Raw genomic sequence first — 55427 nt, forward strand, 5'->3', positions numbered from 1 at the left:
CGGTCATAAAAACCTGGCCGTTGAGGTCGTGCAGTATGTCGAATAGCGCGGCGCGGCGGCGATGGTCGAAATGGGCTGCGATCTCGTCGAGCAGGAGTACCGGCGCAATACCGGCCATCTCGCCGGTCAGCCGCGCGTGCGACAACACGATCCCGACGAGCAATGCCTTCTGCTCGCCGGTCGACGACAACGCCGCCGGCATGTTCTTGGGCCGATGACGGACCATAAGGTCGGCGCGGTGCGGCCCCTCGAGTGCGCGCCCGGCGGCGCGGTCACGCTCGCGCTCTGCGGCGAGCCGGTCGCGAAACCGTTCCTCGACCTCGATCGCCGGGAGGTTTGCCACCATCTCTTCCACGAAGCCCGAGAGCGCTAGGTCGGCGCGCGGAAAAATGTCGCCGTCGGGTGCACGTTCGATCATGGCGCTCAAAAGCCGCGCCATCTCGGCCCGCGCGGCCGCGATCGCTGTCCCGGTCTCGGCCATCTGGGCCTCGATCGCGGCGAACCAGGTCCGGTCGCGGGCGTTCTCGGCAAAAAGCCGGTTGCGTCCGCGCATCGCCTTTTCATAGGCGAGCGCCCGCCGCCCGTGCGCGGGATCGATGGTGAGTACGAGCCTGTCGAGGAAGCGGCGCCGGTCCGCCGTCGGGCCGGTGAAAAGCCCGTCCATGGCGGGCGTCAGCCACATCACCCGCAACCATTCCTGCATGGCGTCGGCCGATCGCGCCGGCGCACCGTTGATGCGCACGCGCCTGCCGGCTTCGGCCTCTCCGTTTTCCGCGCCGCCGGCGCCGGTGCCGATTTCAACCGGTCCGTCCGGCCAGTCCAGCTTTGCATGGAGCGCGAACCCCCCGGCCGCGCCCTCGCGGGTCATGTCGCCATAGGTCGCCCGGCGCAGGCCGCGCCCTGGCGTGAACAGCGATATCGCCTCCAGAAGATTGGTCTTGCCGGCCCCGTTCTCGCCGGTCAGCACCACCGCGCCGTTGTCGAACCGGGCGGTGAGGGCGGCGTAATTGCGAAAATTGGTAAGGGTAAGCTTACCAATTCGGATCTGGGGCGGTTTGTCCGTCACGGTCGCTGGATCGCGGGCCGCGCTTCGGTCACACCCGCATGGGCATGAGCACGTACAACGCCTGCTCGTCGGCCATGTCGTGAATGAGCGTCGGCGAGCCCGCATCGGCAAGCAGGAACTTGGCTTCGCTGCCGGTCAACTGGCCGGCGACGTCGAGCAGGTAGCGCGCGTTGAAACCGATCTCGATCGGGTCGGCGTCGTAATCGGCGGCGATTTCCTCGACCGCGCTGCCGGAGTCCGGATTGTTGACGGTCAACGTCACCAGGCCGTCCGAAATCGCCAGCTTCACCGCGCGGCCGCGCTCCGACGAGATGGTGGACACGCGGTCCACGGCGTCGGCGAAACTCTGCCGGTCGATGACGAGCTTCTTGTCGTTGCCGGTCGGGATGACGCGCTGATAGTCGGGAAAGGTGCCGTCGATCAGCTTGGAGGTCAGGATGACGCTGCCGATGGTGAAGCGGATCTTGGTTTCCGACAGTTCGACCGCGACCTTGACGTCGGGCGCGTCGACAAGTTTCTGCAGCTCGCTCACCGTCTTGCGCGGAATGATGATACCGGGCATGCCTTCCGAGCCGGCCGGCGCCTCCATGTCGGCGCGTGCCAGGCGGTGTCCGTCGGTCGCCACCGCGCGCAGCACCAGCGCGCCGTCGTTTTCGAGCGTGTGCAGGAAGATGCCATTGAGATAATAGCGGGTCTCTTCGGTCGAGATCGCGAACTGGGTCCTATCGACCAGGCCCTTGAGCGCCTCGGATTCGATCCGGAAAATGTGTGAGAACGAGCCCGCCGACAGCTCCGGGAAGTCGGATTGCGGCAGGCATTGCAGCCGGAAATTGGAACGCCCGGCGATCACCGACATCGAGCGCCCGTCCTCGTCGGTCTTCAACATGACTTCGGCGCCGTCGGGCAGCTTGCGGACGATGTCGTAGAGCAGATGGGCGGGAACCGTTGTCGCGCCGGCCTGTTCGACCTGCGCTGCGGTCGCCTCGGTGACCTCGATGTCGAGGTCGGTCGCCTTCATCTCCAGCACCGCCCCGTCGGCCTTGAGCAGAACGTTCGAGAGGATCGGAATGGTGTTGCGGCGCTCGACCACGCGATGGACATGGTTGAGCGACTTCAAGAGGTTTGAACGTTCGAGTGTGACGCGCATGACTTCGAGGTCTCATACCGGGCGGGCTTCGCGGGAAGCGCAGAAGGAAACGGCCCGCAACGGGCCGGAATCAAAACAAAATGACAGGAAAAGCCCGGAGAAGGCAAGCCCGCGCGCCGGCCGAACGCTCGCCCGGCTCGCTTTCTCCGGGGATAAAGGGGCGGCACGCCCGAAAGGCGGCGGCCAACCCTGGAATCCGGTCAGGCCTGGTCGCTGATCAGTCGGCGCAGCAGTTCCAGTTCCTGGGCCAGCGTATTGTCGTCGCCGGACAATTGCTCGATCTTGCGGACCGCATGCAGAACGGTCGTGTGATCGCGGCCACCGAAGCGCCGGCCGATTTCCGGCAGCGAGCGCGGCGTCATCACCTTCGACAGATACATCGCGACCTGCCGCGGCTTGACGATGGTGCGTGTGCGTCGGTTGGACAGCAATTCGGTCTTCGACACATTGTAGTGGCGCGCCACGATGCGCTGGATGTCCTCGATGCGCACCCGCTTCGGGTCGCCCGGGCGGAACATGTGGCCCAAAAGCTCGTCGATACGCTCGATCGACAATTGCGGCTCGAAGGAGCGGCGAAACAGCAACTGGTTGAAGGCCCCTTCGAGCTCGCGCCCGGAGCCGGTGACGGCGCGCGCGACATGTTCGAGGATCTCTTCGGGGATCGTTAGCGTCTGGTCTTCCGTGCGTGCGGCCTCCAGGCGCTGCTGGAGCATGCGTAGGCGCATGTCCATGTCGGGCGCGGCCATTTCCAGGGATACGCCGCCCTGCAGCCGCGAACGCACGCGCGGCTCGAGCGATTCCAGCTCCGAGGCCGGCCGGTCGGCGGCCACCACCACCTGCTTGGCGCTGTCGAGCAGCATGTTGATCAGATGGCAGAATTCGTGCTGGATCGACTTGCCTTGTAAAAATTGCATGTCGTCGATGATCAGCAGATCAATATCGCGCAACTGTTCCTTCAGCGTCAACGCGTTGTTGTCGCGGATCGCGGTCGCGAACCGCCACATGAAATATTCCGCGGTCAGGTAGACCACCCGCGACTGGGGATTGCGCGCCAGCGCCTCGGCCGCGATCGCCTGCAAAAGATGCGTCTTGCCGAGGCCGACGGAGGCATGGAGAAACAGCGGGTTGAAGCGCAGCGACGCGGTCGGGTTTTCCGCCACGGTGCGGGCGGCCGCGAAGGCGACGCGGTTTGGCGGACCCTCGATGAACGACTCGAACGTGTAACGGCTGTCGAGCGGCGAGCCGAGAACATTGTGGCCTCGGGCGGCTTCGGCCAAAGGACGGCGCGGCTGGGCCGGTCTTTTCTGGCTGACCGTCCCGCTCGCCAGTGCCGTTCCCGTGGCGTGCGCCGCCGCGCCGGCCGCGGTCGTCTCGGTCTCGGCGATCCGCGTGTGGCGCGTGGCGGTGCGCACGACGATCTCCAGGCGCAGCAGCCCGGCCTCCTCGCGCCGCCATAGCTCGGTGATGAGCTCGAGATAGTGATTGTTGATCCAGGAACGCAGAAAGGCGGTGGGAACGGAAAGGCGGACAAGCCCCCGGGACGCCTCCGCCAGCTTCATGCGGCCGAACCAGCTTGAATAGACTTCCATGCCGAGCTGCGCACGCAACTGCACCCGGATGCGTTCGAAGATTTCGGAAGCGGCCGACCCGGTTTTCATGTCACGAACATCCCCGCCTGCCCTTACGAATGGAAGCCCCGCCTTGACCTCCGTTCCTATGCCGCCCTGCATCCCATCTTTCCTTTTCATCACGATATGCATTCCCGTCGCTCGCGGGCACTGGCCGCAAGCGTCCACGTTTCGACGGGACGGCGCATCGCACCGCCCGCCATTTCACTCGAATACAACCGACCGCATCTGGTCAGCCCGTCCCCTTCGTTTCCGGCGCGCGGGCGCGCAGGATCTGCTTAAACAAAGGCCGCAAAGTTCCCCGAGCCGGCGAAAGACGCCGGTCCGTTCCTCGTCACTCCTCGACCTGAAACACGCCGGACTAGTGGCGTGACGAAAGGCAAAAATCTATCGTCCGCGGGAAATGTTCTCCGCGCCGAAAACGGTGGATTTTCTGGGTAATGAGGCCCGAGGGCCTTGTCCCTTCCGATGGGTGGACATTACAAAATGTGACGGCTGAAGGGCAAGGCCGTGGGTAAGGGTTTTTTAATCTGTAGAGGGGTTGGGGCGATGGGCCGAGGTGCGCGAATCGCTGGCCGTCGTCCCTAAACCGTTTTGAATCAAACCCTTTTCTCGGGCCGTTTCTTTCGTGGCCGGCTACATAAAGATTCTATTTTTTTTCGCTTGACACATTTTCCGCAAAGCCGGCCCACCGTACGTGTGGAAAACCTGTGCGTGACCTCCGGTAAGGCTTTGATTTAAAAATATATTGTGTGTGGAAAGATCACAATCCGGCGCGGCGTCCTTCGGGGGGCTCGGCGCTGAAACCACTTATGTCGGCAAAGGAACTGACGCGATTTTTTTTCGCGGCGTTTACCGGCATCGGACAAGTGCTTGGCGTCAAACAAAAAAGCCCGGCTCGAGCGGCCGGGCGTTCCTGCAACGAAACGGGGCGATCGCGCCCCGGGGCTAACTTCAGGCCGACAGAGCCTTCACGCGCTGTGTCAGGCGTGACACTTTGCGGGAGGCCGTATTGCGGTGCAAAACGCCTTTGGTCGCCGCGCGCATCAGTTCCGGCTGGACAGCCTTGAGCGCCGTTTCGGCGGCCGTCTTGTCGCCGGCGGCGAGCGCCTCTTCGACCTTGCGCACGAAGTTGCGCACGCGCGAGCGGCGGCTCTTGTTGATCTCGGTCCGGCGCGCGAGCTTGCGCGTGGCCTTTTTGGCCGAAGTGGTATTGGCCATGGTGCCTCTCTGGTTATCCTGACGTTCGTGCCGTGTCCGCAAAGCCGGTAGGCACGAAAACAATCGGGCGGCCGCAGGGCCGCCTCTGTTGGCGCGGCTTATAGTGCAGCTTTTTTTCCACGTCAACGCCCCTTTGGCGGGTTGGCGCCCTTGTCAGCGATTGCGGAAGTTCGGCGCGCGTTTTTCCGTGAAAGCCGCCATGCCTTCCGTCTGGTCCTCAAGCGCGAACATCGAGTGGAACACCCGCCGTTCGAAGCGCAGTCCTTCCGAAAGCGTGGTCTCGTAGGAGCGGTTGACGGCTTCCTTGGCCATCATCACCGCGGGCAGCGAAAAGGACGCGATCTTTCCGGCCGCCGCCAACGCTTCCTCGATCAGGTCTCCCGTCGGCACGACCCGCGACACCAGGCCCGAGCGCTCGGCTTCTGCGGCGTCCATCATCCGTCCGGTCAGACACATGTCCATCGCCTTGGCCTTGCCCACGAAGCGCGTTAGGCGCTGGGAGCCGCCCATGCCGGGCATGACGCCGAGCGTGATCTCCGGCTGGCCGAACTTGGCGTTTTCGGCGGCGATGATGAAATCGCACATCATGGCCAGCTCGCACCCGCCGCCAAGCGCGTAGCCGGAGACCGCGGCGACGACCGGCTTGCGGATCCTGCTAAGGGCTTCCCAGCCGGCGAAGAAGTCGGTCATGAAGGCGTCGACATAGTCCATCGACTGCATCTGCTTGATGTCGGCCCCGGCCGCGAACGCCTTTTCCGTTCCAGTGATCACGATCGCGCCGATACCGGCATCCGCCTCGAAGGCGTCGAGTGCCGCGATCACGTCCGCAAGCACGGTGGTGTTGAGCGCATTGAGCGCCTTCGGCCGGTTGAGGGTGATAAGGCCGACCCGCGCGCGCGTTTCGACCAGGATCGTTTCATAGGCCATTCGGGTATCTCCTCCTGGATTGGGGCGTGTGGCCAGAGCCCTAGCCTAGCGCTGGCACGAGGGGCAATAGAAAGTCGATCGGCCCGACTGCACGATGCGCAGGACGACGCCGTCGCAATTCAGCTTGGGGCACGGCTCGCCTTCGCGGTCGTAAACGGCGAAACGGTGCTGGAAATAGCCCAGCGCGCCGTCGGCATGAACATAGTCGCGCAACGACGAGCCGCCCGCCTCGATGGCGTCTGCGATCACCGCGCGGATCGCCGCGGCGAGCCGGTCGCAGGCCGTCGTCGGTCCGCCGCTTTTGGCTACGATCGAACCGGCGGCGCGGTCGGGAGCCAGTCCCGCACGCCACAGGGCTTCGCACACATAGATATTGCCGAGCCCGGCGATCAGGCGCTGGTCGAGCAGTGCCGCCTTGAGTGGCGCGCGCCGGTTGCCAAACAGGGCGGCGAGCAGAGCGCCGTCGAGCATGTTTCCGGTCGGTTCGGCGCCGAGCTTGCCGATCAGCGGATGCGCCGCCAATTCTCCGGACTCGGCGAAAGCCATGAAGCCGAAACGGCGTGGGTCGTTGAACACGATCCGGGCTCGTCCGCCGGCCTTCGGCGCCAGATGGAAGACCACATGGTCATGCGTGGCGTTCTTGGAACGGTCATGATGAAACTGACCGGGGACATTGTCGTGCCCGTCCGCCTCGATGCGCCACGAGCCCGACATGCCCAGATGGCTGATCAGGGTCAGGCCGTCATCGAGATGGGCGAGAAGATATTTCGCGCGCCGCGACAGGCCGTCGACGCGGCGACCGGCAAGCCGGCCGGTGAAGTCGGCGGGAAAAGGGAAGCGCAGATCGGGCCGCCGCTGTTCGACCGACAGGATGCGCGCGCCCTCCATAACCGGGGCGAGCCCGCGCCGCACCGTCTCGACTTCGGGAAGCTCAGGCATCGGCGAGCTCCGCCAGGAAGGAACGGCCGTGCTGACCGGCCGGCAATCCGAGATGCGCGGCGACCGTCTCGCCGATATCGGCAAAAGTGGTGCGCACCCCAAGCGGGGCCGGGGCGAGGCCGGGGCCGGTTCCGAACACGGGCACACGTTCACGCGTGTGATCGGTGCCGGGCCAGGTCGGATCGCAGCCATGATCGGCCGTCAGGATCAAAAGATCGCCGTCGACGAGCCGCGACAGCGCCTCGGGCAGGCGGGCGTCGAACGCCTCGAGCGCCGCCGCATAGCCGGCGACATCGCGCCGGTGGCCGAAGAGCATGTCGAAATCGACGAAATTCGCGAACACCAAATCGCCATCGGCGGCATCGTCCATGGCCGCCAGCGCCACGTCGAACAACGCCATGTTGCCAGCCGCCTTGCGCACCTCGCTCACGCCGCGATGGGCGAAGATGTCGCCGATCTTGCCGATGCCAATTACGCGGCCGCCGGCTTCCGTGATCCGGTCGAGCAGGGTTGGCTCGACCGGCGGAACCGCATAGTCGCGCCGATTGGCGGTGCGGACGAAATCGGCCGCGGTCTCGCCGACGAAAGGACGCGCGATAACGCGGCCGATATTGAGCGGATCGACTAGGCGCCGGACCCTGGCGCACAGGTCGTAAAGCCGCTCGAGGCCGAAATGGGTTTCGTGGGTGGCGATCTGGAACACCGAATCCGCCGAGGTGTAACAGATCGGCTTGCCGGACCGGATGTGCTCCTCGCCGAGTCTCGCGATGATCTCGGTGCCCGAGGCATGGCAATTGCCCAGGATTCCCGGCAGGCCGGTCTCGCGCAGGATCGCCACCACGAGATGGTCGGGAAAGGTTGGCTGTGTGTCGGGAAAGTAGCCCCATTCGAACGGCACCGGCAGGCCGGCGATCTCCCAATGACCCGAAGGCGTGTCTTTGCCCTTCGAGACCTCCTGCGCAGCCCCGAAAAAACCCGTCACCGGGCGCTGGGCGGGCACCGCCTCGTCGGGTTGCGTCGCCGCCTCGGCGGCAAGGCCAAGGCCGAGGGCCGTCATGTTGGGAAGGTCGAGGGGACCTTCGCGCAGCCCCGCCCGGTCGGCTTCCCCCCTTGCGGCCGCTTGCGCGATATGCACGAACGTGTTGGCGCCATCGTCGCCGAATTCGGCGGCATCCGGCGCGCCGCCTATGCCGAAGGAGTCGAGCACGAACAAAAAGGCACGCGCCATGGCTGAACGTCCTTACACACTGGTTTCAACGACACTTAGAAGTGATGCGGCGAATTGGCAATTCGGAAACCAAACGGCAAGGTCGCCATGCGATAGAGGACGGATCACGGCTGCAGAGCGGAGATGGCGATGAAACGGACGACGTTGGCGGGACTGGCCGTGGTCGCGACGGTCGCATTGGGGCAGCTCCCTGCCCAGGCCGGCTGGAAGGACGAGGTCGGCACGTTGCGGATCGGCATGCTCGCCCGCCCTGGCGCCGGCGCTGCCGTGCCTGGCGCGTCGGCGATCGAGCGCGCTTTCTCGCAGGCCCTGGGCATTCCGGTCGATATCTTCGTCGCGCGAGACTTCGCCGCCCTGATCGATGCGCAGGCCAGTGCCCGCGTGCATTACGCGGTTTATTCGGCCCTGGCCTATGCGCTGGCCTGGCGACGCTGCGGCTGCGTGGAGCCGCTGGTCGCACCGATTTCGCGCGACGGCGCCACCGGCATCCGCTCCCTGCTTGTCGTCGCGCCGGGCGTGGAAAAGCAGGGGGCGCCGCCGCGTATCGCCTTCGTATCTGGTAATCTGGCTTCGGACTTCCTGCCGCGCCTGTCCCCGAAGACCGAGGCGGGAAAGGATGTGTCGGCGCGCGAAAAGCGTGTCGCCGTGGAGACCGCCGCGGACGCGGAGCGCCGCTTCGCCGACGGCGAGGTCGATGGTCTGTTCGGCTGGGCGTATGAGCGTGTTGGCGGCGCGACCGGCGGCACTGTGGACCGTCTTGTCGAAGCTGGCCTCGACGCCGACGATTTCGACATCGCATGGACCTCGGCGCCGATACGTTATGGTCCGCACGCGATCCGCGCCGACGTTCCGGGCGAGCTGAAGCAGGCGATCACGCGGTTTCTGGCAGGTCTGAAGCTGCAGCAGCCGGACGTCTACGATTTGCTGGAGGAAGAACGCCAGGGCGGGTACCTGCGTGTCTCCCATTCCGATTATGAAAGCGTGCTGCGCCTGACCGAACTCTTTGCGCCTTCTCGACCCGGCGCTCCATCGTCGGGGGCGCTGGCCGGCCCTTAGAACACCGATGAGCCGGCCCTGATCCACAACTGCCCACAGGCCCTAACAGTCGATACAGCTGACCTTCTGGCTCATGCGCGGCCGCAGGTAATATTTTTCGCCCATGCTGATCTTGTCGAACGCAGCGGCGAGGCCGATGGTGGCCTTCTTTTCGGAGTTCCAGGTAAGGACCGGCTTGTAGTCCAGCTGCGCTTCGCCGCGGATGAGAAAGGTGCCCCTGACCTTGAGTTCGTTGGGAATGGTTGTCGTCGACCCGGCGGTCAGATAATCGCTCGTTGCCCCGCTCACCATCTTTCGCGACCAGGCCACCTTGACCTTGGGCGTGTCCTCGTCGGTGATTTCGATCCCGGTGACGTAGATCGAGGGCGAGGTGCGGTTGTAGGGCTGGATCACCGCCCCCCCTATCTTCATGATCGCGTCGATTTCGGATTCGGTGATCTGCTGCTGCTGGGTGACGAGATCGGCGACCATGGAGGCGATGCGGCCGGTCTTCTTGTTGGCCTCGATCGCCTGCGACGTTTCCATGGTCATGAAATAAAGCCCGATCAGGATCGGCACGACAAACGCGAATTCCAGCGCGGCCGCGGCACGGCGATCGCGCCACAGGCCGGTGCATGCCGCCCTGGAAAACATCGTTCGATACGAAAGTCCGTTTCGCCCCAACATCACTCCGGTTCCTTCCTTGCTCGGCGCACCTTGTGCTGCCTCGGCACTATCAGTCGTCGAACGGCTCGTTTTGCCAGGTCACCGTGGCGAAATGCAGCGTCTTGCCGTCCTTCAGGTTGGACAGCGATTTGCGCATGAAGTCGGTCATGACCGGCCAGCGGTAAAAGACCCGAAGCATGTTCTTGCTCAGCGAGGGGCCGGGATCGACATCGAAATCGCTGGTGTCGATATCCTTGTCCGAGGTCAGCTTGATCCGCACCTTGGACGCCTCCTCGAAGGTGGCGAATTCGCGCAGATCCACTTCCAGACCGGGGCAGCCGGCCGCCACGATGATCTCGATCTTGTCGCAGATTTTCTGCTTGAGGGCAGTCTCGTTCAGACCCGCCGCCTTGATCTGGCCGGTGCGCAACTGACGCGCGACATTGTCGGTCGCGGTCGTCAGGACCTGCTGGCCGGCAAACGAAATGCAGCTTTCCAGAATTGCGAAGACAAGCATTGAGAACGGCAGCGCGAGTGCCACGAACTCGATGGCAACGGCGCCGTCGCGGTTGCGCGCGAACCGGCCGAATAGGCCTCTGCGCGCTTTCGCCGTCGCGGCTTCCCGTCCTGCGGACATGTCCTTTGTCATTGCCAACTCCTGCCAACCCCAATTGCAGTCGTGCAAAGACGTCTAGCGCATGGCAGTTGAATTCCCGTTTTGGCAACCAGGAAAATTGTCCGTGCCCCGTTTACCGATGCTTTACCCGCATCAGGTTCGGGATCTCCGTCCTGTCCGATCCGCTCTCTTTTGGACGCGTATGCGGATGACGGGCTATTGGCTGGCGCCCATCTCGCTTTCCGACAGGCGCTCGGCATCGCTCTTGTAGGAGCTCTCGCAATAGGGCGTGCACGACAGCGTCTGAACGTCGGCGCGGCGATAGATGCGCACGGATTTGTTGTCCTGGCGGGCCACGTAGATCTGTTCGTCGACGATCGGAGCGCCGTCGAGGTCGAGCACGACGATATTGGTGACACCGAAACCGCGCCCCGTCAGCACCAGGGTTGTGGCATCCTGGACCGAGGCATCGGCGATTTGCGGATTGCCTACCACGATCGTGTCGGCCGGCCGGGCCAGCTTCACGATCTTCGCCTCGTTCATCAGGATACGGATCCCCGCCTCCGCGAGCGCAGGCACGGTCCCGGCGGCCAGCGACAAGGCCGCCACCGTACCGATCAGGACCTGTCGTGCCGGAATTTTCGATGTCGACGCCATGGGTCTCTCCGCCTCGTGCTTGCTGAAAGATGAACCGGATTGGTGAATCTTAGGTTAAGCCCGACCGTGAACGGGGCGGGACGGATGGCGTGGTCGGCATGGTCGCGTCTTGTCGGCGAAATTTCGGCACCGGGTCGGACGGATGTGCTGGATTGCGGTGACGGGGTTTTTGGTGGGGCGGGGCTGGTGGCATGCGTGCCTGTCTCAACGTAAGAATGCGTCCCATTATAAAGACGGTACACCATCCGCGGCCGGGAGCAACGCCACGACGCCTCAGGTGATGGTCTTTTCGGACCACACAACAGCGGCAGACAAAGCATACAAAACGCGCATTCCGCTTATTCCAAATTTAACCAACCTGAGGACTTGAGCCGGTTAGGGTTTCGGTAAGACTGTTTCTTAAGCCGAATGAAACAGCTTCCCCGTAGTGTCTGGCCATCCGATCAACGCACAAAGAAATGTTGACGGGCTGTGCTGTAACACGTGGAGTAGGAGCTCTCGAATGTCTAAGCTTTTTGCACGTTTCGTGAAAGACGAATCCGGCGCGACCGCTATCGAATACGGTCTGATCGCCGCCCTTATCGCCGTGGCCATCATGGCCGGCGCTGGTGCCCTCGGCAAGTCGCTCGACGGCCAGTTCACCGAGATCGCCAAGGAACTCGACTACAAATCCGAGTAGTCTCACCGGTATTTCGGTCGCGCCGAAAGAAAGATGCAAGGGGCCGCCTTCGGGTGGCCCTTTTGCCGTTTGGCGGAGGCCGGCTTCACCAAAGCTTAAGCGCCGAGACTCTATTCTGGCCGAACAACGACAGACGAGGCGATCATGATTGAAGCGGCGATCTTCGTCATCTTTCCGTTCTGCATGGCTTTTGCGGCCGTTTCCGACATGTTGTCGATGACCATCGCCAACCGTGTGCCCGTGCTGCTTGTCGCGGCCTTTGCCGTCCTCGCGCCGCTGACCGGCATGGCCTGGCCCGAATTCGGTATGCATTTCGCGGCCATGGCCGCGGTGCTGACCGTCACCTTCGTGCTGTTCGCCGTCGGCGGCATGGGCGGAGGCGACGCCAAGTTGCTCGCCGCCACGGCCCTGTGGATGGGGTTCGACATGAACCTGCTTTATTATCTTACCGTTTCGGCCATGTTCGGTGGCCTGCTCACTCTCTTGATCGTTTTTTATCGCAGTTCGCTGTTCGCCGACATTACGATCAACAATGTGATCCTGCGCAATTTTGCTGACCGTAGTGCCGGCATTCCCTACGCTATCGCGCTCGGCCTCGGCGGTTTGGCTGCCTACGTGCACTCGCCCTTGATGATCTGGGCGCTGGCCCGGTTTTAGGTCGCCGGCCGCGTGATCCGTAAACCTTGAATTAAGTACGATCGTAAGCATTGCATTAACCCTAATTTGACGATTGCTCCCGCATTGTCGCCTCCGGTGAACGTAAATCGCCGGGTAAAGGTGCGGGTCGATGAACACTTCACGCTTGATCATTCTTGGTGTCGCCGTCGTTGCGGCTGGCGTTGCCGGTTATATCGCGAAGAATTTGGCGACGGCGCCGGCGCCGGTCGTGGTTGCCGATGCGGGTCCGCGCGAACCGGCGATCCGCATGACCGAGGTGCTGGTGCTTTCGGAGGATCTGCCGGTTGGTCAGCCGCTGGAAAGCCAGATGCGCTGGCAGGACTGGCCGTCCGAAGCGGTCAGCGACGGTTTCATCACGCGTGAGGCCGAAGGCGACGCCCAGGAGACCCTGAAGGGGGCGATCGCCCGCCTGCCGATGTATGCCGGCGAACCCGTGCGGCGCTCGAAGCTGATCGGCGCCGGTCAAAGCTTCATGTCCGCGATCTTGCCATCGGGCAAGCGCGCGATCGCCACCCAGATTTCGGCCGACACCTCGGCTGGCGGTTTTATCCTGCCCAACGACTATGTCGACGTGATCATGACGCGGCGCGCCGAAAGCGGCGGCACGCAGGGCTTCGTCACCGAAACGATCCTGAAGAACATTCGTGTTCTGGCGATCGACCAGACGATCACCGAGGATGAGGAAGGCCGCAAGGTGAAGGTCGGCGAGACGGCGACTCTCGAATTGACGGCCCAGCAGGCCGAAATCATCACCGTGGCCCAGCAGCTCGCCGACAGGCTGACGCTGGCGTTGCGTTCGATCAAGGATGCCCAGGAAAAACCGACGAGTGAGGCCGATTATCTGGTCTCCGGCAATGGCCGGCGCGGCACCGTTCGGCTGATCAAATCGGGCGAAGTCTCTGAAGTTGGAGCGCGCAAATGACGTCGCATATTCGCAAGCTGCCAAGAACAGATCGCAAGGCTCCGATTGCCACGGGGATCGCGGCGTGCCTGATCGCGATGGCGGCGATCGGCTTGCCCGCGGCGCCCGGTTTCGGATCGGGCGAGGCGTTCGCCGGCCAAGTCAAGGTACGCTCGACCAGTTCGACGAGCCAACGCGTCAAGCTGGGTCTCAACAAGTCGGTCGTCATCGATCTGCCGCAGGATGCTTACGACATTCTGGTGGCCAATCCGACCGTGGCCGACGCCGTGACCCGCACCGCGCGCCGCATCTATCTGTTCGGCAAGCAGGTCGGTGAAACCAACATCTATGTTTTCGGCGCTAATGGCGAACAGATCGCGAGCCTGGACCTGGCGATCGAGCGCGACGTGGCCGGGCTTGAGGACTATCTGGAACGTTTCATCCCGAACTCCGACATCACAGTCGAACTGCTGAACGACAACGTCGTCCTGACGGGAACGGTGGAGACGCCGCTCGATGCGTCGCGCGCGGCTCGGTTGGCCCAGATCTTCGTGACCGGCGGTGAGGCAACGACAGGCCAATATGCGCAAACCGCGGCCGCGCCGACCGATGGTGGCGGCGTGGATATCAACAATCCCGACGCCGAGCGGCGCGTCAGCCAGATCGTCAATCTGCTGAAGATCATCGGCGAAGACCAGGTCACGCTGAAGGTGACGGTCGCCGAGGTCAGTCGCGTGGTCATGAAGCAGCTCGGCGTCAATATCATGGGCTCGGGCAGCTCGAACGGTATTTCCTGGGGCGCGATCGGCGAGAACATCTCCGGCCTGGGCAAGCATATGACCGGTTCGCAGCTCAGCCTCGGCTCGGCGTTCGGCGCGAGCACCCTCGACGCCTATCTCAACGCCATGGAGCAGGCGGGCGTGATGAAGACGCTCGCCGAGCCGACGCTGACGGCGATCTCGGGCGAAAAGGCCGTTTTCCAGGTCGGCGGCGAGTTCAATCTGGTCGTGGGCCAGGAGGTCGATTCGGAGACCGGCGGCATCTCCTATGACATCGAGAAGCTGGAATACGGGATCGGGCTGGAATTCCTTCCGGTCGTACTTTCGCCCGGCCGCATCAGCCTGAAGGTCCGCACCTCGGTTTCCGAGCCGACGACGGAAGGGTCGGTCCCGCTCGGTACCGGTGGCCGCAGGACCGCCACCAATCTCTTGTCGATCCGCAAGCGTCTCGCCGACACGACCGTCGAACTGCCCTCGGGCGGCTCGATGATGATCGCCGGCCTGGTGCGCGATGATATCCGCCAGGCGACGTCCGGACTGCCCGGCCTGTCGAAGCTGCCGGTATTGGGCACGCTGTTCCGCAGCCGCGATTTCGTGCGCAACGAATCCGAGCTTGTGATCATCGTCACCCCTTATCTCGCCCGCCCCGTGGCGCGCCAGCAGCTCGCCCGGCCGGATGACAATTTCAACGCCGCGAGCGACGGCGCCGGCATGTTTCTGGGCCGCGTCAACCGCGTCTACGGCACCATGAAGACCAACAAGCCGAAAGGCCGCTACCACGGTGTGGTCGGCTACATCTACAAATGACCGCGAGGAACGGCACGATGCGTAGAGCACTCCCCTGTCTGCCCCATGCCGCACGCCCGTCGCGGCGCTCCGCCACCATCCTCGTCGCTATTGCCGCCGCCGCGCTGCTGGCGGGCTGCGCCAAGCGCGATTCGATCACCGTCGGTTCGGTGCCGGACGATTACCGGACCAACCATCCCATCATCGTGTCCGAACAGGACGAGGTGCTCGATCTTCCCGTCGGCCTATCGGAGTATGGCATGACGCGGGTTCATCGTGTGGCCGTCGACGGCTATGTCGCCAATTACGATCGCGGCGCGGGCGCCGTGATTAGCATCATGGTTCCGGCCAATTCCGCCAACGCGGCCTCGGCCAGCTCGGCCGCTTACGAGATCGCCGGCTATATGCAGCGCAAGGGCATTCCAGCCGGCAGCATCGTTACCGTACCGTATGATGCGGGCGCGCCCGATCGGACGGCGCCGATCCGTCTCGTCCATGGCCGTATGAAGGCGCATGTCGGCCAATGCGGCCGCTGGCCCGACGATGTGCTCAAGACGCGCGAGAACAAGCATTACGCGAATTTCGGATGCGCCTATCAGAACAATCTGGCCGCTCAGCTGGCCAACCCGTCGGACCTTCTTGGACCGCGGGCCTCGACGGAAATCGACGCCGCCAACCGTGGTGTCGCGATCGACGACTATCAGAGCCGCGAAACCGAATGGGCACCGGTCACCCAGTACTGACGAGCCGGAAGCGAGGCGAGGACGATGAACAATCTGGCTTATGACAGCGAAAGCGAGCTGGAAGCGACGGTGACGGACGGCGAAATGGCGCAGCTCAATGCCCTGCGTCCGATTCCGCGGATCTCGATCCAGGCTTTCTGCGAGACCGAGAGCGTGGCCAAACCCATCGAGCGCGCCGGCGACGACCGGCGCATGGCCAAGGCCCACCTCAAGGTTCATATGGGGGGGCTCGAGGCCGCGTTGGAATATTACGGCGCCGCGCCGACGCCGAATCTGATCATTTTGGAATCGCGCAACGAACCGAAGGAATTGCTGGAATCGCTGCAGCGGCTGGCCGATGTGTGCGACCCCACGACCAAGGTCATCATCATTGGCCACTACAACGATGTCTGGCTGTACCGCGAACTGGTCCGCGCCGGCGTGTCGGAATATGTCGTCGCGCCGGTTTCGCTGGCCGACGTCGTCGCGATCATTTCCCAGATCTTCGTCGATCCCGACGCCGAGCCGCTCGGCAAGTCGATCGCTTTTGTCGGCGCCAAGGGCGGTGTCGGATCCTCGACCATTGCCCACAATGTCGGCTGGATGATGTCGACGACCTTCAGTTCCGAAGTCGTGGTGGCCGATCTCGATCTGCCTTTCGGCACGGCGAACATCAATTTTGACCAGGACCCCGCCCAGGGCATGGCGGAGGCCGTGTTTTCCCCCGAGCGTATCGACGAGGTCTATCTCGACCGTCTGCTCGCCCAATGTTCGGAGCACCTGTCGCTGCTGGCCGCGCCGTCCACGCTCGACCGAGCCTATGATTTCGATACGGATGCATTCGCCCAGGTTATCGACATCGCGCAGCGCAGCGCGCCGCTGCTGATCCTGGACGTCCCGCATGTGTGGAACGGTTGGACTCGCAAGACGCTGATCCAGGCCGACGAAATCGTCATCACGGCATCGCCTGAACTGGCCAATCTGCGCAACACCAAGAACCTAGTCGACACGCTCAAGAAGCTGCGGCCGAACGACAAATCGCCTTATCTCATCATCAATCAGGCTGGGGTACCCAAGCGTCCGGAGATCTCGGCAGAGGACTTCGCCGAACCGCTCGACCTCACGCCGCTGGTGACGATTCCGTTCGAGGCCCAGCTTTTCGGCAACGCAGCCAACAATGGCCGGATGCTCGGCGAGATGGACGCGCAGCACGCGATCGTGAAATCGATCTCCGAGATCGCGCATGTGCTGACCGGCCGAAGCGAAATAAAGACCAAATCCAAGTCTGGCCTGGCCGGAATGCTCGCCAAGCTGAAGACGCGGAAGTAGCCGCGAAATTGCGAAACTGGTGCGTGGGACATGTTTGGAAGACGTGGTAGCGAAGGTCCGTTGAGGGAAGAGCCGGTCAGCCGGCCGGTTGCGCCGTCGCCGGCGGCGCCTGACGACGCCGACCGCCCTGCGGCCGCGTCGCAGGCACCGGCGCCGCGGCGCGCCGCCGAGCCGCCGCCGCCGCCCAAGGCCGCTCCGCGTCAGGAGCGCGAGCACACCGAAAACTACTACGACACCAAGAGCCAGGTTTTTTCCGCGCTCATTGACACGATCGACCTGTCGCAGCTTGCCAAGCTCGAGCCCGAGACGGCGCGCGAGGAAATCCGCGATATCGTCAATGATATCATCGCGATCAAGAATTTCGCGATGTCGATATCCGAGCAGGAAGAGCTGCTCGAGGATATTTGCAATGACGTGCTGGGCTACGGTCCGCTCGAGCCCCTGCTTGCGCGTGATGAAATCGCCGACATCATGGTCAACGGTGCCAAGCACGTCTATATCGAGGTCGAGGGCAAGGTCGAACAGACCAAGGTCCGCTTTCGCGACAACCAGCAGCTACTCAACATCTGCCAGCGCATCGTCAGCCAGGTCGGCCGGCGCGTGGACGAATCGAGTCCCATCTGCGACGCGCGCCTGCCCGACGGCTCGCGTGTCAACGTCATCGCGCCGCCGCTCGCGATCGACGGAACTGCGCTGACCATCCGCAAGTTCAAAAAGGACAAGCTGACGCTTGATCAGTTGGTGAAGTTCGGCGCGATCTCGCAGGAGGGCGCCGATGTCCTGAAGATCATCGGCCGGGTGCGCTGCAACGTCATCATTTCCGGCGGCACCGGCTCGGGCAAGACGACCCTGCTCAACTGCCTGACCAACTATATCGACCGCGACGAGCGCATCATCACCTGTGAGGATTCGGCCGAGCTTCAACTGCAGCAGCCGCATGTCGTGCGCCTGGAGACGCGTCCGCCCAATCTGGAGGGAGAGGGCGAAGTCACCATGCGCGAACTGGTCAAAAACTGTCTGCGCATGCGTCCCGAACGCATCATCGTCGGCGAGGTGCGCGGACCTGAAGTCTTCGATCTGCTGCAGGCCATGAATACCGGCCATGATGGCTCCATGGGAACCATCCACTCCAACTCGCCGCGCGAGTGCCTCAACCGTATCGAATCGATGATCGCCATGGGCGGCTTTTCGCTGCCCCAGCGCACGGTGCGCGAGATCGTCGTCGGGTCCGTGGATGTCATTATCCAGGCCGCCCGCCTGCGCGACGGCTCGCGCCGGATCACCCACATCACCGAGGTGATCGGCATGGAGGGCGACGTGATCGTGACGCAGGACCTGGTCCTTTACAACATCAGTGGCGAAGACCAGAACGGGCGCATCATCGGCAATCACGCATCGACCGGCGTCGGCCGGCCGAATTTCTGGGACCGCGCCCGCTATTACGGCGAGGAGGCACGGCTGGCCAACGCGCTCGAAGCGATGGAAAAGCAGGTCGGCTGACATGATCGCGGCAGGGGAATAGGTCGATGTTCGGACTTGATACGACCCTTCTGGCGGTCATTCTGCTCGCCGGCCTCAGCGCCGGCGCGGTCGCCTACGCCTTCATGTTCAACACCATCTCCAACGAGCGCAAGGCCGGGCGGCGCCTGGAAACGATCAAGAAGGCCGAGACCGACCGCAACGTGGTCAAGGCCTCGCGCGACCGCATGGCAGAAGCGGCCAAGCGGCGCAAATCGGTCCAGGACTCGCTCAAGGATCTGGACGAGAAGCAACGGGTGAAGGATACCCGGACGCGCAAGCCGCCGCTGAAGGGACAGATCAAGCAGGCCGGCCTCAACATGCCGGTGCAGCGGTTCTACATCATCTCCGTCTGTTGCGGCCTGTTCTTCGCGATCGTGGCGTTTTTCGCCGGGGCGCCGCTTTGGGCGGTTCCCGGAGCGCTGCTTGCCGGGGTCTTTGGCGTGCCGCGCTGGGGACTGGCCTATTTGCGCACGCGCAGGGTCAAGGCCTTCCTGGAGGAACTGCCCAACGCGCTCGACATCATCGTGCGTTCGGTGAAGTCCGGCCTGCCGATCAATGACGGCGTCAGGCTGATCGCGAGCGAGGCGCAGGAGCCGGTGCGCGGCGAGTTCCGTCGCGTCGTCGAAGCCCAGCAACTTGGTCTTTCGCTTCCCGAGGCAACACTGCGCATGGCTGAAACCATGCCGTGCCCGGAGGCCGGCTTTTTCGGTATCGTCATTCAGATTCAGAGCCAGGCCGGCGGCAACCTGTCCGAGGCTTTGGGAAATCTCTCGCGGGTTCTGCGCGACCGCAAGCGGATGCGCGCGAAGGTATCGGCTCTGTCGATGGAGGCAAAGGCTTCGGCCGTCATCATCGGCGCGCTGCCGTTCATCGTGGCGTTTCTCGTCTACCTGACCAGCCCGAACTACATTATGCCGCTTTTCACCACCCCCACCGGACACATGGTGCTTGGCGTGTCGGTGTTATGGATGTCGGTGGGGATCTTCGTGATGAAGAAGATGATGAATTTCGACATCTGAAGACGGCGTATTTCGAAAGGCCGACACATGACCGACCAGATTGTCAACGCGATATTCGAACCGGCCTTCCTCGTCGGGCTGCTGGTCGCGGTCGCCGTCTTCGCGACGGTGTTCACGGCCATGCCGGCCCTGGGCGGAAACGAGCTCAAGACACGCATGAAGACGGTCGCGCTGGAGCGCGACGAATTGCGGGCCAAGCAACGCGCGCGACTTGCCGCTGAGGCGGATCGCCGCCGCAAGGGGCTGCGCGAGGAACACTCGCGCGGCATGCGCGACATTGTCGAACGGCTCGACCTGAAGCGGGCCCTGGTCGATCAGGCCACCCTGTCGAAATTGCGCATGGCCGGCTTCCGTGGCGAAAATCCGCTGACGCGCTTCCTGTTCTTCCGCTTGGTGCTGCCCATGGTCGGGCTGATACTCGGCGGCTTGTATATCTTCGTGCTCGGCGGCATGGCCGACCAGCCGATGCTGGTCAAGATCTTCGTCGTCATCGCCACGGCCTATGCCGGCTTTTACGCGCCGATCATCTATGTCAACAACCGTGCCACGAAGCGCAAGCAATCCATTCAGAAAGCCTGGCCCGACGCACTCGACCTGATGCTGATCTGCGTGGAATCGGGCATGTCGATCGAGGCGGCATTCCGGCGTGTGGCCGAGGAGATCGGCACGCAGTCGGTCGAGCTCGCCGAGGAGTTTGTCCTCACCAATGCCGAGCTGTCGTTCCTGCAGGAGCGCCGCCAGGCCTACGAGAATCTCGCCAGCCGCACTGGCCTCGACGCGGTCAAGAGCGTCAGCCAGGCCCTGATCCAGGCTGAACGTTATGGCACCCCCGTTGCCCATGCGCTCAGGGTTCTGGCCCAGGAAAGCCGCGAGATGCGCATGAACGCGGCCGAAAAGAAGGCAGCCGCGCTGCCGCCGAAGCTTACCGTGCCGATGATCTTGTTCTTTCTTCCGGTCCTGTTCGCCGTGATCCTCGGCCCGGCCATCATGCAGTTCTCCGAGCAGGGCGTCTTCGGCGAAAAGAAACAATCGTCAAGCGAGCGGTAGAGCCGTTTATCTTTAACTGGAATCGTTTGACTGCCGGGATTTTGAGGTTTGGCTGGGAGCGCGTGGCGATGCGGTGCAGGCACCGTGAGCCGTGCGAGGCCGGTGAGGCGCGCCAAAGACCAAGATCGGGCGATTGCGGTTTGACGGGCGATATTAAAATCATAGGCGTTCCCCGCCTTGATCCGCCGGATCCGCGCCGCCGTCCACGAATGAAAACGCCCCGGCGAACGTCGCGCGGGGCGTTTCGCGTAACGGACTGGGTTGGGTCAGCGGTCGACCGCGATATAGCCCATATGGGTTCCCATGCCGCGATTCGTGCGCCGAAGAACCGGGCCCTCGCGATAGTTCGGGCGAGCCCGGACCGGCTTGGGCGGCTTGGCGGGGCTGTCCTTGATCCCCCACATTTTCTTGAAGCCCTTCCAGGACTGTTTCGCCATGTCGCCCGGCCGATAGCCGTTGTCGACGCCGAAGCACCTGGCGATACAGGTCACCACCGTGGTGGAAACCTCGCCAACCGCCGTGCCGACCGCGAGACCGACCGAGGAAATGATCTTGGCGCGGGTGCGTGCCGGCGTGCCGGCCGTCTTCAAGTCCCGGCCCATCCGCTGGATGCCGGATTCGCGGTTGAGATTGGCGCCGTCCCGTGCCGCCGCCGGCCCGGCTATTGTGACGGTGATGCCGGCCGCGAGGGTGGCTGCGAGGAAAATGGAGACCAGTTTTGCGAACATCTTTCGTCCCTTCCTTTTAGATTGCGAACAAGCTTTGCGTTAACTTGGTCGCGGGGAGGGGCGAAAAGGTTCATTTTTTTCGGGGTTGGTCGCGGCCCAAAAGATGCGGACCGGCGACAAGAGGTACACGCGCTGCCGACCGGACCGCCGGTGGCCAGCAGTCAAACGGACAATGCCGGGTTGAGGGCTCTAGTTGGCCGCCTTCTTGTCTTCCTTCTTGATCTCGCTCCAGGCGTTTTGCTGGGCGAGCATCGAGCGCAGATAGGCGACGTTTGCTTCGGCCTGGTTCGGTGCCAGTTCCTGGCGCGCCAGCTTTTCGGCCTCGTCGAACCGACCTTGCAGGCCGACGACGAGCGCCAGGTTCTGCCGTACCCGGCTGTCGGCGCCCGGTGCGACTGCGGCCTTCCGCAGATAGGTTTCGGCCGTTCTCAGGTCGCCTTCCAGCACATAGGACATGCCAAGATTGGACAGGATCGACGGTTCGTCGGGCTTGAGATCCAGCGCCTTGCGGTAGAGGCTTCGCGCTTCCGCCGAATTGCCGAGCTGGTCGAGGATCGCAGCCTCGGCCGAAAACAGCTTCCAGTCCGGATATTCCGGCGTCTGCGCGCGGCGGATTGCGTCAAGCGCGGTTTCGAACTCGCCGGCCGCCGCGAGCGCCTTGCCATAGGCGGCAAGCACCGAGCGGTCCTTGGGGTGCGCGATCGCCAGCTTGCGCATGACCGCCAGCGATTGGTCGGACTTGCCGGTCATCTGCAGCACATTGGCGTAGCGTATCGCGACGCCCTTATCGGTCGGTGCCTTGGTGAAGGCGTGTCCCAGCGAAATCGCGGCCTGCTGTAGTTCCTGGGAGGACATCTGCGCCACCGGGCGTGAACTGCCGCGGTCGATCGAGCCGGTCGTCATGCGTGAATTGGCACAGCCCGCGACGCTTGCGGCCAACGCAACGGCGAGGGCGGCATGACGCCAGCGTCTTCCGGTTGCGTTCGCGTCGCGATTGGTCAACATGCGCTCGTCTCCGCTTCGCCGCGTCACAGGTTTGATGATGCGGCCATCTGGAGGCAGAAATATTCCGTTAACCCTAACGGTTGGTTAAGGAAGCCAGCCTCCCGCAAGGATAACCGCCCGATGCCCGTCGAACTGATCGCCGAAAAACCGGCCTCCGCCCGGCCAATCCATCTCGTCACCAAGGCCGGGTTCGAAACGGCCGGGCTCGACGCGGCCGCGCGCGACTGGGCCCTGGCGAACGGATTTTCCGGCAAGGCCGGCGAGCTGCTGTGCTACCCGGACCAGACCGGCCATCTGGCTGGCGCGCTTTTGGGATGCGCAACGACACGGGAGGGGTTTTCGCCGCTCGCCACCGGACGGCTGGCGCGTCATTTGCCGGGCGGCGACTGGTTTTTCGCCGGCCCGCCGGACGAGCCGAATAACGCTACCCTGGGCGTTCTGCTTGGCGGCTACCGCTTCACCCGATACGGCAAGAAACAGGGCGACACGCTGCGCTTCGTGGCGCCGGACGGTGTCGATGTCGAGCGTCTCAACCGCATCGTCGCCGGCGTGTTCATGGCCCGCGATCTGGTCAACACGCCGACCAACGATCTCGGCCCCGATGCGCTCGAGCGGGCCGTGCGCGATCTCGCCGCGCGGCACGGTGCCGACGTTTCGGTGGTCGTTGGCGAAGCGCTGCTTGAGCAGAATTTTCCGATGATCCACGCCGTCGGTCGCGCGGCTGCCCAGGCGCCGCGCCTGATCGATCTGCGCTGGGGCCCTAAGGATGCGCCGTGCGTCACCCTGGTCGGCAAAGGCGTCTGTTTCGACACCGGCGGGCTCGACATCAAGCCGGCAAGCGGCATGCGCCTGATGAAAAAAGACATGGGCGGCGCGGCCAATGTGCTCGGCCTCGCTTCGATGATCATGGCGGCGGGCCTGAAGCTGCGCCTGCGCGTGCTGGTGCCGGCGGTCGAGAATGCGATTTCCGGCGACGCCTTCCGTCCAGGCGACGTGCTGAAAAGCCGCAAGGGACCGACCGTGGAGATCGGCAACACCGATGCCGAGGGCCGCCTGGTGCTCGCCGACGCGCTGGCGCTGGCCGACGAGGAGGAACCGCAACTGCTGATCGACATGGCGACCCTGACGGGGGCGGCGCGTGTGGCGCTCGGCCCCGACCTGCCGCCGTTTTACACCGACGACGACGCCTTTGCCGCCGCGCTGGCCGCCGAGGCCGGACGCGTCTGCGATCCGGTGTGGCGCATGCCGCTGTGGGCGCCTTACGATGCCGGTCTTTCCTCCAAGGTCGCCGACGTCAACAACATCACCACGGACGGCTTCGCCGGCTCGATCACCGCCGCGCTTTTCTTGAAGCGGTTTGTCGAACGCGCTGCCACATGGGCGCATTTCGATATCTTCGCCTGGAGCCCGACCGATCGGCCGCATGGCCTGGCCGGAGGCGAGGCGCAGGCGATCCGCGCGCTTGAAAGCCTGTTGGCGGCGCGCTATCCGGCTTGACCGGCTTGCCTCGTGCGACATTTCGGGGTTGAATGAAACGGACCCGTAACAAGCCTTGCAAATCAAGGAAGACATGTCCGTATCCTTGCGTCCGAGCCAGGCATTGAGGCTGTGGCAGCACGTGTCGCTGTCGGAGGTGCTGGACGATCGCCCCGATCTGAGCATGCGCCAGACCGCCATTCTCTTGACTATCTATCTCGACCCGCCGCCCCACACCGTGCGCGGTCTGGCGGCAAGGCTCGCCGTGACCAAGCCGGTCATCACTCGCGCGCTCGACACCATGGGCGCGCTCGGGCTCGTCAGCCGGCACCGCGACGACAACGACAAGCGCAACGTGCTGATCAAGCGTACGGTCAAGGGCGCGCTCTATGTCGAGCGCCTCGGTGACGTGATCATCGAACAGGGACGGGAGTTGCCGCTGTGACGGTTCTGGATCGCAGGCTGCACGCCTATCGGCAGGATCTCGCCGACAGCCGCCTGCAAGGTCGGGTCGCCGCGCCGCGCTTCGTGCCGCCGCGTGCCAGGCGGATCGCAAGCCCTGTTGTTGACCTGCTGGTCGGGCCCGACCGCGCTGCGGGCGTCAATTCCCAGTTGCTACGCGGCGCCGACGTCGACCTGTTCGACGAACGCGACGGGCTCGCCTGGGTCCAGGCGCGCGAGGACGGCTATGTCGGTTATGTCGAAACCGCCTCTCTGGCCGAGCCCGGCGCTGCCGCGACCCATGTCGTCGTCGTGCCGCGCACCTTCATCTACGGCAAACCGGACATGAAGACGCCGCGCACGGCCGCGCTGTCGATGGGAACGCGGCTTTCCGTGACCGGTGAGGCCGAAACCCGCGGCAGCCGCTTCGCGATCACCGCTGACGGCGAGGCCGTGTTTGCCGATCATCTGCGGCCCGTTGGATGGGGCGCGCCGGACTATGTCGCCGTCGCCGAACAGTTCGAGCACACGCCCTATCTGTGGGGCGGCACGTCCGGTTTCGGCCTCGACTGCTCCGGCCTGGTCCAGCTTGCCATGAAGATGGCCGGCACGCTGGTGCTGCGCGATTCCGACATGCAGGAAAAGATCGGCGCGCCGCTCGATCCAGGGCCGGATTTCCAGGCCGTGCGCCGGGGCGACCTGGTGTTCTGGAAAGGCCATGTCGCGATCGTTACCGCGCCGGGCGAGGTTATTCACGCCAACGGCAACACAATGACGGTGGCGCGCGAGCCGCTTGCAGCGGCCATCGCCCGCATCGCGCCCCTGTTCGGTCCGCCGACCGTCACACGCCGGCCCTGAGCGCGGTCGCACGCTCTAAATGCCGTCAGCGCCGCGGGCGCGATGCCTGTTCGATGTCGACGAATGGCGAGGGCGTCTGCGTGGCGGCGTCAAGCTGGACGAAAAACGCCGTGAGCCCGGCGGCGACCAGCGCAAGCCTGACATATTTATTTATGCTGGCCATGGTCTCTTCTCCGGTTCCCGGTGACGGACGGCGTTCGGCCGCTTCCGTTACTTGGTCGCCACGGCGTTGGAGAAGGTTCAATTCGGTCTTGGGACGAACGGGTGACGCAAGCCGGCCGGGTTCAGTAGCCGGCCTTGCGATCGACGAGATTGCGCAGGGGCTCGCCGCGGTCGCGGGCATCCATCTGTTCCAGCATCGATTTGGCCAGATGCACGGGATCGGAGGCCGCGGCGGCATGCGGGGTGACGAACACACGCTCATGCGTCCACAACCGGCTCGTTTCCGGCAGCGGTTCGGTTTCGAAAACGTCGAGGCTCGCTTCCTTCAGCACGCCGTCGTCAAGGGCGCGCAAAATATCGGCGCCGTTGTGCAGGAGCCCGCGCCCGGCATTGATCAGCACCGCGCCGCCGAGCGGGTTGTCGCGTCGCAGCTTCGACAACAGCGCGTGATCGATTATGCCTTTGGTGGCTGGCGTCAGCGGCAGAAGCACGACCAGGATATCGGTCGCGGCCAGGAAGGCGTCGAGACCTTCGCCGCCGCCATAGGCGGTTACGCCATCGGCGGGCGTGCCGCTCCGGCTCCAGCCATTGACCCGGAAGCCGAGCGCCAGCAGCGCCCTGGCTGCCGCGCGACCGAGCTCGCCGAGCCCCATTATGCCGACCGAAACCCTGTCCGCCGGCGGCTGCGGCGGCTCGATCCAGGCCTTGCGCCGTTGCTGCGCGCGATAGAGAAAGCCCTGGCGGTGATGGTCGAGCACCCGCCACACCACATATTCGCTCATGTGCTGGGTCAGGTTGTCGGCCACCACGCGCACGATCGGCACGTCCGGCAGCTCGGGATCGGCGAACAAATGGTCGACCCCGGCGCCGCCCGAAAAGATCGCCTTGAGGTTGGGCAGACCGGACAAAAGCCCGGGATGCCGGTTCCACACCACCGCATAGTGGATCGAGCTGTCGACCGGACGTTCGCGTTCCAGCACCACCTCGCGGCCGGCCGACAGCATGTCGCGCCAATGCTGTGGGTCGAACCCGGCGACGGACAGGAGAACGCGGCCTTTTGCGGGAGCTTGCATGTTGATTGCGGATTTGCGCCTGAAAAACTACTGGCTGACCACGCCTTCCGGCGCGGCGGTGATGTCGAAGGCGGCGGCGAGCAGCGCCCGCGTATAGTCCGATTGCGGCTCCCGGAAGATACGCTCGGCCGGCCCGGCCTCCACGATCTTGCCGTTACGCATCACGATCACCTCGTTGGCGAGCGCGCGCACCACCTTTAGATCGTGGCTGATGAACAAATAGGCCAGGTCATGGCGTTTCTGCAGGTCGCGCAGCAGGTCGACCACCTGCGCCTGCACGCTCATGTCGAGCGCCGAGGTCGGTTCGTCGAGCATGACGAATTTCGGCTTCAGCACCATGGCGCGTGCGATCGCGATGCGCTGGCGCTGGCCGCCCGAAAATTCGTGCGGATAGCGGAAGCGGGTCTGCGGATCGAGCCCGACCTCGTCCAGAACCGCCACCACGCGCCGGTCGCGTTCGTCCGCCGACAGCGCCTTTTCGTGGATGGCAAGCCCTTCCTCGATGATCTCGGCCACCGACATGCGTGGGCTGAGCGAGCCGAACGGATCCTGGAACACGATCTGCAGTTCGCGGCGCAGGGTGCGCATCTCCTTGAACGACAGGGCGTCGATGGCGCGTTCGCCGAAGCGTATGCCGCCTTGCGAGGCGATCATCCGGCACAGCGCCAGCCCCAGCGTGGTCTTGCCCGAGCCCGATTCGCCGACCACGCCGACGGTCTGGCCGGCGCGCAGCGTGATGTCGACGCCGTCGACCGCCTTCACGTAGTCGACCGTGCGGCGCATGAAGCCCTTCTTGATCGGAAACCACACCCGGATATCGTCCCCGGTCATCACCTGCCGGGCGGCCGCGTCGGCCGGCGGCGGGTCACCCTTCGGCTCGGCGGCTAGAAGGTGCCTGGTATAGTCGTGCTGCGGATTGTCGAAGATCTCATGCGTCGGCCCGCTTTCCACGATCTTGCCTTTCGTCATCACGCAGACGCGGTCGGCGATGCGCCGCACGATGCCGAGATCGTGGGTGATGAACAGCATCGACATGCCGTTCTTGCGTTTCAACTCGTCCAGAAGCTCCAGGATCTGGGCCTGGACGGTAACGTCGAGCGCGGTGGTCGGCTCGTCGGCGATCAGCAATTGCGGCTCGTTGGCGAGCGCCATGGCGATCATCACGCGCTGGCGCTGACCGCCGGACAGTTGGTGCGGATAGGCGCCGAGCCGCTTTTCCGGCTCGCGGATGCCGACCTCCTCCAGCAGCGCCAGCGTACGTGCGCGCGCGGCGGTGTCGCTCATGCCCTGATGCAGTTTCAACACCTCACCGACCTGCTGCTCAATACTGTGCAGCGGGTTGAGCGAGGTCATCGGCTCCTGGAAGATCATGGTGATGTCGCGCCCGCGGATCTTGCGCAGCGCCTGTTCCTTCGCGCCGAGCAGGTCCTGACCGTCGAACAGGATTTCGCCGGAGGGATGGCTGGCAGCCGGATAGGGCAGGAGCTTCAGCACCGACAACGCCGTCACCGACTTGCCCGAGCCGGACTCGCCCACCAGCGCCACCGTCTCGCCGCGGCCGATGTCGAACGACACACGGTCGACGGCGAGGCTTTGTTTCTCGTCCTGCGAGAAGGCGACGGAAAGATCGCGAACGGAAATAAGGGGCGCGGTTTCGGTCAAAGTGCCGCCTCGATATCGGTCTTGCGGAAATCGTCACCCTTGAACAACAGCGGCTCGCCGCGCGCCTTGGCCAGTGCATAGGCGAAGCAGTCGCCGAGATTGAGTCTGGCGGGATGGTTTCCCTTGCCGAATTTCTGGTAGGCCTCACGGGCGAGATGGGCTTGCTGGGTCGTCGTCGGTACGATTTCCACATCAAGGGCGGCGATGAGATTATCGAGTTCACGCGCCTTCCTGTCGGTGTCGAGACTGTCGACCCGCATGGCGGCTTCCAGATAGTTTATCGGCGACATGGTGTGCTTTTCAGGTGCATCGGCAAGACAATATTTCAGTGCCGGTTGCTCCGGTTCATCCAGCAGGATCGCCAAAATTGCGGAAGCGTCCACAATCATCTCGGCAATCCCCTTTTGTCGTATAGATGAGAATGATCGCTGCTCGCGCCGGGCGGCGTCGGACCTGAGCGGGTCAGGATCTCGTCGATTTTTTTGATTTTCTGCGCGACATCGCGCTCGCGGCGCAACCGTTCCAGTTTTTCTTCAAGCGCGGCCTGGATCGCCGACGTCATCGTTTCCCCGGTTGCGCTTGCAAGCTGACGCGCAAGCTGCTCGACGCGCGGATTCTTGATGTTCAGGCCCATATCGACCTCCATGGTAGAAAACCGACGGAATTATACCATTCCACCCTACTCATTTGAACGTCTTCCGGGGGTCGAAGGCGTCACGGGTCGCCTCGCCGATGAAGATCAGGAGCGACAGCATCAGCGAGATCACCACGAATCCGGTAATGCCGAGCCAGGGCGCGTTGAGGTTCTGCTGGCCCTGTTTGAGGAGTTCCCCCAATGAGGCCGAACCCGGCGGCAGGCCGAAGCCGAGAAAGTCGAGCGAGGTCAGCGTGGTGATCGAGCCGTTGAGGATGAACGGCAGGAAGGTCAGCGTCGCCACCATCGCGTTGGGCAAGAGATGGCGGAACATGATCGTGCGGTTGGGCACGCCGAGCGCGCGGGCGGCGTTGACATATTCGAAGTTGCGCGCCCGCAGGAATTCCGCCCTCACCACGCCGACGAAGCCGACCCAGGAAAACAGCAGCATGATCGCCAGCAGGATGAAGAAGCCCGGCGGCAGCACGGCGGCGATGATCAGGATCAGGTAGAGCACTGGGACCGACGACCAGATTTCGATGAAACGCTGGAACAACAGGTCGGTCCAGCCGCCGAAATAGCCTTGCACGGCACCGGCCGACACGCCGATCAGCGCCGAGCACAGCGTCAGCGCCAGGCCGAACAGCACAGAGATGCGGAAGCCGTAGATCGCCCGCGCCAGCACGTCGCGGGTCTGGTCGTCGGTGCCGAGCCAGTTCCAGTTGCCGAGCGTGCAGCTTGGATCGTCGGCGCCCTGCGGATAGCGCGCGCAGCGCGTTTCGCGGTCGTAGAGCCAGGACGGCTTGGCCGGCGCGGCTTCGGGTATCTCGTTGTTGACGGTGCGGTAGGAATAGCGGACCGGCGGCCAGATCAGCCAGCCATTGGCCTCGATCTCCTCGAAGATCACCGGATCGCGATAGTCGGTAACGGCCAGGAAGCCGCCGAACTTTTCCTCGGGATAGTCGACAAGCACCGGAAACAGGATCTCGCCCTTGTAGGAAGCCAGCACCGGCTTGTCGTTGGCGATGAACTCGGCGAACAGCGACAGCACGAACAGCACCAGGAAAATCCACAACGACCAGTAGCCGCGGCGGTTCGCCTTGAAGTTCTGCCAACGGCGCTGGTTGAGCGGCGACAGCCAGCCGCGGCGTGGGGCGGCCTTGGCCGGCGGGGCGTCGGGAGCGGTGACCGCACGCTGCATCACACGTCCCTCCGCTCGAAATCGATACGCGGATCGATCCAGGTATAGACCAAGTCGGAGATCAGCCCGACGACGAGGCCGATCAGGGAAAAGATGAACAGATTGGCGAACACCACCGGATAGTCGCGGTCGAGCACCGAGCGGAAGCCCAGAAGGCCGAGCCCGTCGAGCGAAAAGATGTTCTCGATCAGCAGCGACCCGGTGAAGAAGGCCGAGATGAAGGCGGCCGGGAAGCCGGCGATGATGATCAGCATCGCGTTGCGGAAGACGTGGCCGTAAAGCACCTGGCGTTCGGTCAGCCCTTTCGCGCGCGCGGTAACGACATATTGCTTGCGGATTTCGTCGAGGAAGGAATTCTTGGTCAAAAGCGTGTTGGTCGCGAAGGCCGACAGCACCATGGCCGTCAGCGGCAGGGTAAGGTGCCAGAAATAATCGAGGATGCGTTCCGGCCACGACAGTTCGTGCCAATTGTCGGAGATCAGGCCGCGCAGCGGGAACCAGTCGTAGAACGAGCCGCCGGCGAAAAGCACCATCAAGAGGATGGCGAACAGGAAGCCGGGAATGGCGTAGCCGACGATGACGATGCCGCTGGTCCAGATGTCGAAGCTGGAGCCGTCCTTGACCGCCTTGCGGATGCCGAGCGGGATCGAGATCAGGTAGGAAATCAGCGTGATCCACAGGCCGAGCGATACCGAAACCGGCATTTTTTCCAGGATCAGGTCCAGCACGGAAATATCGCGGAAGAAGCTTTCTCCGAAATCGAACCGGGCATAGTCCCAGAGCATCTTGAAGAAGCGCTCCAGCGGCGGTTTGTCGAAGCCGAATTGCACTTCGAGCTGCTTGATGAATTCGGGGTCGAGCCCCTGCGCGCCGCGATATTTGGAATCGCCGGCATCGAATTCCTGCATGCCCGAATCGCCGCCGCCGCCCGAAATGCGGTCGGCCGCGTCGCCGCCCTGGCCGGTGATGCGCGCGATCACCTGCTCGACCGGTCCGCCCGGCGCGAATTGGATGACGGTGAACGAGATCGCCATGATCCCGAACAGGGTCGGGATCATCAAGAGCAGGCGCCTGAGGATATAGGCCCCCATCAGCCTGTCGCCCCGCAGCCCGCGTTCATGTCGGAGCGCCTAGGATTTCCCAATTGCCTCTGCCTTGTCAGGATCGACCCACCACAATGTCTCGACCGGGAAGCCATAATCGGGTTTCGGCTCCTTGAAACCGAACATGTCCCAATAGGCGGCCCGGTGATTCGCCGCATGCCAATTTGGAATCCAGTCATGCCGTGCGCGCAAGACCCGGTCGAGCGCGCGCATGGCCACGGTGAAGCTTTCGCGGTCGTCGGCCTCTTCGACAAGGGCGATCAGCGCGTCAACGGCGGGGTCCGCCGTTCCCGGCAGGTTGCGCGAGCCGGGCAGCTTCGCCGAACGGGAATGGAAATAATGCGTCAGCTCGTCGCCGGTCGGCGTGGCGGTGAAGGATGCGGCGATGCCGAGCATGTCGAAGTCGAAATCGAGCTGACGCGCTTGGTATTGGGTCGCGTCGACCAGACGGATCGAGGCGTCGATGCCGACCGCCTTCATGTTTTCAACGAAGGGCGAATCGACCCGTACGAAGACCTGGTCGCGCACCAAAATCTCCAAGGCGAGCGTCTCGCCCTTGTCGTTGCGCACCAGCGTGCCGTCGCGCTCCCAGCCGGCTTCCGCCAGAAGCCGCGCGGCGCGGGAAAGCAGCGCACGGTCGCGCCCCGACCCGTCGGAGACCGGCGGCATGACCGCCTCGCCGAACGCCTCTTCGGGAATCTGCCCGCGAAATCGTTCCAGAATTTCCAGTTCCGCGGGCGAGGGCAGGCCGGTGGCCTTGTAGTCCGAACGCTCGAAGGTTGAGTGCGAGCGTTCATAGGCGCCGTAAAACAGGTTGCGGCGCGTCCACTCGAAATCGAAACACAGCCCGACCGCCTCGCGCACTCGGCGGTCGCGAAAACGCTCGCGCCGCTGGTTGAGCGCCCAAGCCTGCATCGACGGGCGCAGTTCGGACGGAAATTCGCGCTTGGCGACCTTGCCCTCGTTGAGAGCGGGAAAATCGTAGCCGGTCGCCCACACCCGCGAGGTGAATTCCTGTCGGTATGTCACCTCGCCCTTCTTGAAGGCCTCGAAACCGGCCTGGCGTTCCTGGTAGAACTCGATGCGGATGCGGCCGAAATGGCCGAGTCCCCTGGCAACCGGCAGATCGCGCGCCCAGTAATCCTCGACCCGGTCATATTCGATCCAGCGTCCGGGTTCGAACCGGCCGACCTTGTAGGCGCCCGAGCCGAGCGGCGGCCTGAGTTCGGAACTGTCGAACGGGTTGGCCTCGTAAAAAGCCTTCGAGACGATCGGAAACACCGAAACAGCCAGGATGGTGCGCGCCGACTGCGCGCCGGAAAAGCTGATGCGGAAGGTGTGGTCGTCGACTGCGACCGCCTCGCGCATATGCGTCAGCGGCAACAGCAGGCTCGGATGGCCCTTTTGCTTGAACAGATTGTAGCTGAAGGCGACGTCGTGCGCGGTCAGCTTCGTGCCGTCGTGAAAGCGTGCCTGCGGCCGCAGCGCGAAGGTGAAGCTGTTGCGATCGTCGGAAATCGTGGCGGTTTCCGCCACCAGCCCGTAGAGCGCGTCTGGCTCGTCGAGCGCGCGCGTCATTAGCGCGTCGAAGCACAGTTCCATGCGTGGCGGCGCGTCGCCGCGCGGCACGAAACTGTTCAGCGTGTTGAAGGTCAAAACGTTCTGGTTGAAGCCCCAGTTCGGCGGCGAAAAATTGAACGTGCCGCCCACCGGCGCGTCCGGGCTCGCATAGTCGAAATGAGTGAAACCGGGCGCGTATTTGAGATCGCCGAAGGCCGACAGGCCGTGCAGGCTTCGGCCCGCCGGCGGGGCGGCCAACGCCAAACCGGGCAGGTGCGAAACGGCAAGCGCGGCGCCGGCCAGGGAAAGGAAGTCGCGGCGCGGCAGGGTGTTCGTCATGACGCGGCGCGGCTCAGTTCTGGCCGCTTGTTTTTCCGGCAAGGGCCGCCTCCTTCTCCGGGTCGATCCACCATGAATCGATGTCCGCGCCGATATAGGACGGCTGCTTGTCGGGAATGCCGAACTTGTTCCAGTAGGCGAGCCAGATCTCCGAGCGATGCCATTGCGGCACGACGTAGAAATTCCACAACAACACCCTGTCGAGCGCGTGGGTCGCCGCCACCAGCTCCGCGCGATCCTTGGCGTAGATCACCTTTTCCACCAGCGCGTCCACCACCGGATCCTTGATGCCGGGGAGGTTGCGCGAGCCGGGCTGGTCGGCCGCCGTCGAGCCCCAGAACTCGCGCTGCTCGTTGCCGGGCGACAGCGACTGGGCGAATTGTCCGGTCAGCGAATCGAATTCGAAGCCGCGCAGCCGGTTGATATATTGCGAGGTGTCGACGATGCGCAGCGTGGCGTCGATGCCGAGCTTGCGCAGCGTGGCGATATAGGAGCCGGTGATTACCTCGTCGGTCGGGCTGCGGCCTAGAAACTCGATTGTGAACTGTTCTCCGGTTTTTTCATTCACCAGCTTGCCGTTCCTAATCACCCATCCGGCTTCGGCGAAAAGCTTGACGGCGCTGCGCAGGTGGGTGCGTTCGGCCTGGGGGGCGTCATAGACCGGCAGCGTGAATTCCTCGGTGAAGACTTCCGGCGGCAACCGGTCGCGGAACTCCTCGAGAATGGCCAGCTCGCGTCCTTCGGGCAGGCCGGACGAGGCCAGTTCGCCGCCTTCGAAATAGCTGTCGGTGCGTGTGTTCTGGCCGTAGAACAGATTGCGGTTCATGCTCTCGAAATCGAGCGCGATGGTCAGCGCCTGGCGCACCTTGCGGTCTTGGAATTGCGGCCGTCGCAGATTGAGCACGAAACCCTGCATCGGTTCGCTGCTCGCGGTCGGAAACTCGCGCTTGATCACGTCGCCGGCCTTGAAGGCGGGAAAGTCGTATTCCACCGTCCAGCGCCGCGAGCTGTTTTCCGGCCTGATGTCCTCGAGCCCGCCTTTGGTGAAGGCCTGCCATTCGGCGTTTTCGTCCTGGATATAGATATATTTGCGCCGGTCGAAATTGTTGCGTCCGACATTCACCGGCAGGTCCGCCGCCCAGTAGTCCTCGACACGCCGCCACACGATTTCCGCGCCGGGGCGGAAGCTCTCGATCCGGTAGGCGCTCGAGCCGAGCGGCGGCTCCAGCGTCGGCTGGGTGACGTCGCGCTTGTTGCCCTTCGCGTCGGTGCCTTCCCACCAATGTTTGGGCAGAATCGGCATGTCGCCAAGAATATGCGGCAATTCACGATTGCCGGTCTGGTCGAAGGTGAATTCGATCTCGCGTTCCGACAGTGCTTTGGCCTCGGTGACGCTGGAAAAGTAACGGTTGAAATTGGGGCTGTTTTCCTTCAGCACGCCGAAGGTCCATACCACGTCGTCGGCGGTGATTGGCGTGCCGTCGTGCCATCTGGCGGCCGGGTCGAGCCGGTAGGTGGCCGAGGAATAGTCGGCAGGATATCTGTAGGCTTCGGCGATCAGCGGGTGGCTGGTGCCCGGCTCGTCGGTCGATTGCTGCATCAGCGTGTCCCACAACAGCCCGCCGAAGAAATTCAGTCCGGCTGCCGACGTGCCGCGCACGATGAACGGGTTGAAACTGTCGAACGTGCCGGCCGAAACCGAATTCAGCGTGCCGCCCTTCGGCGCGTCTGGATTGACGTAGTCGTAGTGGGGGAAATCGTCGAGATATTTGGAAGTCCCGATCAGCGAGGTGGTCGTGTGCCATTCCCCGTCGGCCGCGCGGGCGATTTCAAGGGGCAGCGCCAGCAGCATGGCTCCGAGAAACATATTTGCGAATATCGGAAAACGCCTCATCTCACTCCCTTTGATCTTGCCGGCAAGATTAGTCCGCCGCGGGGCACGGTGAACCCGCATCCACTGTTTTCTGGCACAGGCTAACAAAAAAAGCCGGGGCGAACCCGGCTTTTTCGTGGAATTGAGATTACAATTTGGTCATTCGGCGGCCGGCTTTTCGGTCTCCTCGCCGGTGTCCGCGGCCTCGGCAGCGGGGGTAGCCTCTTCCTCGGCAGCCGGTTTCGCGTCGGTCTGTGCTGCCGGCTTTTCGGCTTCCTCGCTGGTTTCGGTAGCGTCGTCGGCAGGAGCCGCGCCGGCTTCGGCGGCCGTATCGTCCGCCTGGGCCGCCTCTTGCTCGGCCGGCACTTCCGGCAACGGCGCCGGATTGTCCGACAGCGTGTGCAGATAGGCGATCAGGTCGGCGCGCTGGTCCGGCTTCTTGATGCCGGCAAAGCCCATCGCGGTGCCCTTCACCAGACCTTTCGGCGAGGCCAGGAAGTCGTCCAGATGCTGGTAGTCCCACACGACCGACCCGCCCTGGGCGAATTCCTTCATCGCGCCGGAATAGGAAAAGCCTTCATGCGAGGCGAGCGGCCGGTCGACGATGTCCCACAGATTGGGTCCCACCTTGTTGGCGCCACCATTGTCGACCGTGTGGCAGGCCGCGCATTTCTTGAACACGGTTTCGCCCGCGCCGACATCGGCCGAGGCCAGACGCACGGCGATCGGCTCGACTTCCGGAGTGGCCGGGCCGCCACCGCCGCCTTCCTCTTCCGCCGCCTCAATCGCGTAGCCGGCGCTCTCGGGCGCGGGGCTGGCGAAGATCGAGTCCGACACGATACCTATGGTGAACACCACAAAAACCGCGCCGAGCAGCCCGCCGAGCAATTTGTTGAGTTCGAATGAATCCATGTGAACCGAGGCTCCTGAAATCCGCGACCGCCTGCCACCGCACACGATCCGCACCGGTTGAAACCGGCCAAGTTGCGCGGAACGGGTCTAGGTCTTTTGCTACGGCCTTGCAACACATATAAGGGCTGTTCCATGTGAGACCTTTTGCCACTTTCTCCGCCCCAAATGACGATTGCCATTCTCATCCCCGCCCGCATGGGCTCCACCCGCCTGCCGGGCAAGCCGCTTGCCGACATCGCCGGCAGGCCGATGATCGCCCATGTCGCCGCCCGGGCCGCCGAAAGCGGGCTCGGCCGCGTCGTCGTGGCCGCCGACAGCGAGGAGATTTGCAGCAGCGTTCGCGCTCACGGCCATGAGGCGGTGCTGACCGGCGGCCATCACGAATCGGGATCGGACCGCATTTTCGAAGCCTTGCGTACGCTTGATCCGGCGGGCGCGGTCGAGACCGTCATCAACCTTCAGGGCGACCTGCCGACGATCGACCCCGCCCATGTCGCCGCCGTGCTTGAGCCGCTACGCCGGGCCGATGTCGATATCGCCACGCTCGGCGTGGAAATCGCCGCGGAGGACGAAAAGACCAATCCCAACGTCGTCAAGATCGTCGGATCGCCGGTGGCGCCGGCGACGTTGCGGGCACTCTATTTCACCCGCGCCACCGCCCCCTGGGGCACGGGGCCGCTCTACCATCATGTCGGCATCTACGCTTACCGCCGCGCCGCGCTGGAGCGTTTTGTCGCACTCGCGCCCTCGCCGCTGGAGCGGCGCGAGAAACTGGAGCAGTTGCGTGCGCTTGAGGCCGGCATGCGCATCGATGCCCGCATCGTCGATGCCGTTCCGCTCGGGGTCGACACCCCCGCCGATCTCGAACGCGCCCGCGCGACGCTCACCACCCGAGGAAACTGACCGCATGTCGTCCACGACCAACAAGATCGCCTTCCAGGGCGAGCCGGGCGCGAATTCAGACACCGCCTGCCGCAACATGTTTCCCGATATGGAGGCGCTGCCCTGCGCGACGTTCGAGGACGCCTTCAACGCCGTCGAGACCGGCAAGGCCGATCTGGCGATGATCCCGATCGAAAACACGATTGCCGGCCGTGTGGCCGACATCCACTATTTGCTGCCGGAATCGCGGCTGCATATCGTTGGCGAGTATTTTTTGCCGATCCATTTCCAATTGATGACGCTGCCCTCGGCCGACATCGACGATATCAAGGCCGTCTACAGCCACATCCATGCGCTCGGCCAGTGCCGCAAGGTGATCCGCCGCCACCGGTGGAAGTCGGTGGTCGCCGGCGACACGGCCGGTGCGGCGCGGCTCGTCGCCGAAGAAGGCGATCCCACCCGGGCCGCGTTGGCGCCCAGGCTTGCCGCCGAGCTTTACGGGCTGAAAATCGTTGCCGAGAACGTCGAGGACACCGACAGCAATGTGACACGTTTCGTGGTGCTGTCGAAAACCAAGCGGTGGGCCGAACGCAGAAAGCCCGGCACGACGATGATGACGACCTTCATCTTCCGCGTGCGCAACCTTCCCGCCTCACTTTACAAGGCGATGGGGGGCTTCGCCACCAACGGCGTCAACATGACCAAGCTGGAGAGCTATCAGCTTGGCGGAAAGTTTTTCTCGACGCTGTTTTACGCCGATGTCGAGGGGCACCCCGACGACCGCAACGTCGCGCTCGCGCTCGAGGAGCTGCAATTCTTCTCGCGCGAAGTACGCATTCTCGGCGTTTACGAAGCCCACTCCTTCCGCGCCGCGCAGAGCGAGGACGACTGACGCAAGCTCCCGAAAGTCGGAAGCCGGCTTTCGGAAACCAGTATGCGGGACGGGCGATCGACCTTGGTGGTGCTTACACGCGGCGCGATTGAGTCCCAGTCCTTGGTCTACCCGTCAGCGTCCGCCCAGGCCCTGATCAATGTGTGGGCGATCGCCATTTTCGGCGGCACCAGGATACCGTCGGCATGCGTCCCGGCGACGATTTGCCGGGTTTCGGCGCGGGTGAACCAGCGGCAGTCCTCCAACTCCGTCGCGTCGGCGTCGATCGCCTCGGTGAGGGCCTCGCCATAACAGCCGATCATCAAGGAGTGCGGGAAGGGCCATGGCTGGCTGGCATGGTAGACGACACGGCCGAGCCGGATGCCGGCCTCTTCGAAGGTTTCGCGGCGTACCGCGTTTTCGATCGTCTCTCCGGGTTCCACGAAGCCGGCCAGGCAGGAATACATGCCCGGCATGAAATGCGGGCTGCGTCCCAGCAGGCAGGTGTCGCGCGTGACCGCGAGCATGATGACGACCGGGTCGGTGCGCGGAAAATGTTCCGCCCCGCAGGACGGGCAGGTCCGCTTGCAGCCGCCGGCCCGCATCTCGGAACGAGCGCCGCAGCGGCCGCAGAAACGATGAGTGTGGTGCCAGGCAAGGACCGCCGCGCCCTGCGCCAGCGCGCCGAGCGCGGCCGTGTCGAGCAGACCTTGCATATAGATGGAGCGGTGGTCGATCGCCTTGATCGTGCCGGGAAGATCGTCTGCCTCGCGGCCGGCCGGCGCGGCCACCACCGGTCCGTCTGCGTCCCATCCCAGCAGGATCGCGTCCTCCAGCCCGGCGTCGAGCGCCCGCGCTTCGCCCGGGCCGAACCAGGCCGAAAACCCGTCTCCGGCTTTTTTCAGGTGCATACGTCCGCCGGCCATCAGGATCACACGGCAAGACGGGTCGGCCAGCGCGGTCTCGACATCGTCGTCTTTCCGGTTTTCCGACTGCCGGTCGATCGTGTTGCCGGCGAAGCCGACAAACTGGCTCGCCTCGCGTTCGGGCGCGTCGAACAAGTGAAATGCCATGGATCAGCTTTCGTTTTCAGAGAGTTGCTGCGTCACAGCCCCTGGCGGATATTCTCAGCGAACTGATGCAGGTCCTCACGACGATAGGGTTCGCGCAAACCGTGCCCCCAGACCGGGCCGGGCCAGTTCGGGTCGCCCTCCGAGCGTGCAACGATGTGGACGTGGAGCTGGCGCACCACATTGCCGAGCGCGGCGACATTCACCTTGGTGCACCCGGTCCGGTCCTTGAGCGCCTGGCCGACCATGTTGACCTCGAAGGTCAGCATGGTCAGGTCGAGCGGCGTCAGCTCGAAAAGTTCCTCGATATCGGTGCGATGCGGCACCAGGATGAGCCACGGCCAGCGGCGATCGTTCATGACGCGCAATTCGCAAAGGCCGAGCCAGATCAGCGGCTCACTCTCCGCATTGAGTTGCCGGTCCAGTATGAACCCGTGCTGTTGCCCCCGCATCATGGGCGTTTCCCCGATATGCTTCGTCGAAAGGCTAGAACCGTTCATCGTCAAATGGAAGCGCTTTGATGGGGTGGGTTTCTTCAGTCCGACCGGGACAAATCCGCCGTGCGGTAGGGATCGCTGGCAAGGGTCTCGATGGTGATGCCTGGTTTATCGGGCTTGCCTCCAATGGATGAATGGACCTGGTGCGCGGTTGCCGCCGCCACAAGGCATCGCTCGCTGGCGGGCGCGGTTGCCACGTCGCGGCCTCTTGCATTTGGCGGCGCAATTGACGATATGGAGCGTGGGAGGTTGGTGGTGGACGAGCCACTCGCCAACCGGGTCAGGTCCGGAAGGAAGCAGCCCTAACGAGCCACGGCACGGGTCATCGTGCCAGCCTCCCACCTCACCGTTGCGCTCCAGGGCCAATCGACATTTCGATTTCGGGCGCGGCGCGGCATTGACGCCGCCCGGCCGTCGCGCGAGATTTGAGCGGACCGGGCGTCCATGATCCGGACAGGCAAACGGAGCGACATCGATCCATGAGCGATGCCGGCGCAGGCGACAGCAGGGAGCGTGCCTATCGCGTGCTCGCCCGTAAGTACCGGCCGAACGATTTCCAGGACCTGATCGGCCAGGAGCCGATGGTGCGCACGCTGACCAACGCGTTCGCGAGCGGGCGCATCGCGCAGGCCTGGATGCTGACGGGCGTACGCGGGGTCGGCAAGACCACGACGGCGCGCATTCTGGCCCGCGCCCTCAATTACAAGACCGCGGAAGCCGATCGGCCCTCGATCGATCTCGTCCGGCCGGGCGAGCACTGTCAGGCGATCATGGAAGGCCGCCATGTCGACGTCATCGAGATGGATGCGGCCTCGCACACCGGCATCGACGACATCCGCGAAATCATCGAGCAGGTCCGCTACGCTCCGGTGTCGGCTCGCTACAAGGTCTACATCATCGACGAGGTTCACATGCTGTCGACGCAGGCCTTCAACGGCCTGCTGAAGACGCTCGAGGAACCGCCGCCGCATGTGAAGTTCATCTTCGCCACCACCGAGATCCGCAAGGTGCCGATCACGGTTCTGTCGCGCTGCCAGCGTTTCGACCTGCGCCGCATCGACGCCGGCCTTATGGTGGAGCATCTGCTTAAGATCGCGGCCAGGGAGGAGATCACCGTCGAGGAGGAGGCGCTGGCAATGATCGCCCGCGCCGCCGAGGGCTCCGTGCGCGACGCCCTGTCGATCTTCGACCAGGCGATCGCCCACAGCGCCGGCGCGGTGACGGCAGTGACGGTACGCGACATGCTGGGGCTCGCCGATCGTGCCCGCGTGATCGACCTGTTCGAGAAACTCATGCAAGGTGACATCGCCGCCGCACTTGCCGAGTTCCGGGCCCAGTACGACGCCGGTGCCGATCCGGCCGCCGTGCTCACCGACCTTGCCGAGTTCACCCATCTCGTCACCCGGCTGCGTTTTGTTCCCGAGGCGGCTAACGACGCCGCCTTGACCGAGGACGAACGCCTGCGGGGGCCGACGCTGGCTTCATCCCTGTCGGTCCGGGTGCTGTCCCGGACCTGGCAGATGCTCTTGAAAGGCATTCCCGAGGTGCAGGCCTCCAGCCGACCGGCCAGCGCCGGCGAAATGGTCCTGATCCGCATGGCCCACGCCGCCGACCTGCCGACGCTCGACGAGGTGCTCAAGCGCGTTGACGAGGGCAGTGGGCCCGCACCGGCCGGCGGGTCGACCCGCACCGCCCCCCAGCCGGGACCAGGCGCCGGCGCGCGCGCGTTCTCCGAGCCTGCCGCGGTCGCGTCGGGCAATGGTGGCGGCGCGACCATGCGGCTGGCGGTGACGACGCCGGAACCGAGAATGCAGCCGCCACGCAGCGAGACCCAGTCGGCCACGGTCACGCAGCCGGAGCCGGGCATTGCCTCGCTTGCCGACATCGCCGCGCTCGCAGACCGCAATCGCGACCTTGCCTTCAAGGTACTGGTCAAACGTTGCGTACGGCTGGTGAAGATCGAGCCGGGCCGGCTTGCGGTCAGCCTGACCGACGACGCGCCGAAGACGCTTCTGGGCGACATCACCTCCCGCCTTCTGGAATGGACTGGGCGGCGCTGGATCGTGTCCCTGTCGCGCGAACGCGGCGACGACACGATGGCCGAGAAGGAAGCCAACCTGCGCGAGAGTGCGATTCTCGACGCGCGCGCCGATCCGGAAGTCGCAGCGATTCTGGCCCGCTTTCCCGGCGCCCGCATCATCGACGTGCGTATCCCCGACGCGGTCGCCGACGACGACCCCATGGTCGAGCCGGCGCCGGACGCCGACGAAGACGACAGCTGAACACGAGGACAGTGCAATGAAGGATCTGATGGGCCTGATGGGCAAGGCCAAGGAAATGCAGGCCAAGTTCGAGGCCATGCAGCAGGAGATCGCCGAGCTCGAGGCGTCGGGCCAGTCCGGTGGCGGCCTCGTCAACGTCACGCTTTCGGGCAAGGGCGAGATGAAGCGGCTCAAGATTGACCCGTCCCTGTTCAAAGAGGACGACGTCGAGATCCTGGAAGACCTGATTCTGGCCGCGCACAACGACGCCAAGGCCAAGGCCGAGGCGCTGATGCAGGAAAAGACCAAGGAACTGACCGCCGGCCTGCCGATTCCCCCCGGCTTCAAGCTGCCGTTCTAGATCGGGCGCCCGGCCGGGCGCGGGGTGACGTCGTTGTCCTTGCCCGGTCCGCCCTGGTATCCTTCCGCGCAGGCTCCCATATCCGTGCCATGATTCCAATCTCCGTCCTTGACCTGGCGCCGGTCGCCGAAGGCAGCGATGTCGCCCGATCGCTGGCCAACACGCTCGACCTGGCGCGCCATGCCGAGGGCTGGGGCTACCGTCGCTACTGGCTGGCCGAACACCACAACATGCCCGGCATCGCCAGCGCCGCCACGGCGGTGGTGATCGGCCAGGTCGCGGCCGCGACCTCGACCATCCGCGTCGGCGCCGGCGGCATCATGCTGCCCAACCACGCGCCGTTGATGGTCGCGGAAGCCTTCGGCACGTTGGCGGCCCTTTACCCGGGCCGCATCGATCTCGGCCTCGGCCGCGCGCCGGGCACCGACATGGCGACCGCCCATGCGCTGCGTCGCGGGCTCAACGCCGATCCCAACGCCTTCCCGCAGGACGTGGTCGAACTGATCGACTGGTTCCGCCCGCCGCAGCCGGGCCAGCGCGTGCAGGCGGTGCCGGGCGCCGGTCTGGACGTGCCGATCTGGATATTGGGCTCCAGCCTGTTCGGCGCACAGCTCGCTGCCGCGCTCGGCCTGCCTTACGCTTTCGCCTCGCACTTCGCACCGGCCGAGATGGAAAACGCCGTGCGGATCTATCGCGAACGCTTCAAGCCGTCCGAACAGCTCGCAAAACCCTATGTCATGCTGGGCATGAGCGTGTTCGCCGCCGAAACCGACGCGGCGGCGCGGCTTTTGTTTTCCTCGCAGCAGCAGGCTTTCGTCAATCTGCGCTCCGGCCGGGCTGGCAAGCTGCCGCCGCCGGTGGAAAATTACCAGGACACGCTCGACCCGTCCGCCAGGGCGATGGTCGCCCAGGCGCTTTCCTGCGCGGTGGTGGGATCGCCGGAGACGGTCAAGACCGGCATTGCCGATTTCGCGCGCCGCACCGGCGCCGACGAACTGATCGTCACCGGCCAGATATTCGATCACGCCGCCCGGCTGCGGTCCTTCGAGATCCTGGCCGATTGCCATCGCGCCCTGGCGCGGGCCGCCTGATGGAGGCGCGGCACGACCTCACGGATCGGACGGTACCGGCGAATGATCCGGGCGCGGCCGGGCTCGATCTCGACGCCTATTTCCGCCGCATCTCCTATCATGGCGAGCGCGCGGCGACGCTGGCGGTGCTGCGGCGGCTTCATCGTCTACATCCGCAGGCGATTGCCTTCGAAAATCTCGATCCGCTGCTCGGCCGGCCGGTGAACCTTGACCTGGCTTCTGTACAGGACAAGCTCGTCCGCTCCCGGCGCGGCGGTTACTGTTTCGAGCACAACCTCCTGTTCTGGCGGGTGCTTGCGGCGCTCGGCTTTGAGGTCACGGGGCTCGCCGCCCGGGTGATGTGGGGCCAGCCGGACGAAACGGTCATTCCGCGCGCGCATATGCTGCTGCGCATTGCGCTCGACGGCGAGACCTGGCTCGCCGATGTCGGTTTCGGCCGTATGACCCTGACCGCGCCGTTGCGCCTTGCCGCGGGTGTGGTCCAGTCGACCCCGCACGAGGACTACCGTATCGTCGATGGCGGCGATCACTTTCGGCTGCAGGCCGCGGTCGACGGCGACTGGCGTCCCGTCTACCATTTCGACCTGCAGCCGCAGCAGCCGATCGACTACCGGGTCTCCAGCTATTACATGGCGACCCATCCCCAATCGCATTTCACCTGGACCATCATGGCCGCCCGGCCGACCCCCGAAGGGCGTTTCACGCTGTCGAACGATCGTCTGACCTTTCGCGGACTGGACGGAACCAACCGGCAGCGCCGGCTGGAATCGACCGACGATTTCGTCGAAACGTTCCGCACCGATTTCGGCGTCGAAGTCCCCGATCAGGCCGGCTTCGCGGCGCGGATCAGGGCAACCGGCATCCTGAAAGACGCCTGAGCTCAGCGCAGCGCCCGTACCAGCCCCGCATCGGGAAAGCAGGTCGGCGCGCGGCCGTTTTTCGTCTGCCAGGCCCCGATCGAGCGGCGCGTCTTGAAACCGGCCAGACCGTCGGCGCCGCCGACATCGTGGCCGAGCCGTTCCAGCCCGCGCTGCATGGCAGCGATGTCGGCGCGGTTCAGCCGGTCGATCGCCGTCCAGCCGCCGGCAAAGCGGCGCTCGCCATAGGCGATCCGGTCGGCGGTATGGCCGACGAACAGCGCGTAGACGTCGCTCTCGTTGTACTGTTTCAACACGTAGAAATTGGGCGTGACGATGAAGGCCGGCCCGAAGCGGCCGGCCGGCATCATCAGATAGCCCTCGCCGGCAAGTTCGTGCGCTGGAAACGGCTTGCCGCCGACGCGCTTGACGCCCATCGCCGCCCAGTCGGCGATCCGCCGGCCGCGGTCCGGTCCTTCGAGCGCGCAGGACACGCCCTGCGGCACCGTCACCTCGAACCCCCAGTCGCGCCCGCGCACCCAGCCATGCGCATCGAGATAGCGCGCGATCGAGGCCAGCGTATCGGGTTCGGAATTCCAGATATCGGCGCGCCCGTCGCCGTCGCCGTCGGCGGCGAATTTCAGATAGGAACTCGGCAGGAATTGCGGCTGGCCGAGCGCGCCGGCCCAGGACGATTTCATGCTGCGCGGGCTGATTTTGTTGCGGTCGGCCAGAACGAGCGCGGCCAGCACCTCGGTGCGGAACATCTCCTTGCGCGTCGACAGGAAGGCCTTGGTGGCCAGCACCTGGAACGCGTCGTGCGGGATCTTCGCTCGGCCGAAGCCGGATTCGCGGCCCCAGATCGCCAGGACGATCCCGGCCGGCACGCCGTGGCGCTTTTCGATCGCCGCGAGCGTGCCGCGATGCCGCTTGAGCCGTGCCCGCCCGCCGGCGGTGACGCCGCGCACGGTGTTTTCGTTGAAATAGGCGGCCGGCGAGCGGAACTCGGCCTGATGCTGGACAGCCGCCGCCTTCTTGCCGGGCAGCACGAGGTCGGGCAGGTCGAGATTGGGCGAGATGTCGGTAAAGGCGGCCTCGAAGGTTGCGCGCGACACCCCGTTGGCCTTCGCTGCCGGCCACAGATCGGCGTCGAGCCAGGCGCGGAACTGTTTTTCGAGCGAGGACGCGGTTGCCGGCGCTGTCGCCAAAAGCAGCGCGGCGGCGAGGACGGCAAGGCGGCGCAAGCGTGTCATATCCATTTCCTCGGCGAACAATGCGTCAAAACGTGGTCCGCGACTTCAGCGCCGCCGCAAGCGTTCCCTCGTCGAGATAGTCGAGTTCGCCGCCGACCGGCACTCCATGGGCAAGTCGCGTCACCTTAACCCCGAGCCCGTCGAGCTGGTCAGTGATGTAGTGCGCCGTCGTCTGGCCTTCCACCGTCGCGTTGACGGCCAGGATCAGCTCGCCAAATCCGCCGGCCGCCACGCGGTCGACCAGCGCCTTGATGTTGAGCTCCTCGGGGCCGACGCCGTCAAGCGGCGACAGCGTGCCGCCCAGCACATGGTAGCGCGCATTGATCGCCCCGGCGCGTTCTAGCGCCCACAGGTCGGCGACATCCTCCACCACGATCAGCGTTGCGGGATCGCGGCGCGCGTCGGTGCACACCGTGCACGGGTCGCAGGTGTCGACATTGCCGCAGGTCGAGCAGATCCGTACCGTGTCGAGCGCCTCGGCCATGGCCGCCGCCAGCGGTCCCAGAAGCTGCTCCTTTTTCTTGATCAGGTGAAGGGCGGCGCGCCGCGCCGAGCGCGGGCCGAGGCCGGGCACCTTGGCAAGCAGCTGGATCAGGCGTTCGATCTCGGGACCGGCGATTCGCTTCGACATGGCGAATGTCTACGTCCAATCCGGCCGCGATTGAAGCGCGCGATGCAGCAAAAGCGCTCAGTCGTCGCCGTCCACAACGCGTAGCCGCAGCGAGCCGGTCTTGGATTCGGCCACTTTGGGCTGGCTGCCGCTGTCGGCCTCTGCCGCCCCGCCGTCGGCCGCGCCCAGTTCCAGGGCTTCGATCTTCTCGCCGCGCTTGGTCACCTTCTCCGTCGAGGTCAGGATCATGTCGATGTCGCGATTGGCCTGCGAAAAATGCGTCTGGAGCTTGCGCACGCGCTCGTCGAGCCGTCCGACATCCAGCATCAGCCGCGCCACCTCGCCCTGGATTAGATGTGCCTGCTCGCGCATGCGCGCATCCTTCAGCACCGCCTGGATGACCTGGATCGACAACATCAGCAGCGACGGCGACACGATCACGATACGGGCGCGATGGGCGCGCTGCACCAGCGCTTCGAAATTCTCGTGGATCTCGGCGAAGATCGATTCCGACGGCACAAACATGAACGCCGTCTCCTGGGTCTCGCCCTGGATCAGGTAACGTTCGGAAATCGCCTTGATATGCACGTCGATGTCGCGGCGAAAGGCTTGCGTTGCCTGCTTTTCGGCCTCCGGGCTTTCGTTTTCGCCGGCCGCCCGGATCGCATTCCACGATTCCAGCGGGAACTTGGCGTCGATCACCAGCGACGGCGCACCGTTCGGCATTCTTACCAGGCAGTCCGGCCGGTTGCCGTTCGACAGCGTCGCCTGGAATTCGTAGGCGCCCGACGGCAGCCCGTCGGCGACGATCGCCTCCATGCGCGACTGGCCGAAGGCGCCGCGCGTCTGCTTGTTGGCGAGAATCTGCTGCAATTGCACGACCTGCCCGGCCAGCGATTGGATATTGCCCTGGGCGGTGTCGATCACGGCCAGCCGCTCCTGCAGCTTGGCCAGGCTCTCATGCGTGGCGCGGGCCTGCTGGCTCATCGACTGGCCGAGCCGGCCGGTCATGGCGTCGAGCCGTTCGGAGATCGCCTTGTTGAGTTCGCCCTGCCGCGACCCGAACACGTCGGCAATGGTCGCCATGCGGCCCTGCATCTCCGATTGCGCGCGTGTGATCTCGGCCATGCGCGCCTCCGCCTCGCGGGCATGGGCGGCCGCTTCCGCCGCCGCCGTCGCCCGGGTGCGCGCCGCGCGCATCAGCGTCGCGACAAGCAGGACGACCAGCACAAGGATCAGCCCCGCGCCCGCCAGGAGCGCGTGCGCCACGGTTATCGTCGTGTCCCCGAGCGTGAACAGGGGCTGGGAAAAGAGCGGTTCGATCGGATCCATCGGACCACCCTAGCCGATTCGAGCGCACCACATAAGATCAAAACAGGAACATTGTCCAAGATGGAGTTGACGCTCCCATGGCCACCGATTACCTGAAGGCCATGTCGATCAAGCCACTCGTTTTTCTGCCAGACCCCGTCCTGCGCCAGGTGTCCAAACCCCTCGAGCGGGTGGATGAGACCGTGCGGTCGCTCGCCGACGACATGCTGGAAACCATGTACGAGGCCCCGGGCATCGGCCTGGCCGCGATCCAGGTCGGCGAGCCGCTGCGTATGCTTGTCATCGATCTGTCCAAGGAGGACGAGCCGCGCGCGCCGCAGATCTTCGTCAATCCCGAGATCGTCGCCTCGGTCGACGAGCGCTCGGTCTACGAGGAAGGCTGTCTGTCGATCCCCGACTATTATGCCGAGGTCGAGCGACCGGCCGCGGTGACCGTCGACTATGTCGACATCGACGGCAAAAAGCGTCAGGTCGAGGCCGACGGTCTGCTTGCGACCTGCCTGCAGCACGAGATCGACCACCTCAACGGCGTGCTGTTCATCGACCATCTGTCCAGGCTCAAGCGCGACATGGTGGTCAAGAAATTCAGAAAGATCGCCCGGGACAAGCCGCCGTCGCGGATGGCGGGCTAGGACAGCTTGACCTTTGGGCTCTAAACCCGTTTGAAGCGGGGTGGTGGGCGCGTCCCCTTGTCCTTATCGGATCGTTTAGAATGCCGCTTCGTCTCGTCTTCATGGGCACGCCCGAGTTTTCCGTGCCGACGCTGCGTGCCGTTGCCGCGGCCGGTCACGACATCGCGGCCGTTTATACCCAGCCGCCGCGCAAGGCCGGACGGCGCGGGCTGGGGGTGACCCGGTCGCCCGTGCACCGCGCCGCCGAGGAACTTGGCCTTCAGGTGCGCACGCCGGTCTCGCTCAAGGGCGCCGACGAGCAGGCCCGGTTTCGCGATCTGGCGGCCGACGCCGCCGTTGTGGTGGCCTACGGTCTGCTTCTGCCCAGGCCGATCCTCGACGGCGCCCGGCTCGGCTGCTTCAACGGCCACGCTTCAGCCCTGCCGCGCTGGCGCGGCGCCGCGCCGATCCAGCGCGCGATCATGGCCGGCGACCGCGAGACGGCGATGATGGTGATGAAGATGGAGGAGGGGCTCGATACCGGTCCCGTCGCCTTGCAAAGGCGGGTCGAGATCGGCCCGGACATGACGGCCGGCGAGCTGCACGATATCCTCGCAAGGGGATCGGCCACGCTGATGGTCGAGGCCCTGGCCGCGCTCGAGGCCGGCCGGCTTGCCCTGACGCCGCAGCCGGCCGAGGGCGTCACCTACGCCAGAAAGATCGACAAGGGCGAAACCCGCATCGATTGGACGCGGCTCGCGGCCGATGTCCACAATCATATTCGCGGCCTGTCGCCGTTTCCCGGCGCCTGGTGCGAGGCGCGCCTGGCCGCCAAGCCCGAACGGCTGAAAATCCTGCGTTCGGCGCCGGCCGAGGGAACGGGCGCTCCCGGTACCGTGCTCGACGACGCGCTGACGATTGCCTGCGGAACCGGGGCGGTCCGCCTGGTCGAGCTGCAGCGCGCCGGCGGCAAGCCGATGACGGCCGAGGCCTTTCTGCGCGGCGCGGCGCTGAGCCGGGGAGACAGGGTGTCATGACGGAACCGCGCATCAGGACGGCGACCGACGCCGACCGCGCGGCGATCTTCGCGGTGGAAGAGGCCGCCTTTTCGCGCACCGACGAGGCCGAACTGGTCGACGCGATCCGCCGCGACGGCGACGCCGTGCTCGAACTGGTCGCCGAACGCGACGGTGCGGTCGTCGGTCATGTCCTGTTCTCGCGGCTCGTCGTGGAAGACGGCGCATCCCGCTTTTCGGCCTTTGCGCTGGCGCCGGCCGCAGTTGCCCCGGATTTCCAGGGCTGCGGTGTCGGCACGGCGTTGATCCTGGAAGGCCATAGACGCCTGCGCGCGGCCGGCGAACGGCTCGGTGTCGTCCTCGGCGATCCGGCCTATTACGGCCGCTTCGGGTATACGCACCGGCGCGCGGCCGGTTTCGACAGCCTGTTTCAGGGCGACGCGCTCCAGGCGCTTGCCTGGGGCGGCGCGCCCACCGCGGGCCATCTGGTTTACCCGCGCGCCTTCGGCGTCGGTTGAGCGCCATGCCACGCTACCGGCTCGACATCGAATATGACGGCACCGCCTATGCCGGCTGGCAGCGCCAGGCCGACCAGCCCTCCGTGCAGGGCGCGATCGAGGCGGCGCTGTTCGCCTTTTGCCGCGAACAGGTGACGCTCGGCGGCGCCGGCCGCACCGATGCCGGCGTCCACGCCACCGGGCAGGTCGCGCATTGCGACCTTGACCGGGACTGGCCGGCCAACACCGTACGCGACGCCGTCAACGCCCATCTCCAGATGGCCGGCGAGACGGTCGTTATCCTGGACGCGGCCAGGGTCGGTCCGGATTTCGATTCGCGCTTCTCCGCTCGCGGCCGGCATTATCTCTACCGCATCGTCAATCGCCATCCGCCGCTGACCCTGGAACGAAACTTCGCCTGGCACGTGAAGAAGGAACTCGACGTCGAGGCCATGCACCGGGCCGCGCAGCGCCTGGTCGGCCATCACGACTTCACCACGTTCCGCTCCGTCCGCTGCCAGTCCAAGAGCCCGGAAAAGACGCTCGACCGTCTCGACGTGACGCGCGCCGGCCCGCTGATCGAGATCCGCGCCTCGGCGCGCTCCTTCCTGCACAACCAGGTCCGCTCCATGGCCGGCACGCTCAAGCGCGTCGGCGATGGCGGCTGGAGCGCCGACGACGTCAGCGCCGCGCTTGCCGCGCGCGACCGCACCGCCTGCGGACCGGTGGCGCCGCCGGGCGGGTTGTGCCTGATCAAAGTCGACTATTGAACGGCGCGCCCCGCCCCGGCGATTAAGCCGGCGGCAATGCGTCGAGCCCGAACAGGGCTTGCAGCGTCAACAGCACGCCGATCGACAGCGCCAGCATCAGCGTGAACACGCCGGTCGCCAGGCCGGCGCCACGGTCGATCACCGCGTTGGTCAGCCGCCAGGACAGCGCCATCGTCACCAGGAAGGCGAGGAGCGAGAGCAACGCGGCGAGGTCTTCGGCTCCCGGCGCCAGCAGGCGCACCAGCGTTGCCGGCAGCATCAGCCAGATCAGCAGCGCAGAGCCCCAATTGCTGGCTACCACGTAAGCCACGAAGCGGTCGCCGACCCCGAGCGGCTTGGCCACCAAGGCCAGGACGACCAGCGGCAGCGCCCAGGTTGCCAGATCGATCACGCCAAGCAGGAACACGATCCCGAAACGCCCGCTTGCACCGACCGCGAAATCGCCGGCGAAGCTCGCCCAGCCGACGGTCAGGGCGGGAACCGCCACCACGATGGCATAGAACGAGTTCCAGAATCCGTCCGCCGACAGGTCGAACAGGCGCACCGCTTCCGGCTTGCCCATCATAAGCCGCCAGGCGCCGGTCATGTAGGTCTGGATATCCTGGGCTGACGGCATCGGCGGACTACTCGAACCACAGCGCCAGCAGGCGCTGATAGATCTGCGTCAGCGTCTCCAGGTCGGCCAGCGCCACGTGTTCGTCGACCATGTGCATGGTCTGGCCGACCAGACCGAATTCGACCACCGGGCAATAATCCTTGATGAAGCGGGCGTCCGACGTGCCGCCGGTCGTCGAAAGCTCGGGCCGACGACCGGTCACATCGCTGATCGCGGTGCTCACCAACGCGATCAGCTTGTCGTCGTGGGTCACGAACACCGGGCTCGGCCGGTCGCGCCAGTCGAGTTCGAACGACACGGGCTCTTCCCTGCCCGGGCGCAGCCGTTCAAGCCGTGCTGCCCGGTCGAGCCGGCCGTGGATTTCCGCCTGCAGGCTTTCCGCCGTCCACCGGTCGTTGAAGCGCACGTTGAAGCTGGCTGTGGCCGAAGCGGGAATGACGTTGACGGCCGGATTGCCGACATCGACGCTGGTCACCTCCAGATTGGTCGGCTGGAAATTCTCGGTGCCCTCGTCATAGGCCGGATGCATCAGCGCGTCGATCAGCATGGTGAGCCCGCGCACCGGATTGTCGGCCAGGTGCGGATAGGCGGCATGGCCCTGCCTGCCGGCGACGCGCAGCGTGCCCGACAGCGAGCCGCGCCGGCCGATCTTGATCATGTCGCCGAGCCGCTCGGGATTGGTCGGTTCGCCGACCACGGCGGCGTCCCAGCGTTCTCCCTTGGCTGCCGCCCATTCCAACAGCCTTTTCGTGCCGTTGACGGCCGGGCCTTCCTCGTCGCCGGTGATCAGCAGCGAGATCGAGCCCGCCGGCGCGCCGTGCTCGCCAATATGGCGGGCGACCGCGGCCACGAAACAGGCAATGCCGCCTTTCATGTCGACCGCGCCGCGGCCGAACATGGCGCCGTTGGCGACGGTGGCGGCGAAGGGGGAATGCGTCCAGGCCGCCTCGTCGCCGACCGGCACGACGTCGGTATGCCCGGCAAAACACAGATGCGGCCCGGCACCTGCAAGCCTTGCGTAGAGATTTTCCACGTCCGGCGTGCCCGCCTCGCTAAACACCGGCCGTTCGACGGCAAAGCCGAGCGGGTCCAGCATGGCCTCCAGCGCCGACAGCGCGCCGGCTTCGGCTGGTGTGACCGAAGGGCAGCGGATCAGGGTGGCCAGATTGGCGGCGGGATCGACGGGCAGTGACATGAGGCGGATGGATAGTCGAAAGGGCGGTCCCTGTCACGCCGCGAAACGGCGCCGACATTTGGGCCAGATGTCACCCGCAAAACCGGCCGGCCGGTTGACGCCGCCGCTGCAATGGCAGTGATGGGCGGGGAGAGTGGAGGACGGGATGCGTTTTGACGACCAAACCAGGATCGCGGTCGCGGGCGCCGGCAGCATCGGCTGTTATGCCGGCGCCTGCCTGGCGCTTGCCGGGCGCCAGGTGGCGCTGCTGGCCAGGCCGCGCATCGTCGACGCCGTTACCGGGGCCGGTCTTGCGGTCCGCGACCTCGACGGCACGCAGCGCCAATTGCCTGCCGGTCGTGTCCAGGCTAGCGCAGACCCCGCGGCCGTGCTGGCAAAGGCCGACATCGTGCTTGTCACCGTCAAGAGCGGCGCGACGCGAGCGATGGCCCGGCTGGTCGCGCGCCATGCCCGGCCGGGCGCCGTGGTGGTCAGCTTGCAGAATGGCGTGGAGAATCCCGCCATCCTGCGTGCCGGGCTTGGCGCGCGCCATCCGGTTGTGGCCGGCATGGTGCCGTTCAACGTGGTGGCCGCGATGCCGGACGATGGCGCGCCGGTCTTTCACCGCGCGACGGAAGGCACGACCCTGGTCGACCCCGCGCCCGAAGGGCTCGCCGCCTTTCTTGACGTCGCCGGTTTTCCCGTTTCGGCCGCCGCCGATATGGACGCCGTGCTGTGGGGCAAGCTGCTGCTCAACCTCAACAACGCGCTCAACGCGCTGTCGGGCCTGCCGCTCGCCGACGAACTCGCCGACCGGCGCTGGCGGCGTGTGCTGGCCGGCCAGATCGCCGAGGCGCTTGGCGCGATGAAGGCGGCCGGCATTCGGCCGGCGCGCATCGGGCGCTTGCGGCCCGGACTGTTGCCGGCGGTGCTGCGCCTGCCCGATCCGCTGTTTCGCCGTCTCGCCCGGCGCATGCTCGCCGTCGATCCCGCCGCGCGCTCCTCCATGTGGGAGGATCTGGAACGGGGCCGGCCGACGGAGATCGACCAGTTTCAGGGCGCGGTAATCGCGCTTGCCGAACGCCATGGCCTGGCCGCGCCCGCCAACCGCGCCGTGTTGGCCGCGATCCGTCGCGCCGAACGGGCCGGGCGCGGGGCGCCGCGGCTTCAGCCGGAGGCGGTGCTGCCGCAAGCCGGACGGTAGGGCGCGCTCGCGGCAGCGTCTCGCGATTTCAGCCGGCGGGTTCGGGCGGCTTGTCCGGCCGTGCGCCGCGCACGGCATGCAGCGCCTTTTCGAGCACGGTCTCCGCGCGCCGCCGCGCCTCGGCGTCGAGACGGTCGACGTCGAGAAACAGCGACAGGCCGCTCTCCGCCTCGTTGAACGTGGCCGGCGCGGCATCGCTGTCGTGAATGCCTTCCACGGCATAGGGCACGATTTCGCCCGCAATGCCTTTGAGTGTGATCGGCTGCAGGGGGCGTGCGCGCACCCTGTCGCGGACATGGGCCCAGGTCTCGTAGGACAGCACGATGCCGCCCGGGTCGGCGATGTGTTGCAGGCGCGCGGCCAGGTTCGCCTCCGCGCCGATGATCGTGTAGTCCATCCGGTCGGCCGAGCCGAAATTGCCGACATTGCAATAGCCGGTATTGATGCCCATGCGCACCTCGAACGGCTTTTCGATGCCGCGCCGGCGCCATTCGCCCTTCAACTCCACCATGCGCCGCTGCATGGCCATCGCCATGTCGAGACAGGCATTGGCGTCCTCGCGCGCCCCCCGCGTATGCGGGTCGCCGAAAAAGGCCAGGATGGCGTCGCCGATGAACTTGTCGACCGTCGCGCCGTGCGCGTGGGCGATCGCCGACATTTCGGTGAAATACTCGTTGAGCAGGTTCGTCAGCTCCTCCGGCTGGAGATGTTCGGAGGTTTCGGTGAAATCCTTGATGTCGGAAAAGAAGATCGTCAGTTTCTTGCGTTCGGTCGAGATCGTGACGTCCTTTTCGCCGGAAAAGATGCTCTTGTAGATCTGCGGCGACAGATATTTCGAGATCTTCATCGACACCGAGGCAAGGAAGTCGTTCGCCTCCTCCAGCTCGCTGTTCATCCGGCGGAATTGATTGGCCTGGCGCCAGTTGAGACCGGTCAGCGCAATTCCGAACGCGCCGGCGCCGGCGAAATAGAAGAACAGATATTTGAAGGAAAACAGGTTCTTCGCGATCGGCTGGTGCACGGTGATCGCCTGGATGCCGCGCACGTCGCCGACCTGCCAGTCATGTTTGGGACTGAGCGGATGATTGTTGTGGCACGACACGCACGCCTGGCCGAGAATGACGGGGACCGCCATCCGGATCTCGCGCTCGAACAGCGAGCCGGCGATCTCTGTGGCCACGGCGCCGGGATCGCGCGAGGCGCGGAAGGAGGCGAGCGCGGCGCGCTCGAAACCGTCGAGCCTGTGCGCGGCCCGGCTCGTGAACGCGGAATCGGACACGAAGCGGTAGCCGATTTCCTCCTCGCCGCTGGTGCCGATCACGTCGCCGAGTTCGAGCGACAGCGTTGCCGGGATCGGCACGGCCCCGGGAATGTCGGCATAGTCGTGCGCGGCGATGCTGTCGCCGTCATGGCCCTGCACCCGGCTCACGACATTGGTGGCGTAATAGCCGCGTATGTCGCTGAGCATCCGGTTCAGGGTCCGGGCCTGGACGGTCAGCGCCCGGTCGGACAGGTTCTTGAGGTCCATCCACACGGCAATGGGCAGCAAAGCCAGGGCCAACGCCACGATAGTGCCCAGCAACCAGGGGCGTTCGGCCGTGTAGAGCCACATGCGACCGATCGCGGTGTCCTTGTCTTCGGCGGGTTGCGACACGGTTTTCTCCGATCCTTCTCGCAGGGTTTGGAAGGATAGCCAACCAGGGCGCGCATGACGAGCGCTCGGCGCGGACAGGCTTGACGCCCGTGGTCGGAACATTCGCAATCTCGACGGCCCTCAACGGCCGGCGCGGCAGTGTTCATGGATCGCAGCCCGTTCGACGGGCAATCCATGATCGCTGGATAAAGTAGTAGTTCAGAATAGAAGAGTGAGAAGAATGCAAATCGTCAATATACGTGTAATCTGAAAGAAAATCGTTCCAAATAATCCGCAAAAGAGGAGAGAAAATCATGCCGGTGCTCGCGCTATATCTCGTCATAACGCCGCTGGATGGCTGGGTCACGGATGGTCGCAACAGCTGGATTTTCCTGAAATTCGGCGTCACCGAGAATCTGGATGAAGACACCATCCGCAGCGGCTACACCACGCACAATCCCTCGATCCTGTTCGCCAAGCAGGAATACGACACCAATGTCAGGCAGATATTGCACCACGGCGACCTTGGCCGGGCCTATCTCAAGGTGCTGATCGACAAGGGATTCAAGCAGGTCGGGCGGACCGAATGGGTCGACGGCGCAAACCGCAAGATGATCGACGCGATCTACAAATGGTTCGTGGAAACCAAAGACGTGCGCACCGACAAGACCAATGTCGAGAACCGGCTTCACTTTCTGGCGTCGATCACCGGCGAATGAGGTCCGGGTTCCGGCGGTGAGGCTTGCACGGCCCGGCTCCGGCTAATCGTTCTCGGCGGCTTTCTTCGCCGCCAGTTCTGCCTGCCACTGCCAATAATTGTCGCGCCGGATGCCGCGCACCAGATCCATGTAGTCGTGGCCGAAGAAGGCGGAGATCTGGCCGATATTGTAGTTTCCGTCCCGATAGGCGGCCACCATCGCCTTTTCGTCGTTGTGCGGGTAGGCGGCGCGGAATTCCTTCAGCGTATGCGGAAGGTGGCGGGGCTCGTCCGTCGGTTCGACGGTTCCGGGTGGCTGGGCCACCTTGCCGAGCGCCTTTTCGATCGAATTGACATGCGTTTCGATGTCGTCGATCCGCGTTGCCGTCTTTTCGATCGCATCCAGCCGGCCGTTGATCGCGGTCAGACTTGCTTCGATCTGCTCGAGCCTGCCGAGCGCCTGTTCGGCTGCGTGCAGACGTTGCGACAGCCGGTCTTCCGACTGC

General features: G+C 64.8%; 56 protein-coding genes and 1 other RNA gene (2 of these 57 running past the window's edge). 26 read left to right on the forward strand and 31 right to left on the reverse strand.

Annotated features, from left to right (window positions below; all coding sequences use genetic code 11):
- From recF to GN330_RS13410, 7 genes are all read right to left on the reverse strand, one after another.
- On the reverse strand, positions 1-1066 hold the 5' portion of the coding sequence (gene recF, locus GN330_RS13380) for a DNA replication/repair protein RecF (protein WP_343040652.1). Its footprint begins 92 nt before the window's first position; only the first 1066 of its 1158 coding nucleotides appear in the window; its start codon is at positions 1064-1066; its stop codon lies beyond the left edge, outside the window.
- Positions 1067-1094: 28 nt separating this feature from the next.
- The gene (gene dnaN, locus GN330_RS13385; RefSeq protein ID WP_156713196.1) at positions 1095-2213 is read right to left on the reverse strand and encodes a DNA polymerase III subunit beta; all 1119 of its coding nucleotides are present in this window, start codon (positions 2211-2213) and stop codon (positions 1095-1097) included.
- A gap of 200 nt (positions 2214-2413) precedes the next feature.
- Entirely contained in the window at positions 2414-3943 is a 1530-nt protein-coding gene (dnaA, locus tag GN330_RS13390) for a chromosomal replication initiator protein DnaA (protein ID WP_156713197.1), read from the reverse strand.
- Between the two features lie 852 nt (positions 3944-4795).
- Positions 4796-5062 (reverse strand): 30S ribosomal protein S20, encoded by a 267-nt coding sequence (gene rpsT, locus GN330_RS13395; RefSeq protein ID WP_156713198.1) that lies wholly within the window; start codon positions 5060-5062, stop codon positions 4796-4798.
- Positions 5063-5215: 153 nt separating this feature from the next.
- Complete coding sequence (locus GN330_RS13400) at positions 5216-5989, reverse strand: enoyl-CoA hydratase (RefSeq protein ID WP_156713199.1); 774 nt, start codon at positions 5987-5989, stop codon at positions 5216-5218.
- Positions 5990-6034: 45 nt separating this feature from the next.
- On the reverse strand, positions 6035-6928 hold the full coding sequence (gene mutM / locus GN330_RS13405) for a bifunctional DNA-formamidopyrimidine glycosylase/DNA-(apurinic or apyrimidinic site) lyase (protein ID WP_156713200.1): 894 nt from the start codon (positions 6926-6928) through the stop codon (positions 6035-6037).
- Positions 6921-8156, reverse strand: coding sequence for a phosphopentomutase (locus tag GN330_RS13410; protein WP_156713201.1), 1236 nt, complete (start codon positions 8154-8156; stop codon positions 6921-6923). The genes mutM and GN330_RS13410 overlap by 8 nt, the downstream gene beginning before the upstream one ends.
- Before the next feature lie 129 nt (positions 8157-8285).
- On the opposite strand from GN330_RS13410, the gene GN330_RS13415 reads away from it, so the two are divergent.
- Entirely contained in the window at positions 8286-9212 is a 927-nt protein-coding gene (locus GN330_RS13415; protein WP_197435156.1) for a phosphate/phosphite/phosphonate ABC transporter substrate-binding protein, read from the forward strand.
- 42 nt (positions 9213-9254) lie between these two features.
- Here the strand turns inward: GN330_RS13415 and GN330_RS13420 are convergent, their stop codons facing one another.
- The 3 genes from GN330_RS13420 to GN330_RS13430 form a co-directional block, all read right to left on the reverse strand.
- The gene (locus tag GN330_RS13420; RefSeq protein ID WP_246188681.1) at positions 9255-9878 is read right to left on the reverse strand and encodes a TadE/TadG family type IV pilus assembly protein; all 624 of its coding nucleotides are present in this window, start codon (positions 9876-9878) and stop codon (positions 9255-9257) included.
- A gap of 49 nt (positions 9879-9927) precedes the next feature.
- Positions 9928-10506, reverse strand: a complete 579-nt coding sequence (locus GN330_RS13425) for a TadE/TadG family type IV pilus assembly protein (RefSeq protein ID WP_156713203.1) — start codon at positions 10504-10506, stop codon at positions 9928-9930.
- 183 nt (positions 10507-10689) lie between these two features.
- Positions 10690-11130 carry a pilus assembly protein N-terminal domain-containing protein gene (locus GN330_RS13430; protein ID WP_156713204.1) on the reverse strand — a complete coding sequence of 147 codons (441 nt, stop codon included), beginning with the start codon at positions 11128-11130 and terminating at the stop codon, positions 10690-10692.
- 502 nt (positions 11131-11632) lie between these two features.
- On the opposite strand from GN330_RS13430, the gene GN330_RS13435 reads away from it, so the two are divergent.
- The 9 genes from GN330_RS13435 (at position 11633) to GN330_RS13475 (ending at position 20591) form a co-directional block, all read left to right on the forward strand.
- A complete protein-coding gene (locus tag GN330_RS13435; RefSeq protein WP_156713205.1) occupies positions 11633-11809 on the forward strand; it encodes a Flp family type IVb pilin in 177 nt (58 codons plus the stop codon).
- Between the two features lie 144 nt (positions 11810-11953).
- Complete coding sequence (locus GN330_RS13440) at positions 11954-12466, forward strand: A24 family peptidase (RefSeq protein WP_156713206.1); 513 nt, start codon at positions 11954-11956, stop codon at positions 12464-12466.
- Between the two features lie 130 nt (positions 12467-12596).
- Positions 12597-13409 (forward strand): Flp pilus assembly protein CpaB, encoded by an 813-nt coding sequence (cpaB, locus tag GN330_RS13445; RefSeq protein WP_156713207.1) that lies wholly within the window; start codon positions 12597-12599, stop codon positions 13407-13409.
- A complete protein-coding gene (locus GN330_RS13450; protein WP_425487166.1) occupies positions 13406-14974 on the forward strand; it encodes a type II and III secretion system protein family protein in 1569 nt (522 codons plus the stop codon). The genes cpaB and GN330_RS13450 overlap by 4 nt, the downstream gene beginning before the upstream one ends.
- A 17-nt stretch (positions 14975-14991) precedes the next feature.
- Complete coding sequence (locus tag GN330_RS13455; protein WP_156713208.1) at positions 14992-15696, forward strand: CpaD family pilus assembly protein; 705 nt, start codon at positions 14992-14994, stop codon at positions 15694-15696.
- Positions 15697-15720: 24 nt separating this feature from the next.
- Positions 15721-17004: a CpaE/TadZ family protein gene (locus GN330_RS13460; protein WP_156713209.1), complete on the forward strand. Its 1284-nt coding sequence runs from the start codon at positions 15721-15723 to the stop codon at positions 17002-17004.
- A 30-nt stretch (positions 17005-17034) separates the two neighbouring features.
- On the forward strand, positions 17035-18504 hold the full coding sequence (locus tag GN330_RS13465; protein ID WP_156713210.1) for a TadA family conjugal transfer-associated ATPase: 1470 nt from the start codon (positions 17035-17037) through the stop codon (positions 18502-18504).
- A 26-nt stretch (positions 18505-18530) separates the two neighbouring features.
- A complete protein-coding gene (locus GN330_RS13470; protein WP_156713211.1) occupies positions 18531-19544 on the forward strand; it encodes a type II secretion system F family protein in 1014 nt (337 codons plus the stop codon).
- Positions 19545-19571: 27 nt separating this feature from the next.
- Entirely contained in the window at positions 19572-20591 is a 1020-nt protein-coding gene (locus GN330_RS13475) for a type II secretion system F family protein (protein ID WP_156713212.1), read from the forward strand.
- A gap of 266 nt (positions 20592-20857) precedes the next feature.
- Here the strand turns inward: GN330_RS13475 and GN330_RS13480 are convergent, their stop codons facing one another.
- Together GN330_RS13480 and GN330_RS13485 are read right to left on the reverse strand one after the other, a co-directional pair.
- Positions 20858-21319: a hypothetical protein gene (locus GN330_RS13480; RefSeq protein ID WP_156713213.1), complete on the reverse strand. Its 462-nt coding sequence runs from the start codon at positions 21317-21319 to the stop codon at positions 20858-20860.
- A 189-nt stretch (positions 21320-21508) separates the two neighbouring features.
- Positions 21509-22324: a tetratricopeptide repeat protein gene (locus GN330_RS13485; protein ID WP_156713214.1), complete on the reverse strand. Its 816-nt coding sequence runs from the start codon at positions 22322-22324 to the stop codon at positions 21509-21511.
- Between the two features lie 120 nt (positions 22325-22444).
- On the opposite strand from GN330_RS13485, the gene GN330_RS13490 reads away from it, so the two are divergent.
- The 3 genes from GN330_RS13490 (at position 22445) to GN330_RS13500 (ending at position 25099) form a co-directional block, all read left to right on the forward strand.
- A complete protein-coding gene (locus GN330_RS13490) occupies positions 22445-23821 on the forward strand; it encodes a leucyl aminopeptidase family protein (RefSeq protein ID WP_156713215.1) in 1377 nt (458 codons plus the stop codon).
- Positions 23822-23894: 73 nt separating this feature from the next.
- Positions 23895-24245: a MarR family transcriptional regulator gene (locus tag GN330_RS13495; protein ID WP_156713216.1), complete on the forward strand. Its 351-nt coding sequence runs from the start codon at positions 23895-23897 to the stop codon at positions 24243-24245.
- Positions 24242-25099, forward strand: a complete 858-nt coding sequence (locus GN330_RS13500; protein WP_343040660.1) for a C40 family peptidase — start codon at positions 24242-24244, stop codon at positions 25097-25099. The genes GN330_RS13495 and GN330_RS13500 overlap by 4 nt, the downstream gene beginning before the upstream one ends.
- A 25-nt stretch (positions 25100-25124) precedes the next feature.
- Here GN330_RS13500 and GN330_RS13505 read toward each other — a convergent pair whose 3' ends face one another.
- The 10 genes from GN330_RS13505 to GN330_RS13550 form a co-directional block, all read right to left on the reverse strand.
- Entirely contained in the window at positions 25125-25262 is a 138-nt protein-coding gene (locus GN330_RS13505; protein ID WP_156713217.1) for a hypothetical protein, read from the reverse strand.
- Positions 25263-25383: 121 nt separating this feature from the next.
- A complete protein-coding gene (locus GN330_RS13510; RefSeq protein WP_156713218.1) occupies positions 25384-26334 on the reverse strand; it encodes a 2-hydroxyacid dehydrogenase in 951 nt (316 codons plus the stop codon).
- Positions 26335-26361: 27 nt separating this feature from the next.
- Positions 26362-27996 (reverse strand): ABC transporter ATP-binding protein, encoded by a 1635-nt coding sequence (locus GN330_RS13515; protein ID WP_156713219.1) that lies wholly within the window; start codon positions 27994-27996, stop codon positions 26362-26364.
- A complete protein-coding gene (locus GN330_RS13520; protein WP_156713220.1) occupies positions 27993-28385 on the reverse strand; it encodes a type II toxin-antitoxin system VapC family toxin in 393 nt (130 codons plus the stop codon). Before GN330_RS13520 ends, GN330_RS13515 begins: the two co-directional genes overlap by 4 nt.
- Entirely contained in the window at positions 28382-28630 is a 249-nt protein-coding gene (locus tag GN330_RS13525; protein WP_156713221.1) for a type II toxin-antitoxin system VapB family antitoxin, read from the reverse strand. The genes GN330_RS13520 and GN330_RS13525 overlap by 4 nt, the downstream gene beginning before the upstream one ends.
- A 49-nt stretch (positions 28631-28679) precedes the next feature.
- Entirely contained in the window at positions 28680-29831 is a 1152-nt protein-coding gene (locus tag GN330_RS13530) for an ABC transporter permease (RefSeq protein ID WP_156713222.1), read from the reverse strand.
- Positions 29831-30922, reverse strand: a complete 1092-nt coding sequence (locus tag GN330_RS13535) for a microcin C ABC transporter permease YejB (RefSeq protein ID WP_156713223.1) — start codon at positions 30920-30922, stop codon at positions 29831-29833. The genes GN330_RS13530 and GN330_RS13535 overlap by 1 nt, the downstream gene beginning before the upstream one ends.
- 39 nt (positions 30923-30961) lie before the next feature.
- Positions 30962-32833, reverse strand: coding sequence for an extracellular solute-binding protein (locus tag GN330_RS13540; protein WP_156713224.1), 1872 nt, complete (start codon positions 32831-32833; stop codon positions 30962-30964).
- Between the two features lie 13 nt (positions 32834-32846).
- Entirely contained in the window at positions 32847-34700 is a 1854-nt protein-coding gene (locus GN330_RS13545) for an extracellular solute-binding protein (RefSeq protein ID WP_246188682.1), read from the reverse strand.
- A gap of 165 nt (positions 34701-34865) precedes the next feature.
- A complete protein-coding gene (locus GN330_RS13550) occupies positions 34866-35618 on the reverse strand; it encodes a c-type cytochrome (RefSeq protein ID WP_156713226.1) in 753 nt (250 codons plus the stop codon).
- A 165-nt stretch (positions 35619-35783) separates the two neighbouring features.
- Between GN330_RS13550 and GN330_RS13555 the strand changes: the two genes are divergently transcribed.
- Together GN330_RS13555 and GN330_RS13560 are read left to right on the forward strand one after the other, a co-directional pair.
- On the forward strand, positions 35784-36521 hold the full coding sequence (locus GN330_RS13555; RefSeq protein WP_156713227.1) for a 3-deoxy-manno-octulosonate cytidylyltransferase: 738 nt from the start codon (positions 35784-35786) through the stop codon (positions 36519-36521).
- 4 nt (positions 36522-36525) lie between these two features.
- Positions 36526-37392, forward strand: coding sequence for a prephenate dehydratase (locus tag GN330_RS13560; protein ID WP_156713228.1), 867 nt, complete (start codon positions 36526-36528; stop codon positions 37390-37392).
- A 107-nt stretch (positions 37393-37499) separates the two neighbouring features.
- Here the strand turns inward: GN330_RS13560 and nudC are convergent, their stop codons facing one another.
- Positions 37500-38444 (reverse strand): NAD(+) diphosphatase, encoded by a 945-nt coding sequence (nudC, locus tag GN330_RS13565; protein WP_156713229.1) that lies wholly within the window; start codon positions 38442-38444, stop codon positions 37500-37502.
- 32 nt (positions 38445-38476) lie between these two features.
- Positions 38477-38896: an HIT family protein gene (locus tag GN330_RS13570; protein WP_156713230.1), complete on the reverse strand. Its 420-nt coding sequence runs from the start codon at positions 38894-38896 to the stop codon at positions 38477-38479.
- Positions 38897-39182: 286 nt separating this feature from the next.
- Between GN330_RS13570 and ffs the strand changes: the two genes are divergently transcribed.
- The 5 genes from ffs (at position 39183) to GN330_RS13595 (ending at position 43529) form a co-directional block, all read left to right on the forward strand.
- Positions 39183-39280, forward strand: an RNA gene (gene ffs, locus GN330_RS13575) — signal recognition particle sRNA small type.
- Positions 39281-39417: 137 nt separating this feature from the next.
- Positions 39418-41220 carry a DNA polymerase III subunit gamma/tau gene (locus GN330_RS13580; RefSeq protein WP_156713231.1) on the forward strand — a complete coding sequence of 601 codons (1803 nt, stop codon included), beginning with the start codon at positions 39418-39420 and terminating at the stop codon, positions 41218-41220.
- A gap of 16 nt (positions 41221-41236) precedes the next feature.
- Entirely contained in the window at positions 41237-41560 is a 324-nt protein-coding gene (locus tag GN330_RS13585) for a YbaB/EbfC family nucleoid-associated protein (RefSeq protein ID WP_156713232.1), read from the forward strand.
- Positions 41561-41649: 89 nt separating this feature from the next.
- Complete coding sequence (locus tag GN330_RS13590; RefSeq protein ID WP_156713233.1) at positions 41650-42651, forward strand: LLM class flavin-dependent oxidoreductase; 1002 nt, start codon at positions 41650-41652, stop codon at positions 42649-42651.
- On the forward strand, positions 42651-43529 hold the full coding sequence (locus GN330_RS13595) for an arylamine N-acetyltransferase family protein (protein ID WP_156713234.1): 879 nt from the start codon (positions 42651-42653) through the stop codon (positions 43527-43529). Before GN330_RS13590 ends, GN330_RS13595 begins: the two co-directional genes overlap by 1 nt.
- Positions 43530-43531: 2 nt before the next feature.
- On the opposite strand, the gene GN330_RS13600 is transcribed toward GN330_RS13595, so the two are convergent.
- From GN330_RS13600 to GN330_RS13610, 3 genes are read right to left on the reverse strand one after another with little or no spacing between them, the layout of a single operon-like run.
- The gene (locus GN330_RS13600; RefSeq protein ID WP_156713235.1) at positions 43532-44761 is read right to left on the reverse strand and encodes a lytic murein transglycosylase; all 1230 of its coding nucleotides are present in this window, start codon (positions 44759-44761) and stop codon (positions 43532-43534) included.
- Between the two features lie 25 nt (positions 44762-44786).
- Positions 44787-45392, reverse strand: coding sequence for a recombination mediator RecR (gene recR, locus GN330_RS13605; RefSeq protein ID WP_156713236.1), 606 nt, complete (start codon positions 45390-45392; stop codon positions 44787-44789).
- A 57-nt stretch (positions 45393-45449) separates the two neighbouring features.
- On the reverse strand, positions 45450-46703 hold the full coding sequence (locus tag GN330_RS13610) for a DNA recombination protein RmuC (RefSeq protein ID WP_156713237.1): 1254 nt from the start codon (positions 46701-46703) through the stop codon (positions 45450-45452).
- A 101-nt stretch (positions 46704-46804) separates the two neighbouring features.
- On the opposite strand from GN330_RS13610, the gene def reads away from it, so the two are divergent.
- The 4 genes from def to truA all read left to right on the forward strand — a co-directional run bounded on the left by def (position 46805) and on the right by truA (position 49597).
- Positions 46805-47335, forward strand: a complete 531-nt coding sequence (def, locus tag GN330_RS13615; RefSeq protein WP_156713753.1) for a peptide deformylase — start codon at positions 46805-46807, stop codon at positions 47333-47335.
- A gap of 80 nt (positions 47336-47415) precedes the next feature.
- A complete protein-coding gene (gene fmt / locus GN330_RS13620) occupies positions 47416-48351 on the forward strand; it encodes a methionyl-tRNA formyltransferase (RefSeq protein WP_156713238.1) in 936 nt (311 codons plus the stop codon).
- Positions 48348-48848: a GNAT family N-acetyltransferase gene (locus tag GN330_RS13625; protein ID WP_156713239.1), complete on the forward strand. Its 501-nt coding sequence runs from the start codon at positions 48348-48350 to the stop codon at positions 48846-48848. The genes fmt and GN330_RS13625 overlap by 4 nt, the downstream gene beginning before the upstream one ends.
- 5 nt (positions 48849-48853) lie before the next feature.
- Entirely contained in the window at positions 48854-49597 is a 744-nt protein-coding gene (truA, locus tag GN330_RS13630) for a tRNA pseudouridine(38-40) synthase TruA (protein ID WP_156713240.1), read from the forward strand.
- Positions 49598-49619: 22 nt separating this feature from the next.
- On the opposite strand, the gene GN330_RS13635 is transcribed toward truA, so the two are convergent.
- Positions 49620-50213, reverse strand: coding sequence for a transporter (locus GN330_RS13635; protein WP_156713241.1), 594 nt, complete (start codon positions 50211-50213; stop codon positions 49620-49622).
- Between the two features lie 7 nt (positions 50214-50220).
- A complete protein-coding gene (gene dapE, locus GN330_RS13640) occupies positions 50221-51408 on the reverse strand; it encodes a succinyl-diaminopimelate desuccinylase (protein WP_156713242.1) in 1188 nt (395 codons plus the stop codon).
- A gap of 145 nt (positions 51409-51553) precedes the next feature.
- On the opposite strand from dapE, the gene GN330_RS13645 reads away from it, so the two are divergent.
- Positions 51554-52591, forward strand: a complete 1038-nt coding sequence (locus GN330_RS13645) for a 2-dehydropantoate 2-reductase (RefSeq protein ID WP_156713243.1) — start codon at positions 51554-51556, stop codon at positions 52589-52591.
- A gap of 28 nt (positions 52592-52619) precedes the next feature.
- Here the strand turns inward: GN330_RS13645 and GN330_RS13650 are convergent, their stop codons facing one another.
- The gene (locus tag GN330_RS13650) at positions 52620-54203 is read right to left on the reverse strand and encodes an adenylate/guanylate cyclase domain-containing protein (RefSeq protein WP_156713754.1); all 1584 of its coding nucleotides are present in this window, start codon (positions 54201-54203) and stop codon (positions 52620-52622) included.
- 335 nt (positions 54204-54538) lie between these two features.
- On the opposite strand from GN330_RS13650, the gene GN330_RS13655 reads away from it, so the two are divergent.
- Complete coding sequence (locus tag GN330_RS13655) at positions 54539-54943, forward strand: hypothetical protein (RefSeq protein WP_156713245.1); 405 nt, start codon at positions 54539-54541, stop codon at positions 54941-54943.
- 42 nt (positions 54944-54985) lie between these two features.
- On the opposite strand, the gene GN330_RS13660 is transcribed toward GN330_RS13655, so the two are convergent.
- Positions 54986-55427 carry the 3' end of a coiled-coil domain-containing protein gene (locus GN330_RS13660; protein WP_156713246.1) on the reverse strand. Its footprint extends 1328 nt past the window's final position, so only the last 442 of its 1770 coding nucleotides appear in the window; its start codon lies beyond the right edge, outside the window; the stop codon is at positions 54986-54988.

Source organism: Nitratireductor arenosus, from assembly GCF_009742725.1.
Lineage (GTDB): Bacteria > Pseudomonadota > Alphaproteobacteria > Rhizobiales > Rhizobiaceae > Mangrovimarina > Mangrovimarina arenosa.

Bases quoted from the DNA above. Each gene is read 5' to 3' on its own strand.
- recR (WP_156713236.1), bottom strand. From the start codon at position 45,392: ATGTCGAAGCGAATCGCCGGTCCCGAGATCGAACGCCTGATCCAGCTG.
- GN330_RS13555 (WP_156713227.1), top strand. From the start codon at position 35,784: ATGACGATTGCCATTCTCATCCCCGCCCGCATGGGCTCCACCCGCCTG.
- GN330_RS13475 (WP_156713212.1), top strand. From the start codon at position 19,572: ATGACCGACCAGATTGTCAACGCGATATTCGAACCGGCCTTCCTCGTC.
- GN330_RS13655 (WP_156713245.1), top strand. From the start codon at position 54,539: ATGCCGGTGCTCGCGCTATATCTCGTCATAACGCCGCTGGATGGCTGG.
- GN330_RS13545 (WP_246188682.1), bottom strand. From the start codon at position 34,700: ATGTTTCTCGGAGCCATGCTGCTGGCGCTGCCCCTTGAAATCGCCCGC.
- GN330_RS13400 (WP_156713199.1), bottom strand. From the start codon at position 5,989: ATGGCCTATGAAACGATCCTGGTCGAAACGCGCGCGCGGGTCGGCCTT.
- GN330_RS13560 (WP_156713228.1), top strand. From the start codon at position 36,526: ATGTCGTCCACGACCAACAAGATCGCCTTCCAGGGCGAGCCGGGCGCG.
- GN330_RS13520 (WP_156713220.1), bottom strand. From the start codon at position 28,385: ATGATTGTGGACGCTTCCGCAATTTTGGCGATCCTGCTGGATGAACCG.
- GN330_RS13505 (WP_156713217.1), bottom strand. From the start codon at position 25,262: ATGGCCAGCATAAATAAATATGTCAGGCTTGCGCTGGTCGCCGCCGGG.
- truA (WP_156713240.1), top strand. From the start codon at position 48,854: ATGCCACGCTACCGGCTCGACATCGAATATGACGGCACCGCCTATGCC.
- GN330_RS13590 (WP_156713233.1), top strand. From the start codon at position 41,650: ATGATTCCAATCTCCGTCCTTGACCTGGCGCCGGTCGCCGAAGGCAGC.
- GN330_RS13650 (WP_156713754.1), bottom strand. From the start codon at position 54,203: ATGTGGCTCTACACGGCCGAACGCCCCTGGTTGCTGGGCACTATCGTG.
- GN330_RS13510 (WP_156713218.1), bottom strand. From the start codon at position 26,334: ATGCAAGCTCCCGCAAAAGGCCGCGTTCTCCTGTCCGTCGCCGGGTTC.
- GN330_RS13490 (WP_156713215.1), top strand. From the start codon at position 22,445: ATGCCCGTCGAACTGATCGCCGAAAAACCGGCCTCCGCCCGGCCAATC.
- GN330_RS13425 (WP_156713203.1), bottom strand. From the start codon at position 10,506: ATGACAAAGGACATGTCCGCAGGACGGGAAGCCGCGACGGCGAAAGCG.
- GN330_RS13535 (WP_156713223.1), bottom strand. From the start codon at position 30,922: ATGGGGGCCTATATCCTCAGGCGCCTGCTCTTGATGATCCCGACCCTG.
- GN330_RS13645 (WP_156713243.1), top strand. From the start codon at position 51,554: ATGCGTTTTGACGACCAAACCAGGATCGCGGTCGCGGGCGCCGGCAGC.
- GN330_RS13595 (WP_156713234.1), top strand. From the start codon at position 42,651: ATGGAGGCGCGGCACGACCTCACGGATCGGACGGTACCGGCGAATGAT.
- GN330_RS13450 (WP_425487166.1), top strand. From the start codon at position 13,406: ATGACGTCGCATATTCGCAAGCTGCCAAGAACAGATCGCAAGGCTCCG.
- GN330_RS13600 (WP_156713235.1), bottom strand. From the start codon at position 44,761: ATGACACGCTTGCGCCGCCTTGCCGTCCTCGCCGCCGCGCTGCTTTTG.
- fmt (WP_156713238.1), top strand. From the start codon at position 47,416: ATGCCGCTTCGTCTCGTCTTCATGGGCACGCCCGAGTTTTCCGTGCCG.
- GN330_RS13585 (WP_156713232.1), top strand. From the start codon at position 41,237: ATGAAGGATCTGATGGGCCTGATGGGCAAGGCCAAGGAAATGCAGGCC.
- GN330_RS13495 (WP_156713216.1), top strand. From the start codon at position 23,895: ATGTCCGTATCCTTGCGTCCGAGCCAGGCATTGAGGCTGTGGCAGCAC.
- dapE (WP_156713242.1), bottom strand. From the start codon at position 51,408: ATGTCACTGCCCGTCGATCCCGCCGCCAATCTGGCCACCCTGATCCGC.
- GN330_RS13550 (WP_156713226.1), bottom strand. From the start codon at position 35,618: ATGGATTCATTCGAACTCAACAAATTGCTCGGCGGGCTGCTCGGCGCG.
- dnaA (WP_156713197.1), bottom strand. From the start codon at position 3,943: ATGCAGGGCGGCATAGGAACGGAGGTCAAGGCGGGGCTTCCATTCGTA.
- def (WP_156713753.1), top strand. From the start codon at position 46,805: ATGTCGATCAAGCCACTCGTTTTTCTGCCAGACCCCGTCCTGCGCCAG.
- GN330_RS13580 (WP_156713231.1), top strand. From the start codon at position 39,418: ATGAGCGATGCCGGCGCAGGCGACAGCAGGGAGCGTGCCTATCGCGTG.
- GN330_RS13435 (WP_156713205.1), top strand. From the start codon at position 11,633: ATGTCTAAGCTTTTTGCACGTTTCGTGAAAGACGAATCCGGCGCGACC.
- GN330_RS13485 (WP_156713214.1), bottom strand. From the start codon at position 22,324: ATGTTGACCAATCGCGACGCGAACGCAACCGGAAGACGCTGGCGTCAT.
- GN330_RS13420 (WP_246188681.1), bottom strand. From the start codon at position 9,878: ATGTTGGGGCGAAACGGACTTTCGTATCGAACGATGTTTTCCAGGGCG.
- nudC (WP_156713229.1), bottom strand. From the start codon at position 38,444: ATGGCATTTCACTTGTTCGACGCGCCCGAACGCGAGGCGAGCCAGTTT.
- cpaB (WP_156713207.1), top strand. From the start codon at position 12,597: ATGAACACTTCACGCTTGATCATTCTTGGTGTCGCCGTCGTTGCGGCT.
- GN330_RS13470 (WP_156713211.1), top strand. From the start codon at position 18,531: ATGTTCGGACTTGATACGACCCTTCTGGCGGTCATTCTGCTCGCCGGC.
- GN330_RS13610 (WP_156713237.1), bottom strand. From the start codon at position 46,703: ATGGATCCGATCGAACCGCTCTTTTCCCAGCCCCTGTTCACGCTCGGG.
- GN330_RS13440 (WP_156713206.1), top strand. From the start codon at position 11,954: ATGATTGAAGCGGCGATCTTCGTCATCTTTCCGTTCTGCATGGCTTTT.
- mutM (WP_156713200.1), bottom strand. From the start codon at position 6,928: ATGCCTGAGCTTCCCGAAGTCGAGACGGTGCGGCGCGGGCTCGCCCCG.
- GN330_RS13635 (WP_156713241.1), bottom strand. From the start codon at position 50,213: ATGCCGTCAGCCCAGGATATCCAGACCTACATGACCGGCGCCTGGCGG.
- GN330_RS13625 (WP_156713239.1), top strand. From the start codon at position 48,348: ATGACGGAACCGCGCATCAGGACGGCGACCGACGCCGACCGCGCGGCG.
- GN330_RS13410 (WP_156713201.1), bottom strand. From the start codon at position 8,156: ATGGCGCGTGCCTTTTTGTTCGTGCTCGACTCCTTCGGCATAGGCGGC.
- GN330_RS13460 (WP_156713209.1), top strand. From the start codon at position 15,721: ATGAACAATCTGGCTTATGACAGCGAAAGCGAGCTGGAAGCGACGGTG.
- rpsT (WP_156713198.1), bottom strand. From the start codon at position 5,062: ATGGCCAATACCACTTCGGCCAAAAAGGCCACGCGCAAGCTCGCGCGC.
- GN330_RS13530 (WP_156713222.1), bottom strand. From the start codon at position 29,831: ATGCAGCGTGCGGTCACCGCTCCCGACGCCCCGCCGGCCAAGGCCGCC.
- GN330_RS13480 (WP_156713213.1), bottom strand. From the start codon at position 21,319: ATGTTCGCAAAACTGGTCTCCATTTTCCTCGCAGCCACCCTCGCGGCC.
- GN330_RS13455 (WP_156713208.1), top strand. From the start codon at position 14,992: ATGCGTAGAGCACTCCCCTGTCTGCCCCATGCCGCACGCCCGTCGCGG.
- GN330_RS13525 (WP_156713221.1), bottom strand. From the start codon at position 28,630: ATGGGCCTGAACATCAAGAATCCGCGCGTCGAGCAGCTTGCGCGTCAG.
- GN330_RS13540 (WP_156713224.1), bottom strand. From the start codon at position 32,833: ATGACGAACACCCTGCCGCGCCGCGACTTCCTTTCCCTGGCCGGCGCC.
- GN330_RS13415 (WP_197435156.1), top strand. From the start codon at position 8,286: ATGAAACGGACGACGTTGGCGGGACTGGCCGTGGTCGCGACGGTCGCA.
- GN330_RS13570 (WP_156713230.1), bottom strand. From the start codon at position 38,896: ATGATGCGGGGGCAACAGCACGGGTTCATACTGGACCGGCAACTCAAT.
- GN330_RS13430 (WP_156713204.1), bottom strand. From the start codon at position 11,130: ATGGCGTCGACATCGAAAATTCCGGCACGACAGGTCCTGATCGGTACG.
- GN330_RS13465 (WP_156713210.1), top strand. From the start codon at position 17,035: ATGTTTGGAAGACGTGGTAGCGAAGGTCCGTTGAGGGAAGAGCCGGTC.
- dnaN (WP_156713196.1), bottom strand. From the start codon at position 2,213: ATGCGCGTCACACTCGAACGTTCAAACCTCTTGAAGTCGCTCAACCAT.